Raw genomic sequence first — 43047 nt, forward strand, 5'->3', positions numbered from 1 at the left:
ATTAACACTAAAGCTACCAGCAAAATCCCCGTTGCTATCAGGAAGGCTTTCAGGCTTTTGGGTAAAGCCGGTAATCCTTTTTCTGTGTCCATTACAGACGCTCCAGCAGAGTGTTCAGATACCTTTGCCCCAGGCCGGTGGCCTGAAGCCGATCCTTAACCAGTAATTTATCTTCACGAAGCTTCTGAAGTTGTACCGCAACATCTGTGAGGGGTAAACCCGTACGTTCGTAAAAAAGGCTTTCATTCACCCCTTCACGTAGGCGCAGGGCGTTCATCAGGAACTCCAGGGGGAGCTCGTCCACTTCAATTGTGTTGCTTCCAGCAGTACGGCTACCTATCCGGTTGAGGTAGGCATCTGGCTGCCGTGTTTTCCAGTAACGCTTGATGGTCCCATCGGGAAGGCTGATTTTACCGTGACCACCCGCACCTAGGGCCAGGTAGTCCCCGAACGTCCAGTAATTAAGGTTATGCCGAGAGGCTTTGCCTTCTTGGCTCCAGGCCGATATCTCGTAGTCGCTGAAACCCTGCTGGCGCAGGTATTTCCCGCCGCTCTGAGCGATCTCCCAGAGCTGGTCGTCGTCTGGTAGATCCGGTGGTCGGCTGTAGAACTCTGTGTTGGGCTCCAGTGTTAGCTGGTACCACGAAAGGTGCGGCGGTTCATGGCTCATGGCCGTTTTGAGGTCTTCAAGCGCCTCGCTTGGCGTCTGGCCCGGCAGGCCGTGCATCAGGTCCAGGTTGAAGTTATCGAAGCCTGCTTTTTTCGCAGCGTCAATCGCCCTGTGCGCAGCCGTGCTGTCGTGAATGCGGCCAAGGGCTTTCAGATGAGCCGAGTTGAAGCTTTGCACACCAATAGACAGGCGGTTGATACCGGCTTCACGGAAGGCTTCAAAGCGACCTTCTTCCAGCGTGCCTGGGTTGGCCTCCAGGGTGATTTCTGCATCCTCTGCAAAGGTCAGGCGCTCCCGTAGCCCTTTGAAAAGCTTCCGGTAAAAATCACCGCTCATGAGTGATGGCGTGCCACCGCCGATAAATACAGTTTCGACAGTGCGGCCAGGTGCCAAAGCAAGATCTTGGTCCAGATCTTCAAGCAGAGCGTTCAGGTAGGCGGATTCAGGAAGATCGTTCTGGAAAACATGGGAGTTAAAATCACAGTACGGGCACTTGCGCACGCACCAGGGCACGTGAATATACAGGCTCAGGGGTGGGGTGACTGGCACTGGTGCGAGTGTGGCCACGGGGCTCAGGCCTCCGCCTTAAGTTGTTCCATCAGCAATACCAAAGCCCGGCCCCGGTGGCTGATCCGGTTTTTCTCGTCCCGGGTGAGCTCAGATGCGCTGCAGTTTTTTTCCGGGCAAAGAAAGATCGGGTCGTAGCCGAACCCGCCATCGCCCTGTGGTGCCCTGAGAATTGTTCCCGGCCAACGGCCGTGACAAATAATTGGTGTGGGGTCATCAGCGTGGCGCAGGTAAACCAGTACACAGTGAAACTGTGCGCCACGTTGGCCGTCGGGCACATTCGCCATGGTCTTCAGAAGGGCGTTGAGATTATCTTGATCGGAAGCGCCAGCCCCTGCGTACCGTGCCGAGCGAACACCGGGAGCGCCGCCCAGTGCGTCCACGGCCAGGCCGCTGTCATCAGCCAGTGCGGGCAAGCCAGTTTCCCGGGCTGCGTGGCGCGCTTTGAGGATGGCATTTTCCACAAAGGTAACCGCCGGCTCTTCGGCTTCGCCAACGCCCAGTTCGCCCTGGGGCACTGGCGCAAGGTTTAGTGGCGCAAGTAGCTGGGTAAATTCGCTGATCTTGCCTTTGTTGTTACTGGCAATAACAAGTTGCTTGGGCATAGCTCGCTCAGTCGCTGAAAAGAGTGTGGGCGAATCGTACCGGCAGTTCCCGGCTATGGCCGGTAGGGCGAGCGGTCACGTTAAATGTCAACAGTTCGCCGGATGAGTACTGGTACTGGGCAATAAAGTAGACGGAGTCTCCGTCTTGTATTCTGCGGAAGGCGAGGAACTTTACCTGCTGGATGTCGTTTGAAACCTTGCCTTCCACCTGGCCTGATACAGGTTTAAGAACGCCGCTTTCGTTTTCCTGCATGATGGAAATGTTAACTATGCCAATGCCCCTGCTGCGCTGCAGATTGTTGGCTTTTGCGGTTTCGGCAGTCAAAAAGGTGCTGGGAAGTACGCTCCAATGCACCTGGTAGTCTCCGAAGCTTTCAGAACCGGCATGGGCAGGAAGGCTGAGCAGGGTGGCGAACAAGGCTACGGCTGCCATGGTAAGAGTGTTGTGCAGGGTTTTATTCATCATTGCTGTTCTCTCGGGTAATGCGGTAGATGGCGATTTCTCCCAACAGGTTTGGCCAAAAGCGTGCCAGCCAACTGTTCTGATGCTGGCCGTCCACCACACGACGGCTTTTGATTCGAATACCTTTCTGGCGGCATAGGGCTTCAAAATCCTTGAACGTGCACAGCCGTATGTTGGGCGTGTTATACCACTTATACGGCAGAGCGTCGGATTCGGGCATACGGCCAATGAGAGCCAGACCCCAGCGCAGGCGCCAGTGGGCAAAGTTTGGGAAGGTGACTATGCCTTCACCGCCAAGGCGCAGCATTTCATCGAGTACTTTATCTGGCCGACGAACGGCCTGCAGTGCCTGGGTCATCAGTACAATGTCAAAACTGTTGTCTTCAAAGTTATCCAGGCCCTGGGTATCCAGGTTCTGCTCAATCACCGAGACGCCACGGTTCATACACGTCGTTATGTGATCCGGGTTAATCTCCAGACCAAAACCACTGGCGTTACGTTCCCGTTTCAGGAAATCGAGAAGGGTGCCGTCGCCGCAGCCAAGATCCAGCACGTGATGGCCCGGCTTTACCCACTGCTGAATAATTTCAAGATCGGCCCTCATGCGCCCACCTCCCGTGCAACCCGGTCCATATACGCGGTGAAGATGGCCGTATAGCGGGGGGTTGGAATCAAAAATGCGTCGTGGCCCCAGGGCGCATCAATCTCTGCGTAGCTCACCTTGCGGCGTGCGGCGATCATCGCATTCACCATTTCTTCAGAGCGGGCAGGTGTAAAACGCCAGTCGGTGCTGAACGACAGCACCAAAAACTCACAGCGTGCTTTGGCTAGCGCTTTGGACAAGTCGCCGCCAAATTCATAAGACGGGTCAAAGTAGTCCAGCGCCCGGGTCATCAATAAGTAGGTATTTGCATCAAAACTCTCCGAGAAGCGCTCACCTTGATACCGGAGGTAGCTCTCCACCTGAAACTCAGCGTCGTAACCAAATTTGTAGGCCTGGTCTCTCAGCTCACGGCCAAACTTCTCGCCCATGGAAGCATCGGACAGATAGGTGATGTGCCCTACCATCCGCGCTAGCATCAGGCCCCTGCGGGGCAGAGTATTGAAATCGTGGTATCGGCCTTGGTGGAATTCCTGGTCTGAGGTGATCGCCTGTCGCGCTACCTCATTAAATGCAATGTTCTGGGCTGTTAGGCGGGGGCTGGAGGCAACGGCTACAGAGTGATTCAAGCGGTCTGGGTAGTCCAAACTCCATTGCAATGCTTGCATGCCGCCAAGAGAACCACCTACCACAGCGGCCCAGCATTCGATGCCCAGGCGGTCGGCCAACAGTGCTTGGCTTTTTACCCAATCACTTACTGTGATAACCGGAAAGTCGGGGCCGTAGGGCTTGCCTGTCGCAGGGTTGTTTGAGCTGGGGCCCGTGCTGCCATGACAGCCACCCAGGTTGTTAAGGCTGACCACGAAAAAACGGTTGGTATCCACGGGCTTTCCAGGCCCTATGCAAGTGTCCCACCAGCCAGGTTTGCGATCTTCCATGGAGTGATAGCCGGCGGCATGATGATGGCCGCTCAGGGCATGGCATATGAGTACGGCGTTGCTGCGGTCAGCATTTAGCTTGCCATAGGTTTCCACCACCAGATCATAGCGTTCGAGTGCGTGGCCGCATGCGAGTTCGATAGGCGTTTCAAAATGGTACGTCTGCGGGGTCACTACCCCGACAGAATCCACGGGCAGGGAATCGGGCATCGGCGCGACAGGTTCCTGGTTCGGTCTGTTAGTAACTGCTTTGCTGGATAGGACAAAAACCTACACCAGCTCAGCAGTCTAAAGGCGGGCCGTCATGGCTGCAACCGACAGGCAACGTTATGGCCAGGCTAGGAGCTAAATTGCGCCGGAGATATTGACCACTTTTTGTTGGATCATGGTTGGCGCGGGCTTGCGGATTTGCCGCTGCATGGTGTCTGCCAACTCCAGCTGGCGACGCAAATCGCTGATTGTGTTGCTCAACCGTTCGCGTTCGGAGCGGCTGTCACGATCGCTTCTCACCATATCCCGAAGGCGTCGTATCTGGTGCTCCAGCAGCTGTTTTTGTTCCATGGAGTACTGCATGATTGGCAACAGTGCTTCTGAGGGCCAACGCTCCACATCCATACGTACGCGGGTGTGCAAGGTTCTGGCCTCACCCACCACCACATTGGAAAAGCGCTGCACCAGAATAGACTGTTCGGTCAACAGGTTCTTAGGGCTTGTGCGGAAACGCCGGGCTTTTTTGCGCAGCTCCCTCACCGCAATCACATGTCGGCCTGCACGCAATGGAATAGGCTCCAGATGCCGGGCGCGGGTATCTTCGTTATAGCGGCGATAAATAGCGCCAACCATTTTCTCCGCAAGGCGGCCTTCGCTGAGCAAATTGCTGAAATCACTTTCAAGAAGCTCAAAAAACTGGTCCATGGAGCTGTTCATACCTGCGGTGGTCCAGCTTTTCGACATGCTTTTTTTGATCTTGGCCGCATGGGCCTCAAAGCGGTCCTCGTTTACCAGGTTTTTTAGCATGTCACCCTGAGAGCCCATAAGCCGGCGGCTTGAGCGCAGTGTGATCAGTTTTTTGTAGTAAAAGTCATAGTCTTTTTGGGCGCGGTCGGCCAGCCGGCTCAGAGCTGCTTTGTCCATGGTAACGCCAGAGCATGCCTGAAACTCTTCTTCAAGAGAGCTGAGGCGGGTCTGCATAGCCGCTTGGCTGTTTTGTAGCATACCTAGCAGGTCGTTGATCAGGCTCTGGGTAATCAACTGTTCTTTGTGCATCAGAATGCGCTGGATAATCAGCTGTTCCAGGTTGCCAATGTTGGAACGGTCGAACAGGTCCTTGTTTTTTCGAACCCGTGCGATCAATCCCTGTTTGGCAGACAGCGGAATGACATCCTGTTGGCGGATGCCAGATGGTCGGCTGTGTATCCGCGCACCCGTTCAATGGCTTCGTTTGTATGCTTGTCGCCCTGTAGGTCATCCCACAGCACGTCAACTTTGTTCAGTACCGCAAATCGCCCGGCACGGTGGTCGGCGTGCTCGGTATCGATGTGCTCTTTCCAGATAGTCATATCGCTGGCGGTAACGCCCGTATCGGCGCTTAGCACAAAGATAATCGCGTGGGCTCGCGGCAGCATGCTGATGGTGAGCTCTGGCTCGGAGCCAAGGGCGTTTAGCCCGGTGTGTCGAGAATGCGCAGGCCACGTTCAAATAGCGGGTGGCGGATACTGATTTGGGCATTGCGCCAGGCAGGGACTAAAACCTTGCCGGGATTGTTGCGGTCATGCTCAAGCATGCCTTCGTCAAAACCCAAGGCGCGCGCCTCTGCGGTGGAAACGGCTTTTACCCGTGCGACTTCACCCAAAACTTCGCGCATTATTTCAGGGTCGCGCTCGTCCAGATCGTGTTTTACCCAACGTTCCGGCTGTTTGCGCAACTGTTGTAGTGACAGGTCACCAATGCGGGTCTCAATGGGGAGTAGCAGCAGGTAATTTTCGTTGGCGTTGCGGTCAAAAAACAGCTCGGTTGGACACATGGTTGTGCGGCCCGCTTGTGAGGGCAGCATGCGTTGACCAAACTCAGAGAAGAACAGAGCGTTAATCAGCTCTGTTTTGCCACGGGAATACTCGCCAACAAATGCAATGGTGAGCTCGTCTTCAACAAGGAGCTCCAACCCGTGGCGGATACGCGCGCTAATGTCGTCCGAGAATAGGTTGTTGTCCTGAAGCCACAGCCGGTAGCGGCCGATCTGGCGGATCAGCTCTTTTTTCCAGTTGTGGTAGGCCTCTACCTGCTGGGTCAGATTTCCCTGAAGACTCATCGGATTTTCCTTCTACACAGCTTTCGGCATTCCCCGAGCAAAATCTCTGGAACCTGCATGGTGGGGAGGACAAATTAATTGTCGGTAATACTAGCTTGTTACAATAAGATTTGCGGCCGGGTGTTTCTGGGTGTGTGGCAATTGTCGACAGACTTTACATAAAAAAAGCCGCAAAATCATATAGATGAGTTTGCGGCTTTCAAGTCAGGCGATTTGTGGAAATCTGTAACAAATTGTTTATTTGAGACGTGGTTTACAATCCTAGGCCGATTGCTCCAAGGCCCGCTGCCACCTTCATGTGCTCTATAACAACCGAAAGGACGTTCAGAATGATGAAAACAATAATTGGTGACAGATCCAGTCCGCCCATGGACGGCATCATGTTGCGCACCGGGCGCATGACGGGCTCTGTGATCTGCGCGACCAGTTGAATAGCAGGATGCCCGCTGCCGGGAGCAATCCAGCTAACCACAACCACGGCGATAACAGACCAGAAGTAGATTTTAACGATCAGGTCCAGAACGTTCAGCACTGCCCACACCAACAGTGTGAGTGGGTTGAATGCAGGAATGCCGCCATTCAAGGCTACAAGAATCAGAAAGAAAGTGATGGCCTGAATGAGAACGGCAAGCACCAGAGCTGCGCCATCAATGCTGCCCCAGCCCGGAATAACACGGCGCAAGGGCTTTAGCAGGGGGTTCGTGGCCTTAACCGCAAACTGGGAGATCGGGTTATAAAAGTCGGCCCGGGCCAACTGCAGCAAAAAGCGCAGTAATATTATCGTCATGTAAAAAGTGGATGCGATCAGCAGGATTGTAATCAGGATGTCTGCCAGCATGTAGCTGTTTCTCCGTTGTCAGTGACTGTTTTACTCTTTGCCTGCCAGTTCTTTGGCCATTTCTTCTGAGCGGTTGTAAGCAGCGTTATACGCCTTCTTCACTAGGTCACGCATGCCACCTTCTTCAAACGTATTCACCGCTTGCTCTGTTGTGCCACCCGGTGACATTACGTTCTTCTTCAGTTGTGCCGGGTCATGCTCACTTTTTGCCGCCATTTCTGCCGCCCCTGCCATGGTCTGAACGGCAAGTTGCCGGGCCGTTTTCGGATTTACGCCGGCTTCGGTTGCCGCGGCCTCAAGCGATTCTAACATCAGGAAGAAATACGCAGGGCCGCTGCCCGAAAGCGCCGTTACGCCGTGCAGCAAAGCTTCATCTTCAACCCACACTGCGAGGCCGATGCCTTCAAAAATCGATTGCACCATCTCCTTCTGGGGGCCAGAAACACCTTCGCTGGCAAAAAGCCCCGCTGCACCCTTGCCCACCAGAGAAGGGGTGTTCGGCATTACTCGCACAATAGGTAAGCCACCGCCAAGCCATTCATCAAGTGTATCCGTGCCAAGGCCAGCCGCGATAGACACCATCAGCGGGCGGGTGTTCTGGGCGATGGGGGCAATGTCGCGGCACACATCCGCCATGGCCTGTGGCTTCACCGCGAGAACAACCATGTCAGCTTGCTGGGCGCAGTAACGGTTGTCTGTTGTTACGCTAATCCCAAAGCGTTTGCGAATAGATTGCAGGTGGTCGTCGTTCGGGGCGCTGGCCCAGATACTGCTGGCTTTAAAGCCGCTGTCCAGCATGCCGCCAATAATGGCGCTGGCCATGTTGCCGGCCCCGATAAACGAAACGGTAGGTGATTTGCTCAAGGTTTGCTCCAGCGGTTATTCGGTTAGACATTGGCCCCGATAATAGCAGGAACCAGCCAGTTCAGCTCTTCGGTGCTCTACCTCCAAAGATTGCCGTACCAATGCGAACCCAAGTGGCACCTGCCGCAATCGCCAGCTCAAGGTCGCCAGACATGCCCATAGACAAAGTGTCTAGTGGTCCGGCTTTCGGGTGTTCCTGCCTTAGCTCTTTCAGGGTGTTGGCAAGCTTGCGAAAGCTTGCGCTCAAGGCAGGTTCTGTTTGATCCGGATCCGGGATTGCCATCAGCCCCCTGAGTGAAAGCCCGGGTAGCAGGCTTATCTGTGAAACCAGTTCTGGTAATTCCTCTGGCTGGCACCCGGATTTGCTCGGTTCATTGTTAATATTAACTTGCAGGCAAATATTCAAGGGGGCTAGGCCTGTCTCCCGTTGTTCGTTGAGGCGGCGGGCCACTTTCAAACGGTCCACGCTGTGCACCCAAGAAAAAGCCGAGGCGATTTGCCGGGTTTTATTGGACTGTATGGGGCCAATAAAGTGCCAGTCGATATCCTTCAAATCGTGTAGCTCGGCCATCTTGTCCAAGGCCTCTTGAAGGTAATTCTCCCCAAATGCCCGCTGGCCTGCAGCCACAGCCTCCCGAAGTTCTTGTGCCGTGCGGGTTTTGCTAACCGCCAACAGGCTCACAGAACCGGGTTCACGGCCCGCCTGCAATGTTGCTTTTTGTATGAGTCGGGTTACGCTCCCGAGGTTGTCTGCTATGCTGCCCATAGTATGAAATAGTCGCGTTTGGTCTGCCAGTTCTATGGCGACACGTTACTCGCAGGTCACTGAAATGCCAAGTGATCAGAGTAGGCTTATGCCGCACAGACGCAGCCTGGTTAAAAGAAAAAGTCTTCCGAGGACTTCTATGGATATTACTGAACTGCTTGCCTTCTCGGCGAAACAGGGTGCGTCTGATTTGCACCTTTCTGCCGGCCTGCCCCCGATGATCCGTGTTGATGGCGATGTTCGCCGTATCAACTTCCGCCTCTGGAGCATAAAGAAGTTCACGGGCTGATCTACGACATCATGAACGACAAGCAGCGCAAGGACTACGAGGAATTTCTTGAAACCGATTTTTCCTTTGAAGTGCCTGGTGTCGCCCGCTTCCGTGTGAACGCTTTTAATCAGAACCGGGGTGCTGGTGCTGTTTTTCGGACCATTCCCTCGAAAGTACTTACGATGGAAGACCTTGGCATGGGCCAAGTGTTCAAGGATGTGTCTTCTGTGCCCCGTGGGCTTGTGCTGGTAACCGGGCCAACGGGTTCCGGTAAATCCACCACCTTGGCAGCGATGGTTGATTACATCAACGACACTCGCTACGAGCACATTCTTACCGTAGAAGACCCGATCGAATTTGTGCACGACTCTAAAAAATGCCTGGTTAACCAACGTGAAGTGCACCGGGATACTCTAGGTTTTAATGAGGCCCTGCGCTCCGCTCTGCGGGAAGATCCTGACATTATTTTGGTAGGTGAGCTGCGAGATCTTGAAACCATTCGCCTGGCCCTTACGGCGGCAGAAACAGGCCACCTGGTGTTTGGCACCCTACACACCACCTCTGCTGCAAAAACCATTGACCGGGTTGTAGACGTGTTCCCGGCGGAAGAAAAATCCATGGTGCGCTCGATGCTTTCCGAGTCGCTGCAGGCTGTTGTATCCCAGACCCTCATGAAAAAAATGGGCGGCGGTCGAATAGCGGCCCATGAGATTATGATTGGCACGGCTGCCATCCGTAACCTCATTCGTGAGGATAAAATCGCCCAGATGTACTCATCCATTCAAACGGGTGGTTCGTTGGGAATGCAGACCCTAGACCAGTGCCTTGAGCGCTTGTTGCAAAAAGGCCTTATTTCTCGGGACGCTGCGCGGCTTAAGGCGAAAATGCCAGATAATTTCTGATTTAACCCCCAGCTTTCACCGGGCAGTCTTATATAAAAAGTACAGGTAACTAAAAATGGAATTCGAAAAGCTGCTTCGTTTGATGGTAGAAAAAGGAGGTTCAGATCTCTTTATTACGGCCGGTGTGCCGCCTAGCATGAAAGTGAATGGGAAGGTTCTGCCGGTCACTAAAAATGCGTTAACACCGGAGCAGACGAGGGAGTTTGTGTATGGCTCGATGAACGATAAGCAAAGAGCCGAGTTTGACGAGTCCCATGAGTGCAACTTCGCTATAAGCGCCCGAGGTATTGGCCGTTTCAGGGTGAGTGCGTTCTTCCAGCGCAACCTGTGCGGCATGGTGTTGCGGCGGATTGAAGTGAAGATTCCCCAGATTGATGATCTTGCGCTGCCAGAAATTGTGAAAGAGCTGGCCATGACCAAGCGTGGTCTGATTATGTTTGTGGGGGCGACCGGCACCGGTAAATCGACGTCTCTGGCCGCCATGCTTGGGCATCGGAACCGCAACAGCAGGGGCCACATTATTTCCATCGAAGACCCCATTGAGTTTGTGCACCAGCACCAAGGCTGCATTGTGACGCAACGAGAAGTGGGAATTGACACCTCAAGCTTTGAGGTGGCGCTGAAAAATACGCTGCGCCAAGCGCCGGACGTTATTCTTATTGGCGAGGTGCGTACTCGCCAAACCATGGAGTATTCGGTTCAGTTTGCCGAAACAGGCCACCTTTGCCTAGCAACACTGCACGCTAACAACGCTAACCAGGCGCTGGATCGAATTATCCAGTTTTTCCCGCCGGAGCAGCACAACCAAATCTGGATGGACTTGTCCCTTAACCTTAGGGCAATTGTGGCTCAACAATTGATCCCGACTCCCGATGGAAAAGGCCGCAAGGCTGTTATTGAGGTTTTGATCAACACGCCACTGGTGGCGGATTTGATTCGCAAGGGAGAGGTTCATAAGCTCAAGGAGCTGATGTCCAAATCCAATGAGTCTGGTATGCGCACGTTCGATCAGGCTTTGTATGAACTGTACGCCGAAGGCTCTATTACCTACGAGGATGCGCTGGCCCATGCGGATTCTGCTAACGACCTGAGATTAATGATAAAACTAGGTACGGATGCCCAAGGGGCGGATAAGCTTTCGTCCTCTGTCGACAAGCTGACGATTCAGGACGACTAACGAGGCGAGGGCCGACTAAAGCTATAAACCGTTAGTCTTTTGAATTAGTAGTTTTAGCATTTGAGGCCGATAGTCACTGATGCGTATACTCCGCCACAAAATACAAATTGGAGATGCCGCTGTTATGAAATCCACACTGCTTACCCGTGCTGTTCGGCTGGCCACGTTGGCTGCAGTCGCTGCCCCTGCCAGCGTTTTTGCTGGTGGTTTTTCCCTGAATGAGCAAAGTGCGAGTGCCATGGGCGTTGCTAACGCCGGTGCTGCTGCGAATCCGGAGAATGCGACCACGGTATTGTTTAACCCGGCAGGCATGAGCCAATTAAAGGGTACAAATATCTCTTTTGGCGCGGCCGTTCTTGATATTGATGCTAAGGCTAAGCGTGCCAGTGCAACAGATACATTGGGCAGCCCTGTTATGGGTAGTACTGGTGGAGATATCGCGGATCCTGCAATTTTGCCAAATATTTATGTGACTCATGAGGTCAATGATTCAATTGATGTAGGCTTCGGTATTCATGCGCCTTATGGCTTGGCAGCTGACTATGATAATGACTTCAAAGGTCGCTTCTTCGCGGATAAAACAGAGCTAACAGTTATTTCGTTCACACCCTCTGTTGCCGTCAACAATGGCAAAGGGCTGTCTATGGGCGTAGGCGTGAACATAATGCGCGCGGAAGGGCGTTTGTCGAAGTATCAGGATATTCGTGGAGCACTGGCTCAGCAGGTTGGTCCTGCTCAGGCTGGCCCCTTGGCTGACGCCTACGAGGCGCAGTTCGGGGCGCCTTACGCTGATATAGAGGGTGACGATATTGCGGTAACTTTCCGTGTCGGTTTCTTGTATGAGATGTCTGACCGAACCCAGTTTGGTCTAACTGCGCAAACGGGTACCGAATTTGACCTGAAAGGGGATATCGAAATCAGCAGCTTTCCCGTGCCCAGCGCGCAGTCGCCAATTGGCTTGGCGCCGGAAACACTGACCGAGGATGTTCGTGTACCTTTGGCCATACCTGAGAGCATTACTGCAGGTGCGCGGCATCGGTTGACCGATTCGGTTACGCTGCTGGCAGGGGCCACTTATTCTCGCTGGAGTCGTTTTGAAGAGTTAGATATATATAGCCGTGAAAATGGTGGTGAAGTCTCTAGTATGGTAGGTGACCCTATCACCCATGTTACCGAGAAGTGGAAAAACACCTGGCAGTTCAATGTTGGTTCTATCTGGCAGGTAACCCCAGAATGGGCGCTGAAAGCAGGTTATGCTTGGGATGAGTCTCCAGTTGATAACTACCTGACGGCTCGAATTCCATCGAGCGACCGGCATTGGTTGACGTTAGGAGGGCAGTGGAAGAGTGCGAACAACGGATGGGCTGTTGACGCTGCCGTGGGCACGTTGATATTTACTGACGATCCGAAGGTAAATGAATTCTCCTATCAGCACGATGCGCCGACACAGCAAGATCCCTCAGCTGGCGCGTCTAATTACAAAGGCGAATACGAACTAAGCGCCTGGAGCGCTTCCGTCCAAGTCAGCAAAGCCTTCTAAACAACGGTTCAGCTAGCTTGCAGCAAAAACGCCCGGTTGAGTTCGCTCACCGGGCGTTTTTGTTTAGTGTGCCTGGTCCCAGTTGTCACCCACGCCAGCTTCCACCAACAGCGGCACTGCCAATTTCGCCGCACCAGACATACGCTTGATCAGCCCTTCACGAATCTCGTCAACGGCGTCTTCCTTCACTTCAAGAATCAGTTCGTCGTGCACCTGCATGGTCATACGAGCGGTGTCAGGGTGCTCTGTGAGCAGCCAGTCTTCCACATCAATCATCGCCAGCTTGATGATGTCTGCGGCTGTACCCTGCATGGGTGCGTTGATGGCGGTGCGTTCGGCGGCCTGCTGCAGTTGTTTGTTGCGAGCGTTGATTTCCGGCAGGTACAGGCGGCGGCCAAATAAGGTTTCAACAAACCCGTCTTCGTGGGCTTGTTTGCGGATGTTGTCCATGTACTGCAAAACGCCTGGATAACGCTCGAAATAACGGTCTATGTATTGTTGGGCCACTTTGCGCGCCACATCCAGTTGGCGGGCCAGCCCAAACGCAGACATGCCATAAATCAGACCGAAATTGATGGCCTTGGCACTGCGACGTTGATCACTGTTCACATCGCCCAATGCCACGCCGAAGACCTCTGCCGCTGTCGCTTTGTGGATGTCTTCGCTGTTCTCGAAGGCTGTCAGCAGCCCTTTGTCACCAGATAGATGGGCCATGATTCGCAGTTCAATCTGCGAGTAGTCTGCCGCCAGAAGCTTGTAGCCTTTCTCTGCAATAAAAGCCTGGCGGATGCGGCGGCCCTGTTCGGTGCGAATAGGGATATTCTGCAGGTTGGGCTCCGACGAAGACAGCCGCCCAGTAGCCGTTACCGCCTGATGGTACGAGGTGTGAACTCGCCCTGTGCGGTGGTGAATCAGCTCTGGCAGCGTGTCGGTGTATGTGGACTTGAGTTTGCTCAGGCTTCGGTGTTCCAGAATCAGTCTGGGCAACTCGTACTCGTGGGCCAGCTCCTGCAACACAGGTTCCGCGGTAGACGGTGCACCTTTTGGGGTTTTTTTGATCACTGGGAGGCCCATTTTCTCGTAGAAAATAGCCTGCAATTGTTTGGGCGAGGCCAGGTTGAAGTTTTCGCCGGCCACCTCGTGGGCGTCCTTTTCCAACTCGGCCATTCGCTCTGCCAACTCTTGGCTGTGCTGTCGCAGCGTGCTTGCGTTGATCAGGGTGCCACGCTGTTCCATACGAGACAGTACCGGCACCAGCGGCAAGTCTATGTCCTCATAAACCGCTTGCAGCTTGCCAGTATTTGCCAGTTGCGGGCGTATGGCCTGGTGCAGGCGCAAGGTTATATCCGCGTCCTCCGCTGCATAAGGGCCAGCCTTTTCCAGGTCGAGTTGGTTAAACGTAAGCTGTTTAGCGCCTTTACCGGCAATGGACTCGAAGGTGATGGTTTCTTCTCCCAGATAATTCCGGGCCAGGGTGTCCATGTCGTGGCGAGACGACACTGAATTCAGCACGTAAGACTCCACCATGGTGTCTTCGGCGATGCCTTCCAGGCAGATGTCGTGATTGGCCAGCACGTTTTTGTCGTACTTCAGGTTCTGGCCAACTTTCTTAAGTTTCGGGTCTTCCAGCAAAGGTTTGAGCTGGGCTAGCACCTGTTCGCGGTCAAGCTGCTCCGGCGCGCCCATGTAGTCATGACCAAAAGGCACATAAGCGGCTTCGCCCACCTCAATGGCAAAAGACACGCCTACAACTTCCGCGCTCATATAGCGTAGGCTTGTGGTTTCGGTATCGAAGGCGAACAGTTCGGATTTCTTAAGCCTTTCTACCCATGCATCCAGATCCTTTTGCTGGGTGACTACGCTGTAGCGCTTTTCTGTTGGGGCTGGCGCCTTATTGCTGCCAGTTGCAGTGGCTGGGTTTTCGCTGGCCGCGGGTGCGTTCGATGCTTTTGCTTCCAGTTCCGCTGTCCAACCCCGTAATTCATACTCCCGGAACAGCTCCAGCAGTTCCTCATCTTTCTGCTCACGCTCCTGCAAGTCTTCCAGGCCAAACGCCAATGCCACATCCATTTTGATGGTGGCCAGCTCTCGGCTCAGGGGTAGGGTATCAGTGGCTTCGCGCAGGTATTCGCCAATTTTACCTTTAATTTCATCTGCATGCTGAAGCAGATTGTCGATGCTGTCATAGGCTTGCAGCCACTTTACCGCGGTTTTAGGGCCGCATTTGTTGACGCCAGGAATGTTATCCACTTTGTCGCCAACCAAGGCTAGGTAGTCAATGATCTGCTCAGGGCTTACGCCAAACTTCTCTTTCACCCCATCCCGGTCCATTGCGGTATCTGTCATGGTGTTGATCAGGGTTACATGGTCGCTGACCAGCTGGGCCATGTCTTTGTCGCCGGTTGAAACCACTACATCAATGCCTTTGCTGGTCGCCTCATTTGCCAGCGTGCCAATTACATCGTCTGCTTCCACTCCGCTTACGATCAGTAGCGGCAGCCCCATGGCTTTCACTATCTGGTGAATGGGCTCAATCTGCACGGCCAGATCTTCCGGCATAGGCGGGCGGTTGGCCTTATACTCTTCATAAAGGTCGTGACGGAAGGTTTTGCCCTTGGCATCAAAAACCACAACCACCTTTGAGCCCGGAAAATCCTGGTCCAGGCGACGGATCATCGCGATCACGCCTTTGATGGCCCCGGTGGGCTGGTTCTTGCTGGTGATCAGTGGTGGAAGTGCATGATATGCACGGAATAAATAGGACGAACCGTCCACAAGTACCACAGGTGGGGTCTTTTGTTCAGTCATGTCAAAACGGATCCGAATTCTGATTGAAGCGTGGGTTGGCTTATGCAACTCTGTACTTAATTTGATAAGCAAAAGGGTATCACGAAAATGAAACGAATCGCCTGTTCCGCAATTCTACTTGCCTGGGGTATTGGCGCTGTTTCGGCACAAGAGAGCGGTGCTCTGGATAACGCCGTTGTAGAAACACCTCGCGCGCCAGTGGTGGTTTCAGATTACCAGCATCCAGTGGTGGCCCACAAATTGTTATCCGGCCCGGGGATGGGGAGGTTTTCTACGAGTATCGGGTAAACGGACAGCTCATGGAGATAAAAGTGGTGCCCGACGTTGGCAGTGAGTACTACCTGGTGCCCGCCGATGGGGGTGGCTGGATACGGGAAGCGGACTCCGGCATGTTGGTGCCTAGCTGGGTTTTGTTCCGCTGGTAGCTCGCCCTGCTTAAATCAGGTTGACCATAACGGAGGCTGAACGCTTGCTTTCCAGTCCGTCTGCATCAATTGTTGTAATTGCAAATTCGTAAGCGCCTGGCGGCAAGTCGTTAAGTGGCTGGCTTGTGCGGCTTGGGCTATCGACAGGAATCACGTTGAAGTGATTTTCATGTCGTAAGCGGTAGTAAATGCGGAACCCGGCAATGTGTCCAGGTTTTAGTGCAGAGCCATCCTCCCGTGTTTGTGGCGCGCTCCAGCTCAATTCTTTTGGGGGCGCAGACGTTCGCTCTTCTGCCACAGAATTGCTGGCGGTTTTTTGCTGGCCAAGTGTTTCGAGTAACCCGCCTGCGGCTTTGTCGAGCCGATTGTTTGCCAGCTCCGAAGCCCGGAAAGTCGACGAGTGGTTGGCTCTGTCATCTTCCTGGCAGCCGGTTAGCAGCGCTAACGTTGATATCAAAACAATAATTGGCAGGCCGGCAAACAGGTTAAGCCTTTCTGCAGGGGTGAGCATCGGTAGTGGGGGGGGCTCTTCATAAAAATCTCTTTGGAGCTCTCGCGTTAGGACTGATTTTGCGCAGTCTCTTTTTTACCCGGATTCGCACAACCGGAATAAAACGGGGAGACGGGCTACCGACACAGGCAGCATTATGCGGGTTGAGGAGTCTGTGACAAGTAACTGGTTCGTAAAATAACGTATATGTTTACGATCAAAGCTTCTGTTTTTAGTATGAACATTCTAATTTTTAACCGTAACCTTAGTTACACAATCAACGAAAGGCGTTCACCTTCGCACTGATCACAAGCCCAAGGCTTAGATTAGAAGCAGTAAGGGCGAAGGCCGAGATAGCTTCAGTAAACTAAGGAGAAGTGATATGGGTAAACTTAAGACTTATCAGGAACAGCTTCAGGAAATCGTAGAAAAAGGCATCAATGCGGCTGAAGAGCAGCAAAAGAAACTGGCTGCCAAGCCGTTCGAGTACGCTGAAAAGCTGGAATCTGGCGCGCGGGAATACAGCGTTGAAAACCTGCGCAACCGTTACTACGGCTACAGCGACGGTCTTTTTAGCCAGCTGCGTAACCTGAACAGCCGTTTTGGCAACTTTGCCGCCGATCTCGTAGCAAAGCTTGAGAAAGAAGCAGTCGAAGGCGCAGACGCCGTTTCTGAAGCCGCAGACGATCTGTCTGATGCCGCTCAGGACGTCAAGAAGTCTGCAGAAGCCAAGAAGCCAGCTGCTCGCAAGACAACTGCGAAGAAAAAGACAACTGCTTCAGCCTGATTTATAGGTAAGCCGTTGAGTTAGCAGGCAGTTTGTGCTGACAAATAAAAGGGGCGCCAGCTTAAACAGTGGCGCCCCTTTTGGGTTCGGTCAGCAGCAACATTTTAAGGTTGTGACGCTGCAGGAAATCAATCTGTGGTTTTAGTTGCGTCTAGCGACAGAGTGCGAGTTTCTCCGGTGACTTTTTCGAGGCGCTTTATGTCCTTCTCAAAAGCCTGCTTCAAAGAGTCTATTTCTTGAGCTTGCCAAGCAATTTCTCTCTCAATATCACGGATCTGGGATTCAAGACGGTATATTTTACTGAGGGTTGCGTCGGGTATTTTTTGGCCATTGCGCTCCATATCGGCTGCGCGGCTTTGTTCGCTGTCTAGCTGGCTTGAGATAACAGAGATATTGCCCCGCTTGAGCTGAATTAGCCCTTGCAGCTCACCCAGTTTACGGTGCATGGCTTTTATAGCTTGATCGGGGTGGCTGAAGCGTTTCAGTAGTCGGGCGTCTTTCTCGCGCTGAAGAGTGAGCTCATGCTGGCGCTGCTTTTCTGCTTCGCGAGCGGCAATCTCAGCCTCCGTTGGCGCGGGAGGAATTGTTTCGGTCACGCGACCGTTTGAATTGAGGATGTCGTAGCCGCGCTTGGTGGCTTGTTGAGGAATGGTGTTGCTGATTACGAGCTGGCCTTGTTCGTCCGTGTAGCGGTACATGCCAGCTTCGGCCTGGGTTGTTATGCCCAGTGTCAGCAAGAGGGCAGAGGCAGTGGCTGAAAATACGGTCAGGCGCTTGTGCATCAGTCAGACTCCGTAGCGTTCCCGGTAGCTGGCTACCTTCGCGGCGTGGCCAGAAAACTCGGGGTTGGTCTTAAGATAGTCTAAAACCTGTTCCAGGCGGATGATACTCACCACCGGAATACCAAATTCGCTTTCTACTTCCTGTATTGCGGAGAGCTCGCCGTTGCCTCGCTCCTGTCTATCCAAGGCAATTAGGACGCCAGCGGGTTCTGCTCCTGCGGCACGGATAAGGTCGATGGATTCGCGTATGGCCGTGCCAGCAGTAATAACATCATCAACGATGAGTACGTTACCCTGCAATGGGGCGCCCACAATATTACCGCCTTCGCCGTGCTCTTTCTTTTCTTTGCGGTTAAAGGCAAACGGTTTGCTTTTACCTTCTTGGGCCAAGGCCATGGCAGTCACGGTTGCCAACGGAATGCCCTTATAGGCAGGTCCGAATATGATGTCATAATCGAGGCCACTACGGTCGATGGCTGCAGCGTAGGCTTTGCTGAGCTGCAGCAGGTCGTCCCCGGTGTTAAACAGCCCAGCGTTAAAGAAATATGGGCTGGTGCGACCGGATTTTAGGGTAAAGTCACCAAAACGAAGTACGTTACGGCGGATGGCAAATTCAATGAACTTTTGCTGATAGTCGTGCATGGCAAGGCTTCTGGCGGGTGTGGATCTTTTAATAACGCGTAAAAACGGTATCATACACTCAAACCGAATCAGGGAACACGTATGCGGGTAGTATCAATCAGCGTCAACGGTCTTGCTCAGGCTGTTGATAAAGGTTTCTTCGACTGGCTGGCCGAGCAGGACGCAGACGTTGTTTGTGTTCAGGATCACCGTATGCGCGCCTATGAGATTGAAGACCAAAATCTCATTCCTGAAGGGTACGAGGCGTATTTCATAGATGGCGAAAACAATGAGGATGGCGGCGTGGGCATTTACACGCGGCATTTCCCCAAGGCCATCATGTACGGTTTCGCCAATGAGCAGGCAGATCGTGAGGGGCGCTTTATTCAGGCGGATTTCGATAAGGTTTCTGTGGCCTCTGTGCTGGCACCTGCGCGCTTGGGCGTGAGGAGGGGCTGATCAGTGAAAACGACCTGACGGTGCTCGACCATAAAGATGACTTTATGGATGGGTTTGGCTTGCACATGCAAAAAACCTGCGTAAGCGTCGGCAGTTTATTTTTGGTGCGAATTTACAGAGTGCGCACCATGTAACGGATGCCAGTCCTTTGTATCACAAGGTGGATTTTTCGGGGTTTTTGCCCCACGAGCGGGCCTGGCTTGACCGGTTGTTTGATGAGATGGGCTGTGTGGATGCGTTCCGTGATATCAATAAGCAGAGCAATCAGTTTACCTGGTGGCCTGAGCAGACAGAGGGTTCCCGGAAGAATGCGGGTATTCGGGTAGATTATCAGCTGATGACGCCGGGCATTCGCAAAACCATTCAGGATGGTTGGATTGATAGCACCACCCGTTTTTCAGATCATGCTCCGGTAATTATGGATTACGATATAGAAATCGGTTTCTAATTATCTGGGGAAACGCCGGTGTGATGGCGATTCCCCGGACTTCGGAATTGGCTACTCTTAGCTTTCTAGCGCTTCTTTCTGCAGTACGAACAACTTTTCTATGCCTTGCTTGGCCAGTTTCAGCATGCTGTCTAGCTCTTCCTGAGCAAACGGCGCACCCTCTGCCGTTCCCTGAATTTCGATAAAACCGCCTTGGTCGGTCATGATCACGTTCATGTCCGTTTCGGCTTCGGAATCTTCCGGGTAGTCCAAGTCGGCCACGGGTGTGCCTTTGTAAACGCCCACAGACATTGCTGCGACCATTTGCTTCAGCGGTGATTTCTTCAGGCGCTTTTCTGCGACCAAATAGTTCAGTGCGTCTACCAATGCAACGCAACCGCCGGTGATGGCAGCAGTGCGGGTGCCGCCGTCTGCCTGGATAACGTCGCAGTCGATGGTGATGCTGTGTTCGCCCAGGGCGTCCAGGTCTACAGCGGCACGCAGGGAGCGACCGATTAGGCGCTGGATTTCGACGGTGCGACCGCCCTGTTTGCCACGGGCTGCTTCGCGGCCCATGCGGCTGCCGGTTGAGCGGGGCAGCATGCCGTATTCTGCGGTGATCCAGCCCTTGCCCTGGCCGCGCAGGAACGGCGGTACTTTGTTTTCTACGGAGGCGGTACAGATCACTTTGGTGTTACCGAATTCCACCAGTACAGAGCCTTCAGCGTGGCAGGTGTAATTACGGGTAATGCGAATATCTCTGGGTTGTTCGGGCGTTCTGCCACTTGGACGCATAATGTTTCCTGGTCGTTTAAGTAAGTGTCCGGGCTAGGCCCCGGTCGGATTGGAGTTGGGAAGCCGCGAAGTGTAACACGTTGGGTGCGGGTACCAAGATGCTAGTGGCTGTGGGTTTGTTGTCTGCAGCGCGTTCGCCGCAAATGATCGCGGCCTGTTAGACTCAGGCTATGCAATTCACAATAGCGACCGCTAACTAAGCCGGAGCCCTATGATTAAAAGCATGACTGCCTTTGCTCGGAAGGATGTCCAGGATAATCAGGTAACGCTTACCTGTGAGATACGTACCGTCAATCACCGTTATCTGGAGCCGACTTTTCGGCTGCCAGATGCGCTGCGTGAGCTTGAGAACCCTTTTCGGGAAGAGCTGCGAAAGCAGTTAAAGCGCGGCAAAGTGGATGTGTCGATTCGCCTTCAGTCCACTGAAGTGGGTGTTCCAGGGTTTGAGATTAATGAAGATATAGCGCAAGCGGTTAATGAAGCGGCAAACCACGTTAACCGCATGCTGGATAACCCGGCGCACATCAATGCTTTGGATATTCTGCGCTGGCCTGGGGTGCTGTCGGTGCCGGAGCAGGATTTCAGCTCCGCGCGGGAGGCAGGTCTGAGCCTGTTTAGGCAAACGGTTGAAGAGCTGGCAGTGGTTCGCGAGCGCGAAGGCGACCGGTTACGGCCGTTGTTTGAGGAACGGCTGGCGCAAATGAACACTCTGGTAGCATCCGTTCGTACGGATATGCCCCGGCTGCTTAAAGCCCAGGAAGAGCACATCCGTGAGCGATTCAAGAAGGCCAAGGTAGAGTTGGATCCTGAGCGTATTGCCCAGGAAATGGTCATGCTGGCGCAGAAAAGCGATGTAGCGGAAGAGCTGGATCGGCTGGACGCGCATATCAGTGAAGTTGCCGACACCCTCAAGCGCGACGAAGCCATTGGCCGCCGGTTGGATTTTCTGATGCAGGAGCTGAACCGGGAAGCCAACACCCTGAGCAGCAAAAGCATTGATGCTGGTGTAACCCGGGCAGCCGTTGATTTGAAAGTATTGATAGAGCAAGTGCGTGAGCAGGTGCAGAACATTGAATAGCATCCATTGATGTTCATAGGTGTCTTTATATTTATGTTTTTATTATAAAAAAATACTTAGTTGTCCCTGACAATCTATTGAAATCTAGTTTTATCCATTGCTTATTGGGGAGTATAATGGGGAGTAGTTCGACGCTCTCCCCATTATAGGTGTGATTTTCTTATGGATACTCCCCATTTTTCATGTTATCCCCCGAATTGCCCCGTCGTGGTCAGCAGCGTCCTCTGCCCATCAACCCTGTGTAGTCAGTGTCTTGGGCATGGGTGTGAGGACGAGTGCCCAGCTCCAGCAACAGTCAATTCAAGCAATGTTTTTTTGATCACTCACGCAGGGTGGAAGTGATGGGGAGCTTTACAGCTAAGAAAGTTCAGTCTCTGATCAAAGAAGGTGTACCGGGACGCTATAGCGATGGTGAAGGTCTATATCTGATGGTGCCCAAAGTAGGCGCACCCTACTGGATGCTTCGCTACACACATGCAGGAAAGCGGCGCGAATTGACGCTGGGCAAGTGCGTACAGATTTCCCTGGCTGAAGCGAGAGAGAAAGCTGTCGATGCCAAAAAGGTCGTTCGCAGCGGTATAGACCCAATTGAAGAGCGTAAACGTGAGGAGCAAGCTACTCTCCGAACCGTCAGTGATCTCTTCGGCGACTGGAGCCAGGATCTGGAGAAACGCCTCAAGCACCATCACATTCCAAAGCGAATCTTTACCAAAGAGGTCGCACCTTCTATCGGGGAGTTCGCTTTGGACAGCGTCACCCCAATGGATGTGCGCGCCATCGTCAGGAAGGTGGCCAGCAGCGGTCGACCGACCACCGCAAACGATACGCTGATGTACCTGAAGCAGCTGTTTAATCATGCCATCAAGTTGGGGCTACTTACCTATAATCCAGCAGCAGCTTTTAACGTCACTGATGCAGGGGGTATTGAGAAGAGCCGCGATAGGGCGTTGAGCCTTGAAGAGATTCCGCAGATTTTTAAAATCTTCCGAGAAAACAGTGACAGCTTCACGCGAGACAATTATCTCGCCTGTGCACTACTGCTCGTTTTGGGTGTGCGAAAGACAGAGCTTACGGAAGCTCGGTGGTCAGAGTTCGACATGGAGAACCACCGGTGGCAACTGTCTGAGGAGCGCAGTAAGTCAGGTGCCGAGATCGTCATTCCGCTTCCCTTGCAAACCGTCGATTGGCTGAATGAGCTCGAGATCCGTGCCTGGGGCTCAGACTACGTCTTTCCTAATCGGCGCAGCAGCAAGCACCCCCACATAGGCAAGGACACGTTGAACCGCGCCATTGCCAAGTTATTCGGCAGGGAGCCGGGGAGGAAGCTACAGCCAGAGAGGAAGATGGGGAATATCGCCGAGTTCACCGTGCATGACCTTCGGCGTACCTGCCGCAGTTTGTTGTCTGCTGCCGGCGTGCCAGGGCATGTTGCGGAGCGCTGTCTGAACCACAAACTGAAGGGGGTCGAAGGAATCTATGACCGTTATGATTACTTCGAGGAGCGAAAAGAGGCCTTGACCAAGGTAGCAGAGTTGGTCGCGCAGTTCATTAATGGCGACTCTGGTTAACCATTCCTTGTTGCGCTCTGAATTTATTTCCACTGGAATCGGTAAAAGGGCATTACTAAGCCTTTGTACTGGTAAACCTACAACCAGATTTGCAGAGGAATTGGCAGGCTGTTTTGCGGGCCTTTCTTCTTGCAGGGGGTGATCATTTATTTGTCAGGTGTTCTCGCCTAGTCCACTGAGTGATTCTTTCAGCTTCCTTGCTCTTTCCTGGAGTGGATATAAGTCGTGTTTTATAGCATCTATACTTTTTTGGCAATCATTGAAGGGAGTTGCTTTTTTATCGCACTCTTTCTCCAAATGCCCATTCACAGCAATTAAACATACAAGTCCTACGACTAAAAAGGCCATGATTTTTTCACTGTCTCCACCGGATGAGCTAGAAAAAATAATAGCTACTGGGAATAAAATTATAGCGAGAACATATACGATGCCAAAACGATTTTCGGGATAGGGCCCAAGAGATTTATACTGTATTTCCTGATGTCGAAGAGACGCATCTAGCTTCGTGACTTCATGATTGACCAGCGCGAGCTCTGATCTAAGTTGGGTGATCTTTTTATGTCGCTTTTCCCGGATTTCGCGGCTTTTCAAAGCCGACTCGTAGACTAGCGTTTCAATCCCGTAATTCTCTCGAAACTTGTGGATTCTGTAATCATCTAAGGTCGTCAGGACAGTTTCTATTGCCTTTTTAACGGGGATTTTGAAAAACTCCCGATTTTGTTCGGGTCGAAATTTCGATAGTGCTTTGTGTACTTTTCTTTCGCTTTCGACCGAGCTTTCCACTTCTAGACCGAGTTCAAGCTCAAAGCGAGTTGGTACGCCAGTCGACTGAAGCTCCGATAACCTTTGGTCGAACGAGGTGTTTGTTCTCCCTACTTTCACATATCCCGGCATTGATGGGTTGCTTAAAACATAGATAAATTCACCGCTCCCAATTTCTGATGCGCCCGGCTGTATATTCTTCGGGGCAAGCACTTCGCTGGAGGAAAGAAATGAATCTTTGGTGGGCCTTTTTGCTGAGGGTGTCTTGTCACGTACGTTGTGATTGAGTGTGTTGTTTTTCCATGATGTTGAGTTGAGAGGCATTCCTGGCAGTCTTCTCTGCTCAAGGTCTTCAACGAGTTTCGCAATAATGGTGTCTGAGGGATAAGAGTGAACGCGCAAGTCATCGATTACTGAAAATAAGATCTCAATTGCTTCTTCGAGGAAAATTCTAAAAAGCCCCGGCCCAATCTTGAAGCCAGATCTAGAAAGCTTTACATGGATCTTACCCACACTCATGCCAGCGTCATCTACTATGGCGCTAAACTCTCGATAAAATGTTTTTTGAGCACCAGAAGCGTCGAGTGCATTTAGCGTCTCACTTGGTGGTTGATTGGTCTTGCCAATCTTGACCACGCCAGGCATCGAGGAGCTGCTTGCGATGTAAATGAAGTGATCCATCCCTGATCCTTTGACCTCTTATTTCTGTTCGTCGTTGTGGCGAAGTCACGGGGCTGCCCAGTGGCGACCCTCTGAGTTCTATAGTCCTCCTTTTTAGCAGAAAGGGTAAGCCCCCGTTATTTTTCGGAGGGGTTGCCGGTTTATTTGAAACTCTTCCGCTTCTTGTGCATTGGGATTCAAGATAATTTCAAACATATATCACCTCTATGAACCAAGGCGCTAACAGTGCCCTCCCTCCAAATTCACAGAGGTATCTTCAATGTCCGATCAATGTCCCAACTGCCAATCTGTCCGGGTTGGTAAGAAAAACTACGGCAAGAAAACGGCTGGTGTAGTTGGCGCGTCTGCCGGCGCTTATGGCGGCTATGTCGCTGCTGCAACAGGTGGCCGAGTGGGCTGCGACGGAACCATGGCAACGACCGCCCAATTCACGAGCATCCGTGTGGTGTGCAACAACACACTTGCTGTTGCTCTGAAGGGTTCCACTGCCAACGCAGTCAAGGTGAAACACAACACTGCTTTCGATGCGGACTTGGTGAAGAAGCAACTCGGCATATCCGTTTCTGCCTGGGACGAATTTATGTACCGCCTGAAAGTCTTGAGTGACCGGAGGGTGAAGAGCACAGAGGCCAGGAACTACTTCCTCAAGGTGTTCACCGATGATTCCCGCGAGGGTGTCGGTAAAACCAACGAGCGCTCAATGGCCAAAGCTCTGGGGCTTTATGAAGGCGAGGGCATCGGTGCCACGCTGGCATCATCAGAAGGAACTGCCTACGGGCTGCTTAATGCCGTCACCGAATTCATCGATCACCAACGCCGAGCCAAAACCGTTGACCACCGGCTGGATTCAGCCTGGTTCGGAACCGGTGCCGCCATCAAGAACCGTGCGTTAGAGCAGGCCATGTCACTTGTGGCCTGATTCCTTCTCTTAAATCTTAAAACCGCCATAAAGCCCACCGGAGCCTGTTGCTCTGGTGGGCTTTTTTATGTCTGGAGGAAAACACCATGGGCATGAGTGCAAAAGCAATTCAAAAACAGCGGCCAGCATTGCGGCTGGTCTCCACCAAAGACCTTAGCCGGGATGAATGGCTGAAGGTACGCAAGCAAGGCATTGGCAGTAGCGATGCAGCCGCTGCGGTTGGCATCAACCCCTATCAATCCCAACTGGAACTCTGGATGGTCAAAACCGGCAGAGATGCAGGTTTACCAAAACCGGATTCGGACGATCCCACTTCACCGGTCTACTGGGGCCATATCCTGGAGCCGATTGTCGCGGAGCAGTACAGCCAACAAACGGGACGGAAGGTGCGCCGGGTCAATGCCGTCCTGCAACACTCAGATCCAGACAAGCACTGGATGTTGGCCAACCTGGATTATTCCGTGGTGGCCGATGAAGAGGTGCAGATCCTGGAATGTAAAACCTCAGGGGAGTTCGGATCACGACTTTGGAAAGAGGGGGTGCCGGACTACATCCAATGCCAGGTTCAGCATCAACTGGCCGTCACTGGAAAACAGGCGGCAGACGTTTGTGTGCTGCTGTGTGGCCAGGAGTTGAAGATCTACCGCCTCGAACGGAATGAGGAACTCATCGAAGCGCTGTACGTGTTGGAGCGCCAGTTCTGGGATTACGTGGAGACCGATACCCCACCACCGGTCGATGGAACCGATTCTGCTGAACGTGTCTTGCGCCACCTTTATCCGGTGGATAGAGGGGAGACCCTGGACTTCAGTCAAAGCAAGGAACTGTCCGATGCGTTTGACGAGCTGCTGGCCATTCGCTCGGAAATGGAAGCCCTGAAATTCACTGAATCCCACCTGAAACAGCGAATCGAAGGCCAGATGGGCGAAGCTTCGAAGGCAACCTTCCCCAGTGGCAGCGTGAGCTGGAAACGGAGCAAGGATTCCGTTGGGCTCAATGTGAAGCAGATGCTGACCGATAAGCCAGAGCTTTTGGATCAATACCCACTCACCAAGCCGGGAAGCCGGCGATTCCTCATCCATGCATGAATACCCCATTGGCCGCGCGGGTGTAACGAGTGCCCCGCGGTCCTTTTTCTCAGGAGCGTCATCATGATTAAAGGTTTAGCCATCACGCTTCCCGTATTGGGGCGTATCAGTATTGGCCGTGTCGTTGAAAAGAACGGCATCCGGCTACCGCAGAAAGATAATCAATTCACTATCACCTCCCAGATCCAGGAAAAAGACTCCGGATGGGTTTTGCATCCGATGGACGAAGAGCTCAGAAAGGATGCTCCAAACGGTAAGTTGCGGACCATCCCGGTACGCATGCTGTTCAACGATCCGGATCTCAATCTGAGGGCTGAATACACCATGTTCGACCGCAAAAGTGGGCGGCCCATGTGTGTCGGTAACGGCGACGCCTGTAAGCGCTTGACGCAATCAGGAGTGCAGTCTTTGCCATACCCGGGCCCCGACGTTGTGCGAGTTTGGTGAAGGTGGTCTGTGCAAGCCCTATGGCCGATTGAACGTGAAAATCGGTGACGATGATGATCTGGGTACCTTCATCTTTCGCACCACTGGCTACAACAGCATAAGGACACTTGCGGCCAGGCTGAGCTACTACCAGGCAGTCTCTGGTGGTTTGCTGGCGTACATGCCGTTGGAACTGAAGCTGCGGGGTAAAAGTACGACGCAGAGCCATCGAACGCCGATCTATTACGTGGATCTGGTGATTAGGGAGGGAGGATGCTGTGGTTGAGGCAAGGGAAAAAGCCACGCAGCTCATGGAAGAGTTTTATCCAAGCGAGCAGAGCGATGTCGTGGATGGTGTGTCCACAGTCAACTCAAAGCTCCAGGGACGGCTCGAACAGGTAACATCTGTATCGGGGTGATCTGGAATCAGTAATGTAAGCAGCCGGGGTCCCGGCTGCTTACATTATGCTTCTAACTATTTTTTTCGGATTTGATTCGAGGAAACAGAAGAAAATGCGAGCCTTCGTCCACGACGCTGGCCCGACGGTGGTCGTTCAGATTGGTTGGTCGATTCTCCAGAGACTTCATGAGTCCTTCTGAGCGAGAGCAATGAGGTCCTGGTTAATCTTCTCTGCCCCCAAGTCTGGCCTGATCAGCAACCGGGCGTCTCCCTGGCGGTCGAATATATAAATCGCGCTGCTGTGAGAAACGTCGTAGTCGCCGTTCTCGTTCGATTCGCCGTAACCGAAGGTCGTCCGGTATCGTTTGGCCAGCCCGCGAAGTTGAGATTCCTTTCCTGTCAGGCCGACAATATTCTCACCGAAAAAACTGACGTATTTGTCCAGACGCTCAGGCGTATCTCGTTTGGGGTCAACGCTCACGAATAACGTCAATACCTCGTCCTGAAGTTCGGGTGGCAGACCACTTGCCGCTCGGTTCAGTGTCTGCATAACGGTCGGGCAAATGTCCGGGCAAGAGGTAAAACCGAAAAACATCATTTTCACTTTGCCGCTGTAATCCCCAGCGGTTACCTGATCTCCTTCGCTGTTGATCAGATTAAACTCAAGCTCGGGCATCAGGCCGCTGATGTCCTTGCCGTTGTAGTTTATCTCGTTGTCGGAACATCCAGCTAAAAACGTAGTCAGCAATACTGTGAACATTGCTAACGCTCTGAAGGCTTGCTTTTCAATAAAACCACGACTCATTGGACTGGTTCCTTTGACTGTTTGGAAGATTTAGAATATTTCCCGTCTTCGTGCATGGCACGCCGGAGTATAAGAAGAATGCCGAGGACACTCATCATAGCAGGTGGGATGTAGGTCAGCATGCCACCCAGAAGTTGATCGACTTCCGGGTCCAGAGGCCAGGCACGACCGCAGACTTCGTAAACGTCGTATACCATTTCTCTCGAAAATACGATCCACGCGCCCAGAAGCATCTGAAGTACACCTGCCGCAGCGAGAATCAGCATGCGTTTGCCATACCCTAGCGATGAGGTGATGGCTGGCGGTCGCGGGTCAAAGATCAGCCACCAGAACAGCAGGCCGTCCAACAACATGCTCCAGTTCATGATCCAGTACAGGTCCCGGCTGAGCATGGCGTCAAAATGGATTGACGGCCAGAGCCAAAAATAGATAAGTCCCACAAACAGGATCAAGGCGATCAAGGGGTATTGAAGCGCTTGATAGATCCATCCCACCGGCCTGAGAGTGTTCCTCAGGCCGGGGCTTATTTTGGCGTACCAGAACCGCATGATTGGCGAGGGATTCGACAGGGCGATGAGAATCGGGCCAATATGGTGAAGGATCAGGTGTTGACCACGATGTACGAAAAACATGTATTGAGCGTAGTAGTCGAAGCGGGTTTGCATGACGCCATAACAGGCCATAACGCCGAGAACGAAAGCGAAAATTCTTAGAGCGCCCGGCCGATCTTCATCGGGCATTCGCAGAAGACCGACGCCGTAGAATCCAAGCACGAGCATATAGCTCAGTATGGTCAGTGGCGAGAAGTCATAGGGTAAAAGATAGCCTAGTAGTGACATAGCATTGCCGGGTAGGTGGTGTTGTTTAGTTCAGCGCATCAACTTCTGATGTCACCATGTCATACAGTTCCTTTGGTCCCAGCTTGCTCAGCTCCTGGCCATTAACATAGAACGTTGTTGTACACTGTATTTTAGCGCTCTGAATATCGCTCATATCCTGCTTGATGATCTCATCAATGTCAGATGAGTTGAGTTGATCACGAGCGGCTTCTAAATCTAGCCCAGCCGCCCCCGCTGCTTCCCAAGCCGCTCTTACTTTAGGATCATCATGCCATTGATGCGGTGATTTCATGACGGCATCAAGCACGGGTTTGTAAACATTCTGCATGCGCGCTGTCTTGCATACAAAATCTCCAAAGGTTGTGTATGTCTGTGTTTTACGCATTAAGTGGTTCAACGAATTGGCAGTAATTTATTGGGCACCCATCTGAGATAGAACATCATTCCAAGTAGCTCTACCAGGGACTGCACTACAATGACGATGACAGTCGTGCCCCAGACTTCGGGCAGTGCCAGTGCCAGTGGCAGAGCCACGAAGGAATTTCGCGTGCCGAGGCTGAAAATAATGGTACGAGCGCTTTTCACTGGCAATCGGAAAAGTCGACTCAAACCTTTTCCTATCAGGCCGCCGCTAACAGATAGGCCGGGAACAAAATCAGCAATATCCAGACAATCTGACCTGTGGCGGGAATCTGACTGACCTGTGTTATCGAGATCAGGAACAGTATGGCCGTTAGCAAGGGAACTGGCATCAGGCCCATCAGGTTAATGAACTGATTGGCGCTCGGGGAGCGTTCGGCCCATTTCTGGGTCAGTAATGACAGGATGAGTGGGACGATGATCAGACCGATGAAGGCCGGTAGAATATGCCGCCCCAGATCAAGCTCACATCGAATTGTTCGCCCAGGAAAAACCAGAGGTAGAGTGGCAATAAAGCCAGCTGGGCAATCAACAAAACTGGCGTTGCAGCGATAGCACGGGTGCCGTCCCCCTTGCCCAGGTGGGTGAAGGTGACAAACCAGTCTGTGCAGGGCATCAGCAGCACAAGCAGCACGCCCAGCCGCAATGCGTCGTTGTCCGGCAGAGCAAGTAACATCAGGGCGGTGATTGCGGGCATCACCAGAAAGTTCCCTGTGAGCAGGGCAGCCATGAAACGGCGATCCCGGAACACTTCAGACAGATGGGTCAAAGGTGTCTGGGTGAAAGTCGCATAGAGCAGAACGCCCAGCAAAGCCCAGATCAGGTATTCCGGTATCGTTACTTCGGAGAAGCTCCAGCCAATGAATAGGCCGAGGACCACAGCCGTGAGGTAGGCCAAGACCTGGTAGCGTTCAATGATGTCTCGCATGGGTTTTATGTGCCTGGTTGATTCGACGGTCGCTTTTATTGAGGCTGACCCGCTATGTGGGTGCGTCCAAGCTAAAAAGGTCAGTGTCTGACTGGTAGGCCGGTATGTCTTTGAGATCGCTATGCGTGATGCGTAAAGTTCCGCAGCAAGACACGCCAACGTAGCTGGCGATATCGATAAAATATATGAGCATAGAGCCACATTAGTACGGTAAAAACACCTGCTCTGATTTCAACGTCATCGACGTAGGTGCAAGTCTGCTTTTCGCAGGGGCTAACCTGTATGAAGTGATTCCAGGCCGAAATCAATCCGCCGCCCTCCTCGGTGCGGAGCACTCGATTTCTGTCGCTTACTTCCTGAAAATACAGGGTATGCTGCCACGCGGGGATGAAACCGAAAAACAGCAGGCGTGTATTTTCTTTGTTTCCCTCGCACCATTGCTGCGGAAAAAGCTTTGCACCCGCAAAGCCCAAAAGGCCCCCACATACAAAGAGCAGCGTGCTGTTTCTTTTGACCAGTGCCCAGACGTGATCAGCGGGCGCTGAGAAAGTCGTTGATATTCTTACACGCACATTCACGCTCCTTGTTATTGCTACTCCACCACGCAGTGAGTTTTGTTCGGGCATTGGTCATCACCGCGCTCCCACTGGATAGTCGTATGCTGGATGCTGAATTCGTCCGCCAGCATCGCAGCTGCATCACTGATGACCTGATCGTCACTCTCTGGATCTGGCTTAACCAGGTAGACTGTCAGCGCATTTTCGGTAGTACTCAATGCCCAAATATGGAGGTGGTGAGCAAGATTGTACGCCAGGTAGATTCTTGAGACACTCATGGACCGTGCCAGGATCGATGCCCTTTGGAACGGCATCCACTGCCAGTTTTACGGAGTCCTTCAACAGCTGCCAGGTACCCAGGAAAATCACGACGGCAATGATGAGACTGACAATTGGGTCAGTCCAGGTCAGGTTGGAAAACATCAATACCGTGCCGGAGATCACGACCCCCACCGAAACCGCCGTATCTGCGGCCATGTGCAAAAAGGCGCCCCGAATATTGATGTCGCCTTTCTGTCCTTTGAGAAACAGCATCATGGTTGCACCGTTGATCAACACGCCAATGCTAGCGACCACGACTACGGTCAGGCCAGCGACGTCGGCCGGATCTGTCAGACGCTGAATGGCTTCCCAGGTGATTCCACCGACAGCGGCGATCAGGGGCAGAGCATTAAAAAGCGCTGCCAGAATAGTGGTCTTCTTCAGGCCATAGGTTTTGCCATAAGTTGCCGCTTTGCTTGCGAGCCAACTGGCGACCCAGGCTAGGATTAACCCCATGACACCGCTCAGGTTGTGACCAGCATCGGCGAGCAGTGCGAGCGATCCGGACAAAACGCCGTACACGGCTTCAATAAGTACAAACAGCGTATTGAGAATCACCGCAATGGCAAACGAGCGGTTATGGGTGTCGAAATGATGGCTGTGATCATGACTATGGTCGTGTATTTGTGCCTCTTTCAACAAGGATTCATTCATAGCTATAAATCTTGGAGTTACTATAGGGTCAAATGTTTGCAGTCGGTTTTACCTCACCTCGGGGCTGGTTCGCTGGCCTCTTTTAAAATATGTGCGAGATCTTCGGGTATTGGCATCGGTGCAAACGCGCTGGCGTTCGAGCGCCCCGTATTTCCTGGTGGAACCCATATGTGGGAAAAGAGCAGAGCTGCAATGGCTCGAATAAACGGCTCCAGAACCTCTTGAAAATCACCCGTCCGCCAAGCAAGTTTGAGCATAAGTATGTGGATTGTCGTATGCGCCATAGCGAACTTCTGACTGAGGATATGGGCGCGTTCAAGGTGGGTGACAGCTTTCCGGAATTCACCCTCCGCTTGTGCGTTGTGAGCTGCTGCAAGCTCAGCGCGAAATAACTGCTTCAATTCTTTGTGCATGGAGTGCTCCTAACCATTCCCTGTATCAGCCGTTGGCGAAGTTGGGCCTGTCGAATCCGCGTCAGAATTTACTTTTCCCCCGCACGTTTGTGGCGACAACCATGAATACTCCGAGGACAATAAAAATATTGGCAAGGTTGAACGCTGGCCAATGCCAGGATTGCCAATGAAAATCCAAATAATCGACAACATAACCACGAAATATTCGGTCAATTACGTTTCCAATCGCACCGCCAGCCAGCCCTACAAGCTGACAAGATTCAGCAATCCCCAGCCGTTTTTCGATGCCATGTAGGCAGCACCAACTGCTGCTAACGGAAACACCAGCCGCACAGCCAGGGTATCCAGCACAACAATCAATAGGTTGTTGGGCCACCGGGTCAGGCGGCTGATTCGCTGAGGGTGGCGTGCCGCAATCGCTTCCCATGCGGCCATTACGGTTAGCACTGAGAGGAAAAAGCCGAGCCGGATGAGTGATTCGTTAGCAAGCAGTGTATCGGTCACGACAGTGCCTCAGGTTAATAAAGGGGTAAACCCTGGCCATTTTCTATTTGGGAAAACTTTCTACAAAACGCCTGGCCTGTTAGCTCAGTATACTTAGGGAACCTCTGATAAAGCCTATTGGCCACAGAGTAAGTCGGTCATCCTAGGCGAGCGAGTGCCGGAAACAGGTCAATCATCCAGAGGGTTAATCGGGTCATCTGGCCGGTTAACACCATCACGCCCATGAAAATTAGCACCAAGCCTGCCAGCGCTCTGAACAGCCGGCTCCAACGACTGAGCCAGCGCACTCGCTCCCGAAAGTGCTCAATGAACAGCGCTGTTCCGAGGAACGGCAGTGCCAGGCCCAACGAATACACCGCAAGATATAACATGCCCGTTTCGGCGTTGGCGTGGGTGGAGCTTAGGGCTAGTATGGCTCCGAGTATGGGGCCGATGCAGGGCGTCCAGCCGACGGCGAACGCCACGCCCAGCAAAAAGGCTGCCGTGGGGCGACCACCTTGCAGCGTTTGCCCCAGGCGCCAATCCCGTTGCAGCGAAGGCATGCTCCACCAGCCAAGCATGAACAGGCCCATCAGCACAATCAGTGTCCCTGCAACTATGTTGGCTTCCCGTCGGTAGGCCATCAGCCACTGCCCCAGGAGACTGGCGCTTGCGCCCAGCGCGACGAAAATCACGCTGAACCCGAGCACAAAACAAAAGCTCAGCCACAATGCTTTCAGACGATTGGAGGTTTCATTCACTGCTCCGCCGGTAACGACGGACAAGTAGCCGGGTACGAGGGGCAGTGTGCAAGGTGAAAAGAAGGACACCAGGCCGCCCAAAAATGCGGCCAGGATGCCCCAGGTTGCAAGATCTGGCATTTAAGAACTCCAAAATCGGTGGTTTTCCGGGTAGGGCTACTGGCTTTCTGTCTTTTGGTAATCCCGTTGTTCCTCGGTCCAGAGCGTTTTCAGGTAATCAATGACTGACTGGATCTCCTGAGCGGTCATCTGCTTCCCGAAGGCCGGCATCGTCAACCGATCGGATTTATTAAACGGGTGTCGCCACCCGTCCGCAATCATCTTAAATAGCATGGCATCGCTGTGGCGCCAGGTGTGGCTGGTTTCATCATGAGGCGGCGGGGGAATTTCCCCCTTCTCATCCGGTTTTTTCCAGTTGGCAGCGCCTTCACCCTGCCGTCCATGGCAAGCAGCGCAGTATTGCTCATAAATCTGTCTGCCTTGGGCGACTCCCGACGGTGCATTTTCCGAACTCCCAGGCCCGCCCGAGGCGTCGGCAAAGACCGGCGCGGCGACCAGGACTAGCAAGTAGACCCACTTATTCATGGACAGGCGCCCACTCGTTAGCGCCACCACGGGCAAGCAGGTTCCCGTTTGCCGTGCCCACCACAAGTCCTTGTGACGGCGAGAAGGCAAGGGCTGTTACGGATTGGGGGGTCTTCAGGCTTATCCAGGTTTCACCGCCATCCGCGCTGTGATGAAGCTGGCCCTCGATCACCGCGTAAACGTTTTCCGGGGCAGCCGGGTCATAGCCGATTGCGGAAACGGTGCCACGCAGGTCTCCCGCATCGCCCCAGAAGCAAAAACAGTCCATGGATCTTGAGACACCACGGGTAGTAGCTGCAAATAGCCAGCCACTTTCCATGCTGCCGGGCATGTCCGAGTGCAGGAATGCCAGCACCGGTTCCGGGGGACCGCTGTCCACTCTAACCCACTTGGCGCCACCGTCCCTGGACCGGAACATGCCATCCTTCCCAAGGTATGCGTAGAGCGTTCCGGGTTGTGTGGCGTGAGCGGCCATGGCAGTGACCCCGAGATCGGGCAAGGTATCGTTGAGGGGCTGCCAGTTCTCACCGGCACTGTCGTACCGCCACACGCCCAGACCCGGGCCGGCCACGTAGATGCTTCCATCCGCACCTCTGGCCAGGGAGGTGTGTTGAGCCCCTTGGTTGGTTGCCGGTAGCGTGATCTCGGTCAAAGTTCCGCCTTCAATGGCAAAGAGGTCACTGCCCTGCAGCACCAGGAGGGCGCCTGATGAGCTGATCGTCAGAGAAGTCACTGGTTGGGCGTCGTCTGCAGATTGGGCTTGAGCCAGCGCTGGCAGCAAAATTGCCAGCGTGAGCAAGCACAACCTCCAGGCCGCCCTGGTCGTAGAATGAACAATCGTTCTCATGGGTCCAGCCTCAATAATCGTTGTGTTCGCGGAACACGCTTTGCTGGCCGTTGGCACGGAAGGCGATGACCTGGTAATCCTCCTTCTTGCCGGTTTCCATGCCGGGGCTGCCCTGTACCATGCCGGGCACTGAAAGCCCTAATGTATTGAACTGGGGGTTTTCCAAGTAAGCGACAATATCATCTGCTGGCACATGCCCCTCAATCACCACGTCACCGATCAACGCGGTGTGGCAGGAAGCCATTTCACGCGGCACGTCATATTGCTGCTTGATCTCGTTAAGATTGTCGGTTTCTATAATGGTGGTCTCAAAGCCATTGGCATCAAGATGTTCAGCCCAGGACTGGCAGCAGCTGCAACTGGGACTCTTATAGATTGTGATAGCCGGACCAGATGTGTCAGCGGCGGCCATAGAGTTCGATGATTCGGTGGGTTCATCAGCCTGCATCGCCAGAGTGGCGCCGCCGGCGGCGAGAACGATGGCGGCCACACCCGTATACAGGGCAAGCTTTTTGGTCTTCATAGTAAACCCTCGATTGGTTTGGTCATGGGCCAGCACAAGGCCCGGGATCGCTTTGGCTTCCCCGGGCAATGAGTGTCGGTTCGGGGCGTTGCCCGAACGCTTAGCTGGCTTCGGCGTCTTTGGCCTTCTTGCCGCTGTCCATATGGTCGCTGCCTTGGCTCTGCATCATTTTCATACAGGCATCGGTCATGGCTTTGCGATCTTCCGGCGACATATCAGACATCATTCCCATCATGCCGCCCATTCCCTGCATGCCGTCCGAGGACATCATGCCCTCGCCCTCGTGGGCAAATACGGAGAAGGTGCTAATGGTGCCAGCCAGAAAAATCGTTGTGATAGCGAGCTTGATCTTTGAATTGCGCATTTGATTCACTCCAGTTAAAGGCCCGTGACGAATGAAAGCACGGATCTTTTTACAAAATCGTTGTAAGAAATAACGTCAATGACTTTGCCGCAATGGGCAAAAATACAAGTTACAACTCAGGAGTGGTGTTCTGGAGGGGGTGTAGTAGAGGCTAGGAAAGGATCCTGATAAAGGGCCGCGCGGGCGGTCAATACCGGTTGGGAGCCGGTATCGGTTAAACCTATGGATTTCTCAGGTAAGAGAGCGAAGCTGACGTTGACGCCACATTTGCTCAACCCGCTGGCGCTCGGGCAGACCATATCTGGGACTGAGGCACAATTAGCTTCAGTGTCTGATGAGGAGTTGGCGTTTTTAGCCTGGGTCATCATCACGGAACCACAATCTGTCATCTCAGCACCCGCCTGGCTATCTGCTATGTTGGCCATAGCCAACGCCGGCCCGCTTATCACCATAAGCAGTGATAGCAGCGCAGAAATGAATTGGCGGGTCGTTGCAGTCATCCTGATCTCAAGCACCAAGCAGTGAAGGTTCGAGGCTGTGACACACAGCTCGTCTTTGAGTTCACCAAATCCTAGCAGTTTTTTATTTTAATAACACGACTACTTCGGTGTCTGAATTAGTGAGGCAAATTCATTCTGGCGTTTCTGATAAAACGTTTGACCTTAAACTTTGCTTTAACGTTAAGTTTTCCGAAATGCTCAACTGCAAGGCTGTGTAGCGCGTCAGCGGTGGATGTGAGCGATCAACAACAATCACGGTAAAAATGAGGGGCGATAATGAGTTGCTGTAACAAAACGAGCAGCGGAGATAAGGGCAAGATGAATTCGGATGCTGGCCGGGGACGACTGGTGAGTTTGCTGGCCGGGCCACGGCGTTGGTGGTTGTTTGGCGCTATCGGAGTCATCGCTGGGCTCACATTTGGTTGGGAACAATTGGTGTTGTTTGGACTTGCTCCCATACTGATCAGCCTTCTGCCGTGTCTGATCATGTGTGGTCTTGGGTTGTGCATGATGAAATGTAAGGACAAATCTAGCTCGGTGACTGCGATTGAGCAGACGAGCGAGGCCGGTGACGCTCAGTCAATAACGCCTCAGCCGGAGATTTCGGATGCTGCCCACTCAACGAGAACATTCTGAAGCTGAATGCGCGCGATGATTGTCGAGGGAATCATGACGCTTAGCTTTGCACCTGAAAATAACGCATCATCCATTGTCTTCATGCTCCATGTTGTGACAGTGGTAGATGTAGAGGCCATCGAAACGCTCGAAGGTCATCGCCAGCTGAACGGCTTCACCCGGCATTACAAGGACCGTATCGTGCCAACCGCTGTCCACCAGACCCTGGGTTAGGCCGTTCCAGCCACGGCTGTTGCCTCTTGTCTCACGCCTGATAACGTTGAACTGCAAGCCGTGAACGTGCATGGGGTGGGGCATTGGTGTGTTGTTCCGGAATTCCCAGATTTCCGTGTCCCCCAGGCGGACTTTTTCGCCATCTGCAACCGTGGTTCCGGCAAAGCGCCGACCATTGATGGCAAAACCCCGCATCATCGCGTGGCTTAACTCAAACTGCCTGACCGGTGTGGCATCGGTAACGGGTATTTTCTTGCGTGCCCGGGCAAGCTCCGTCGGAAGCGGCTCAGTGATGTTAGTCGAGTCGGTCACCTTCAGTGTCATCAGGGTGAAATGGCCACCGGCGGGCAGGGTGGCGTTACCCATCATCCCCATGCCGCCCATCATCCCGCCACTCATCATTCCGGCTTCATAGCTGTCACTGATAAGCTCCAATGTACTGCCAGGTCGGGAGTCTGAAAGATCTAACCAGATATCAAGTCGCTGAGCCGGAGCCAGAACCGCATAGGGTTTGTCTTCCGGTTTTTGAAGAAGACCGCCGTCGGCTCCGATAACCGTGACGGGGCGCCCGTCACTCCAAGCCAGTTTGTAGATGCGGGCATTGGAGCCGTTGAGAACTCGAATTCTGTATGGGCGGGTGACGACTTTGCGTGTGGTCGGGGGAGCTCCGTTGACCAATATTCGATCCCCCAGAAAACCGCGCATGCGATCCATCATGGCACCCATGCCTCCGTCGAGGTATACCAATTCGTTGGCACCTGCGAAGGTCCGATCCTGGAGCACCAACAACAGTTCATTCTTACCGGCCGGCAGTCCGAGCCCTAACTCTTCGTCGTCTTCAACGATCAAGAGTCCAACAAGCCCCGCGTAACTCTGGAACCCCACGCGCCCGCCCTTATCGCCGTGAGCATGGGAGTGGTACCAGAACAGGCCCGCGCGGTCCAACACCTCGAAGCCAACGGTCATCTTTTCGCCTGGGCGGATCGGCAGCCTTGGTTGCCCGTCTACGTCGGACGGCACATGAAGCCCGTGCCAATGCACAGTGGTGTCTTCCGGGAGCTCATTGTGAATATGGATTTTCACTGTTTGCCCTCGGCGCAGCCGAATCGTTGGACCCAGATAGCTGTCTGGGTTTTCGGAGACGGTGCTTTCCGGGCCTTTGAGCAATTCCGCCCTGTAGCGCCACACCTCGCTGGGCGTGCCTGGAAGTATGGACACCGAGCCGGGTGTGGCATAGAGGTTTAGTTCAACATCGTATTCTTCGGAATCAAGGCCGAGCGTTCCCGATTCAGTCGCTCTTACTCCACCATCACAGCCCGTAAGCAGGAACCCCGGCGACAGCGTGAGAAGAAATCCAGTACCCGCCATGGCCTGAAGGACTGTGCGCCGGTGGACTCTTTTCACACTCATCACTTGTTTCTCAGGTATTTGATCAGCGACAGAATCGCAAGAATCAGAAGCACGACCAGAAGAATCATGATAATCATCATGAATATCCCCATACCGCCCATGCTCTGCATCATGTTGCCACTCATCATGCCCTCTCCCATGCGCCCGGGCCCCTCAGCAAGAGCGAAGATTGGCAGGACAAGCCCCATCATTAAAATAAACAGCTTCTCAAAAATCTTCATCGCAGTGTCTCCGGGTTCTTAGCCGTTCATGAAATAAAAAGCGTGTCGAATGAGTCTTGAGCACCTGTTCGGATTTTGCAATGACGAGTCGCTCAAAAATCCCTTGACCTTAAAGTTCACTTTAAGGTTATGGTTATAAACAGTTATTGATGACTCAGCTAAAGGTGAATGAATGAAAACGTTCAATATCGGCGAACTCTCTGCCCAAAGCGGCGTGGCCAGTCATGCGATTCGCTTTTACGAGCGGGAAAGTCTCATGCCAGAGCCTGCGAGAACCCAGTCCAATTATCGCCGTTACCCCGAGGATGCGATCGCCAGGCTGCAGTTCATCATCCATGCCAAACAATGGGGCTTCACTCTTGACGAGATTCGTGAACTCCTGATGCTTCAGGATGCCAATGGCGAGCGTGCAGAGGCTAAGCGCATTGCGAGTGAGCAACTGGAAAAGATCCGGCACCAGATCCAGAGCCTTTCCCGTATCGAGGCGGTTTTGTCGAAAACGCTGGAGGAATGTTCAGGAGAGGGGCCGATGGATGGTTGCCCGATCGTCGAGGCCATAGCCCAGGAAAGGTAGGGCGCCCGTTTATCGTTGGAACAACCGATTCACGAGATGTTTGATTGGTTGCGCGGAGGAGCAAAGTCAGGATGCAAAAAATAGAGATTGGTATTGAAGGAATGTCCTGCGCTTCGTGCGTAGGTCGCATTGAGCGGGGCCTCACGACTCAGCTCGGTGTCTCGGCAGCCCAGGTCAACCTGGCCACTGAAAAAGCCACTGTGACATTCGATCAGCCCGCCACTCCAGGTACTCTGGTCAAATCAATTCAGGATGCGGGTTACCAGCCGCGAATAAAGTCTGCGGAAATTCCCGTTACCGGCATGACCTGTGGCTCCTGTGTGTCTCGGATTGAACAAGCATTGAACAAGCAGCCCGGTATGATCAAGGCCAGTGTCAATCTAACCACCGAGAAAGCCTTTGTGGAGTTCCTGTCGGACACCCTGTCGCTGCCGCGAATCCATCAGGCCATCCGGGACGCCGGATATGAACCTCGGGAGCCGGATGCCAGCGCTCAAGCCAAGGAGGGCAATGACCTTCGCCGGAAAGTGATCTTTGCTGCGACATTGACCATCCCGGTGGTTCTTATTGCGATGGGTAAGATGATTCCTGCTCTTGAGGCTTTATACGCGAGCGTCTTGTCTCATCGGGGCTGGATGGCTATTGAATGGTTGCTTACCACGCCGGTGCTGTTTTACGCCGGGTCGCGGTTCTTCCGGTCCGGCTACGCTGAGCTGCGCCATGCCAACCCCGGCATGAACAGCCTGGTAATGATCGGCTCCAGTGCCGCCTATTTCTATTCCGTTGCAGCATTATTGGTTCCCGGATTTTTCCCCGCCGGCACGGCCGAGAGTTATTTCGAGGCGGCGGCGGTTATTGTGACGCTCATTCTACTGGGGCGCTACTTCGAGCACATTGCCAAAGGCCGGACGTCGGAGGCGATCAAAAAGCTTCTGCAACTGCAGGCCAAGACCGCCCGTGTCATTCGGGACGGGGAAGCCGTTGAGGTTCCGATTGAAGCGGTAGTGCCTGGCGACCGTATCCAGGTCCGCCCGGGCGAACGCGTTCCTGTTGATGGCGTGGTGGAAGAGGGACAGTCCTACGTGGACGAGTCCATGATCAGCGGCGAGCCGGTGCCGGTCGCCAAGCAGCAAGACGCCGAACTGGTGGGTGGAACCATCAACGAGAATGGTTCACTGACGTTTCGGGCGACCCGGGTGGGCGCGGACACCGTTCTTGCGCAGATCATTAGCATGGTGGAATCGGCTCAGGCCGATAAACCTCCGATTCAGGAATTGGCCGACAGGATCGCCGGGGTTTTCGTACCTGTTGTGATCCTGCTTGCGATCCTGACGTTTATCACCTGGTTCAGCTTCGGGCCTGCTCCGGCACTGTCCTTTGCCTTCGTCACAACGGTCAGCGTGCTGCTGATCGCCTGTCCCTGCGCGATGGGGCTGGCCACGCCGACGGCCATTATGGTCGGAACCGGCAAGGGCGCCGAAATGGGCGTGCTGTTCCGCAAAGGGGCAGCCCTGGAGACACTGGCTCGAATGGACACCATCGTCCTCGACAAGACCGGCACCCTGACCCGGGGCCGGCCCGAGCTGACGGATTTCATTCTGGTGGAAGGCCGTGAGGATGAGGTGTTGGCTTGAGTCGCGGCTGTGGAAACCGAGAGCGAACATCCCATTGGGGAAGCCATCGTCAAGGGCGCCAGGGATCGAGGACTCAAGTTGCCAGCGGTCAGTGATTTTCAGGCAGAACCAGGCTACGGGATCCAGGCACAGGTCGCCGGGCACCGGATCAATGTGGGCGCGGACCGTTATATGCGCCGCCTTGGTATCGATTTGGCCAACGTGGCCGACAGCGCGGTGTCACTCGCTGAAAAGGCGAAAAGCCCGCTTTATGTTGCCGTCGACGGCCACCTTCGGGGAATCGTGGATGCCGCTGCGCTTTCCCGGCGCACCCGCAAAACGATTCTCGGCAATTTTGCCTGGGCCTACGGGTACAACCTGGCACTTATCCCGGTGGCTGCGGGCGTTCTTTTCCCGTTTACCGGTTACCTGCTCAACCCCATGCTGGCCGCTGGTGCCATGAGCCTTTCCAGCGAATTCGTGTTGACCAATTCCCTCCGGCTGGGCAGGTTTAAACCCGATAACCGGCACGCCGCGGCCAGCAACTTGAACGAAAGTGGAGCCGCACAGGCAGGCGTCTCATGAGAGACCCTGTACACATAATGAGGAGATTGACATGATGACAAGTGAGGGATGCATGCTTGGAATGGCGGGAATGGGATTGATATCCCTTTTGCTCATCATCGCCCTGGTACTTGGCGTCGTCGCCCTCGCCAAGTACCTGTTCTCCCGAAATAAAGATGATGAGAGAAACGCCCGGAAGAACATCAGAGAGGATTATGAATACCACTCTGAAAAGTAAAAGCCATCGGGAGCTAGCGGCAAGTATGGGAATCAGGCTGAACGCAAAAGCAAAGGTGGTCGGGGTCCTGCTTCTGCTGGTCGCCCTTGCCCGACCCCTGGGTTACGACGTTATACATCGCTGGAGGCGGGTACGTCCGGTATTGGAGTGTCTGGGCAAGAACCGCTTTCAGGGTGCCTTAGTGCTTCTCTCACTGATTCCAGCAAGAATCCCGCAAGCCTCAACTTCCCGGCCATCGTTGCAACTCCCTCTCAATGAAACCAGTTGTTTCTCAAGCGATTGGAGGGCTGTTATCTGTGACCGCACATGATAGATGTGGTCATCGAGCAAGGCGTTAACGGCGGAACAAGGCTGGTGAGGGTCGTCCTGATAGCTCTGCAGTTTATGAATCTCTGCTAGTGACAGGTTCAGAATTCGGCAGCGACGGATGAAGGCCAGCCGCTCAGCATGCTTGTCGGTATAGACACGGTAACCATTCTCCTGCCGATCCGGTGGCGGTAACAAGCCCTGCTGCTCGTAGAAGCGGATTGTCTGTGTATCCACGTCCACTAACCGTGCCAATTGGCCAATGCGCATCAAGCTCCTCCTTAGCGAATTCTCTACCCGGTTGACCTTATAGTAACTATATGGTTTTTAATGGTAGCACAAGGTTGTTCAAGTGGAGTCGTTTCGTGAGTAAAACCTGTGGTGCCAAAGTGGCTGTGAGGCAACGCCTGCAGCGGATATCGACATGCCGGTCTCTCCCAAAGCATCAGGGGAATGGGTGAGCGAATATGCCGTACCGAAGATGGACTGTCCGTCAGAAGAGCGGTTGATCCGCTTGGCTCTGAACGGTTTTGACGAGATTCGAACGCTATCCTTTGACCTGTCAAATCGTCAGTTGAAGGTGGTACATAACGGCGAGGTCGAGCCCATCACCGCGAAGCTGCAGAGCTTGGGGCTAGGGGCCTCTCTTCAGGAGACCGTCGCTGCCGATCCAGAGGCAATCAAGGCCGTCGAGAGTTCGGTGGCCTCCGCTAGACAAGAGTCCCGCACCCTGCGTTGGTTGCTCGGCATTAACGCCCTCTTGTTTGTGGTGGAAATGACTGCTGGTCTGATCGCACAGTCCGCCGGCCTGATTGGAGAATCTCTGGACAATTTTGCCGACGCTGCCGTATATGGCCTTGCCCTTTATGCCGTTGGACATACTGTAAAGATGCAGGTGCGTGCCGCGCATCTTGCCGGGGTGCTCCAGCTGATTTTGGCTCTCGGAGTACTCGTAGAGGTAATGAGGCGCTTTGTCTTCGGTAGTGAGCCTGAATCGTTGATGATGATGGTTATCGCATTCGTCGCATTGATCGCCAATACCAGTTGTCTGCTGCTGATATCTAAACACAGAGAGGGTGGGGCGCATATGAAGGCAAGCTGGATATTCTCCGCCAATGACGTGGTGATCAACATAGGCGTCATTGCCGCTGGTGCGTTGGTTGCGTGGACAGGATCTAATTATCCAGATCTGATCATCGGCGGCATCTCGGGAATCATTGTGCTTAACGGTGCCAGGCGTATTCTG

45 protein-coding genes and 7 pseudogenes are annotated in these 43047 nt (G+C 53.4%); 18 read left to right on the forward strand and 34 right to left on the reverse strand.

Annotated elements, in window-relative coordinates; genetic code table 11:
• Positions 1-91: 91 nt before the first annotated feature.
• The 9 genes and pseudogenes from hemW to BCA33_RS06775 all read right to left on the reverse strand — a co-directional run bounded on the left by hemW (position 92) and on the right by BCA33_RS06775 (position 8620).
• Positions 92-1237: a radical SAM family heme chaperone HemW gene (gene hemW / locus BCA33_RS06735; protein WP_071264445.1), complete on the reverse strand. Its 1146-nt coding sequence runs from the start codon at positions 1235-1237 to the stop codon at positions 92-94.
• A gap of 5 nt (positions 1238-1242) precedes the next feature.
• Positions 1243-1842, reverse strand: a complete 600-nt coding sequence (rdgB, locus tag BCA33_RS06740) for an RdgB/HAM1 family non-canonical purine NTP pyrophosphatase (RefSeq protein WP_071264447.1) — start codon at positions 1840-1842, stop codon at positions 1243-1245.
• 7 nt (positions 1843-1849) lie between these two features.
• A complete protein-coding gene (locus BCA33_RS06745) occupies positions 1850-2305 on the reverse strand; it encodes a DUF4426 domain-containing protein (protein WP_254774239.1) in 456 nt (151 codons plus the stop codon).
• A complete protein-coding gene (metW, locus tag BCA33_RS06750; protein WP_071264451.1) occupies positions 2298-2909 on the reverse strand; it encodes a methionine biosynthesis protein MetW in 612 nt (203 codons plus the stop codon). Before metW ends, BCA33_RS06745 begins: the two co-directional genes overlap by 8 nt.
• The gene (locus BCA33_RS06755) at positions 2906-4054 is read right to left on the reverse strand and encodes a homoserine O-acetyltransferase (protein WP_071264453.1); all 1149 of its coding nucleotides are present in this window, start codon (positions 4052-4054) and stop codon (positions 2906-2908) included. The genes metW and BCA33_RS06755 overlap by 4 nt, the downstream gene beginning before the upstream one ends.
• Before the next feature lie 135 nt (positions 4055-4189).
• A pseudogene (locus BCA33_RS06760) lies at positions 4190-6152 on the reverse strand (dynamin family protein).
• 253 nt (positions 6153-6405) lie between these two features.
• The gene (locus BCA33_RS06765) at positions 6406-6990 is read right to left on the reverse strand and encodes a YggT family protein (RefSeq protein WP_071264455.1); all 585 of its coding nucleotides are present in this window, start codon (positions 6988-6990) and stop codon (positions 6406-6408) included.
• 30 nt (positions 6991-7020) lie between these two features.
• On the reverse strand, positions 7021-7854 hold the full coding sequence (proC, locus tag BCA33_RS06770) for a pyrroline-5-carboxylate reductase (protein WP_071264457.1): 834 nt from the start codon (positions 7852-7854) through the stop codon (positions 7021-7023).
• Between the two features lie 61 nt (positions 7855-7915).
• Positions 7916-8620, reverse strand: a complete 705-nt coding sequence (locus BCA33_RS06775; RefSeq protein ID WP_071264459.1) for a YggS family pyridoxal phosphate-dependent enzyme — start codon at positions 8618-8620, stop codon at positions 7916-7918.
• Between the two features lie 139 nt (positions 8621-8759).
• On the opposite strand from BCA33_RS06775, the pseudogene BCA33_RS06780 reads away from it, so the two are divergent.
• The 3 genes and pseudogenes from BCA33_RS06780 to BCA33_RS06790 all read left to right on the forward strand — a co-directional run bounded on the left by BCA33_RS06780 (position 8760) and on the right by BCA33_RS06790 (position 12510).
• Positions 8760-9793 (forward strand): annotated as a pseudogene (locus tag BCA33_RS06780) (type IV pilus twitching motility protein PilT).
• Between the two features lie 55 nt (positions 9794-9848).
• Positions 9849-10970 (forward strand): PilT/PilU family type 4a pilus ATPase, encoded by a 1122-nt coding sequence (locus BCA33_RS06785; RefSeq protein WP_071264461.1) that lies wholly within the window; start codon positions 9849-9851, stop codon positions 10968-10970.
• A 124-nt stretch (positions 10971-11094) separates the two neighbouring features.
• On the forward strand, positions 11095-12510 hold the full coding sequence (locus tag BCA33_RS06790; RefSeq protein ID WP_083394663.1) for an OmpP1/FadL family transporter: 1416 nt from the start codon (positions 11095-11097) through the stop codon (positions 12508-12510).
• A 63-nt stretch (positions 12511-12573) separates the two neighbouring features.
• Here BCA33_RS06790 and polA read toward each other — a convergent pair whose 3' ends face one another.
• Positions 12574-15318, reverse strand: coding sequence for a DNA polymerase I (polA, locus tag BCA33_RS06795; RefSeq protein WP_071264463.1), 2745 nt, complete (start codon positions 15316-15318; stop codon positions 12574-12576).
• A gap of 87 nt (positions 15319-15405) precedes the next feature.
• Here polA and BCA33_RS06800 point away from each other — a divergent pair.
• Positions 15406-15743 (forward strand): annotated as a pseudogene (locus BCA33_RS06800) (DUF2782 domain-containing protein).
• 10 nt (positions 15744-15753) lie between these two features.
• Here the strand turns inward: BCA33_RS06800 and BCA33_RS06805 are convergent.
• A complete protein-coding gene (locus tag BCA33_RS06805; protein ID WP_071264465.1) occupies positions 15754-16254 on the reverse strand; it encodes a fibronectin type III domain-containing protein in 501 nt (166 codons plus the stop codon).
• A 361-nt stretch (positions 16255-16615) separates the two neighbouring features.
• Here BCA33_RS06805 and BCA33_RS06810 point away from each other — a divergent pair, with 361 nt between their 5' ends.
• On the forward strand, positions 16616-17020 hold the full coding sequence (locus BCA33_RS06810) for a hypothetical protein (protein WP_071264467.1): 405 nt from the start codon (positions 16616-16618) through the stop codon (positions 17018-17020).
• 128 nt (positions 17021-17148) lie between these two features.
• Here the strand turns inward: BCA33_RS06810 and BCA33_RS06815 are convergent, their stop codons facing one another.
• Entirely contained in the window at positions 17149-17802 is a 654-nt protein-coding gene (locus tag BCA33_RS06815; RefSeq protein WP_071264469.1) for a DUF4124 domain-containing protein, read from the reverse strand.
• Between the two features lie 3 nt (positions 17803-17805).
• Positions 17806-18444, reverse strand: a complete 639-nt coding sequence (gene pyrE / locus BCA33_RS06820; protein ID WP_071264471.1) for an orotate phosphoribosyltransferase — start codon at positions 18442-18444, stop codon at positions 17806-17808.
• A gap of 81 nt (positions 18445-18525) precedes the next feature.
• Here pyrE and BCA33_RS21490 point away from each other — a divergent pair, with 81 nt between their 5' ends.
• On the forward strand, positions 18526-18882 hold the full coding sequence (locus BCA33_RS21490; protein WP_254774234.1) for an endonuclease/exonuclease/phosphatase family protein: 357 nt from the start codon (positions 18526-18528) through the stop codon (positions 18880-18882).
• A gap of 148 nt (positions 18883-19030) precedes the next feature.
• Complete coding sequence (locus tag BCA33_RS21495; protein WP_254774235.1) at positions 19031-19330, forward strand: hypothetical protein; 300 nt, start codon at positions 19031-19033, stop codon at positions 19328-19330.
• 57 nt (positions 19331-19387) lie between these two features.
• On the opposite strand, the gene rph is transcribed toward BCA33_RS21495, so the two are convergent.
• A complete protein-coding gene (gene rph, locus BCA33_RS06830) occupies positions 19388-20104 on the reverse strand; it encodes a ribonuclease PH (protein WP_071264473.1) in 717 nt (238 codons plus the stop codon).
• A gap of 211 nt (positions 20105-20315) precedes the next feature.
• On the opposite strand from rph, the gene BCA33_RS06835 reads away from it, so the two are divergent.
• Both BCA33_RS06835 and BCA33_RS06840 read left to right on the forward strand, forming a co-directional pair.
• On the forward strand, positions 20316-21182 hold the full coding sequence (locus tag BCA33_RS06835) for a YicC/YloC family endoribonuclease (RefSeq protein WP_071264475.1): 867 nt from the start codon (positions 20316-20318) through the stop codon (positions 21180-21182).
• 341 nt (positions 21183-21523) lie between these two features.
• Positions 21524-22750: a site-specific integrase gene (locus BCA33_RS06840; RefSeq protein ID WP_071264477.1), complete on the forward strand. Its 1227-nt coding sequence runs from the start codon at positions 21524-21526 to the stop codon at positions 22748-22750.
• Between the two features lie 153 nt (positions 22751-22903).
• Here the strand turns inward: BCA33_RS06840 and BCA33_RS06845 are convergent, their stop codons facing one another.
• Complete coding sequence (locus BCA33_RS06845) at positions 22904-24193, reverse strand: GIY-YIG nuclease family protein (RefSeq protein ID WP_071264479.1); 1290 nt, start codon at positions 24191-24193, stop codon at positions 22904-22906.
• 259 nt (positions 24194-24452) lie between these two features.
• Here BCA33_RS06845 and BCA33_RS06850 point away from each other — a divergent pair, with 259 nt between their 5' ends.
• The 3 genes and pseudogenes from BCA33_RS06850 to BCA33_RS06860 form a co-directional block, all read left to right on the forward strand.
• Complete coding sequence (locus BCA33_RS06850; protein ID WP_254774236.1) at positions 24453-25112, forward strand: DUF932 domain-containing protein; 660 nt, start codon at positions 24453-24455, stop codon at positions 25110-25112.
• Between the two features lie 86 nt (positions 25113-25198).
• Positions 25199-26200, forward strand: a complete 1002-nt coding sequence (locus BCA33_RS06855; RefSeq protein ID WP_071264481.1) for a YqaJ viral recombinase family protein — start codon at positions 25199-25201, stop codon at positions 26198-26200.
• Positions 26201-26263: 63 nt separating this feature from the next.
• A pseudogene (locus BCA33_RS06860) lies at positions 26264-26897 on the forward strand (hydrolase or metal-binding protein); the annotation flags it as partial.
• 313 nt (positions 26898-27210) lie between these two features.
• Here the strand turns inward: BCA33_RS06860 and BCA33_RS06865 are convergent.
• The 16 genes and pseudogenes from BCA33_RS06865 to BCA33_RS06925 form a co-directional block, all read right to left on the reverse strand.
• On the reverse strand, positions 27211-27831 hold the full coding sequence (locus BCA33_RS06865) for an SCO family protein (RefSeq protein WP_083394660.1): 621 nt from the start codon (positions 27829-27831) through the stop codon (positions 27211-27213).
• Positions 27828-28670, reverse strand: coding sequence for a cytochrome c oxidase assembly protein (locus tag BCA33_RS06870; protein WP_071264483.1), 843 nt, complete (start codon positions 28668-28670; stop codon positions 27828-27830). Before BCA33_RS06870 ends, BCA33_RS06865 begins: the two co-directional genes overlap by 4 nt.
• Before the next feature lie 25 nt (positions 28671-28695).
• A complete protein-coding gene (locus tag BCA33_RS06875; protein ID WP_139172923.1) occupies positions 28696-29055 on the reverse strand; it encodes a DsbA family protein in 360 nt (119 codons plus the stop codon).
• A gap of 8 nt (positions 29056-29063) precedes the next feature.
• On the reverse strand, positions 29064-29279 hold the full coding sequence (locus tag BCA33_RS20735) for a hypothetical protein (protein ID WP_217632628.1): 216 nt from the start codon (positions 29277-29279) through the stop codon (positions 29064-29066).
• 11 nt (positions 29280-29290) lie between these two features.
• The gene (locus BCA33_RS22545) at positions 29291-29422 is read right to left on the reverse strand and encodes a hypothetical protein (RefSeq protein ID WP_302848218.1); all 132 of its coding nucleotides are present in this window, start codon (positions 29420-29422) and stop codon (positions 29291-29293) included.
• A gap of 89 nt (positions 29423-29511) precedes the next feature.
• Positions 29512-30018 carry an arsenic resistance protein gene (locus BCA33_RS20740; protein WP_217632629.1) on the reverse strand — a complete coding sequence of 169 codons (507 nt, stop codon included), beginning with the start codon at positions 30016-30018 and terminating at the stop codon, positions 29512-29514.
• A gap of 119 nt (positions 30019-30137) precedes the next feature.
• Entirely contained in the window at positions 30138-30644 is a 507-nt protein-coding gene (locus tag BCA33_RS06885; protein WP_139172925.1) for a hypothetical protein, read from the reverse strand.
• Positions 30611-31520, reverse strand: a pseudogene (locus tag BCA33_RS06890) (cation diffusion facilitator family transporter). The gene BCA33_RS06885 and the pseudogene BCA33_RS06890 overlap by 34 nt, the downstream one beginning before the upstream one ends.
• A gap of 83 nt (positions 31521-31603) precedes the next feature.
• Positions 31604-31963, reverse strand: a complete 360-nt coding sequence (locus BCA33_RS06895; RefSeq protein WP_071264489.1) for a DUF3703 domain-containing protein — start codon at positions 31961-31963, stop codon at positions 31604-31606.
• A 61-nt stretch (positions 31964-32024) separates the two neighbouring features.
• Positions 32025-32204 (reverse strand): annotated as a pseudogene (locus tag BCA33_RS20200) (signal peptidase II); the annotation flags it as partial.
• A gap of 2 nt (positions 32205-32206) precedes the next feature.
• Positions 32207-32467: a hypothetical protein gene (locus tag BCA33_RS20465; protein WP_071264491.1), complete on the reverse strand. Its 261-nt coding sequence runs from the start codon at positions 32465-32467 to the stop codon at positions 32207-32209.
• Between the two features lie 137 nt (positions 32468-32604).
• Positions 32605-33327: a cytochrome c biogenesis CcdA family protein gene (locus BCA33_RS06905; protein WP_071264493.1), complete on the reverse strand. Its 723-nt coding sequence runs from the start codon at positions 33325-33327 to the stop codon at positions 32605-32607.
• Positions 33328-33363: 36 nt separating this feature from the next.
• Positions 33364-33792 carry a cytochrome c gene (locus BCA33_RS06910; RefSeq protein ID WP_071264495.1) on the reverse strand — a complete coding sequence of 143 codons (429 nt, stop codon included), beginning with the start codon at positions 33790-33792 and terminating at the stop codon, positions 33364-33366.
• Positions 33785-34591: a hypothetical protein gene (locus tag BCA33_RS06915; protein ID WP_254774237.1), complete on the reverse strand. Its 807-nt coding sequence runs from the start codon at positions 34589-34591 to the stop codon at positions 33785-33787. Before BCA33_RS06915 ends, BCA33_RS06910 begins: the two co-directional genes overlap by 8 nt.
• A 58-nt stretch (positions 34592-34649) precedes the next feature.
• The gene (locus BCA33_RS06920; RefSeq protein ID WP_071264518.1) at positions 34650-35162 is read right to left on the reverse strand and encodes a DUF411 domain-containing protein; all 513 of its coding nucleotides are present in this window, start codon (positions 35160-35162) and stop codon (positions 34650-34652) included.
• 100 nt (positions 35163-35262) lie between these two features.
• The gene (locus tag BCA33_RS06925; protein ID WP_071264499.1) at positions 35263-35526 is read right to left on the reverse strand and encodes a hypothetical protein; all 264 of its coding nucleotides are present in this window, start codon (positions 35524-35526) and stop codon (positions 35263-35265) included.
• 222 nt (positions 35527-35748) lie between these two features.
• Between BCA33_RS06925 and BCA33_RS20470 the strand changes: the two genes are divergently transcribed.
• Positions 35749-36051 (forward strand): hypothetical protein, encoded by a 303-nt coding sequence (locus BCA33_RS20470; protein WP_071264501.1) that lies wholly within the window; start codon positions 35749-35751, stop codon positions 36049-36051.
• A gap of 293 nt (positions 36052-36344) precedes the next feature.
• On the forward strand, positions 36345-36662 hold the full coding sequence (locus tag BCA33_RS20745) for a hypothetical protein (RefSeq protein WP_217632630.1): 318 nt from the start codon (positions 36345-36347) through the stop codon (positions 36660-36662).
• 66 nt (positions 36663-36728) lie between these two features.
• On the opposite strand, the gene BCA33_RS06940 is transcribed toward BCA33_RS20745, so the two are convergent.
• Both BCA33_RS06940 and BCA33_RS06945 read right to left on the reverse strand, forming a co-directional pair.
• Entirely contained in the window at positions 36729-38279 is a 1551-nt protein-coding gene (locus BCA33_RS06940) for a multicopper oxidase family protein (protein ID WP_254774238.1), read from the reverse strand.
• Between the two features lie 5 nt (positions 38280-38284).
• A complete protein-coding gene (locus BCA33_RS06945; RefSeq protein WP_071264505.1) occupies positions 38285-38506 on the reverse strand; it encodes a hypothetical protein in 222 nt (73 codons plus the stop codon).
• Positions 38507-38678: 172 nt separating this feature from the next.
• Here BCA33_RS06945 and BCA33_RS06950 point away from each other — a divergent pair, with 172 nt between their 5' ends.
• From BCA33_RS06950 to BCA33_RS06960, 3 genes and pseudogenes are all read left to right on the forward strand, one after another.
• Entirely contained in the window at positions 38679-39080 is a 402-nt protein-coding gene (locus tag BCA33_RS06950; protein ID WP_071264507.1) for a MerR family transcriptional regulator, read from the forward strand.
• 71 nt (positions 39081-39151) lie between these two features.
• A pseudogene (locus tag BCA33_RS06955) lies at positions 39152-41278 on the forward strand (heavy metal translocating P-type ATPase).
• A gap of 31 nt (positions 41279-41309) precedes the next feature.
• Positions 41310-41495 carry a hypothetical protein gene (locus BCA33_RS06960; RefSeq protein ID WP_071264509.1) on the forward strand — a complete coding sequence of 62 codons (186 nt, stop codon included), beginning with the start codon at positions 41310-41312 and terminating at the stop codon, positions 41493-41495.
• Positions 41496-41663: 168 nt separating this feature from the next.
• Here BCA33_RS06960 and cadR read toward each other — a convergent pair whose 3' ends face one another.
• A complete protein-coding gene (cadR, locus tag BCA33_RS06965; protein WP_071264510.1) occupies positions 41664-42071 on the reverse strand; it encodes a Cd(II)/Pb(II)-responsive transcriptional regulator in 408 nt (135 codons plus the stop codon).
• 154 nt (positions 42072-42225) lie between these two features.
• On the opposite strand from cadR, the gene BCA33_RS06970 reads away from it, so the two are divergent.
• A partial coding sequence (locus tag BCA33_RS06970) for a cation transporter (protein ID WP_071264512.1) occupies positions 42226-43047 on the forward strand: 822 nt, incomplete at its 3' end.

The organism is Marinobacter sp. AC-23 (assembly GCF_001858325.1).
In the GTDB taxonomy this organism is placed as follows: domain Bacteria; phylum Pseudomonadota; class Gammaproteobacteria; order Pseudomonadales; family Oleiphilaceae; genus Marinobacter.

What these genes read in the sequence shown, in the direction of transcription:
- BCA33_RS20740 (WP_217632629.1), bottom strand. Translation starts at nt 30,018, where the DNA reads ATGCGAGACATCATTGAACGCTACCAGGTCTTGGCCTACCTCACGGCT.
- BCA33_RS06765 (WP_071264455.1), bottom strand. Translation starts at nt 6,990, where the DNA reads ATGCTGGCAGACATCCTGATTACAATCCTGCTGATCGCATCCACTTTT.
- BCA33_RS20745 (WP_217632630.1), top strand. Translation starts at nt 36,345, where the DNA reads ATGAATTCGGATGCTGGCCGGGGACGACTGGTGAGTTTGCTGGCCGGG.
- BCA33_RS06790 (WP_083394663.1), top strand. Translation starts at nt 11,095, where the DNA reads ATGAAATCCACACTGCTTACCCGTGCTGTTCGGCTGGCCACGTTGGCT.
- BCA33_RS06920 (WP_071264518.1), bottom strand. Translation starts at nt 35,162, where the DNA reads ATGAAGACCAAAAAGCTTGCCCTGTATACGGGTGTGGCCGCCATCGTT.
- BCA33_RS06840 (WP_071264477.1), top strand. Translation starts at nt 21,524, where the DNA reads ATGGGGAGCTTTACAGCTAAGAAAGTTCAGTCTCTGATCAAAGAAGGT.
- BCA33_RS06905 (WP_071264493.1), bottom strand. Translation starts at nt 33,327, where the DNA reads ATGCCAGATCTTGCAACCTGGGGCATCCTGGCCGCATTTTTGGGCGGC.
- BCA33_RS06810 (WP_071264467.1), top strand. Translation starts at nt 16,616, where the DNA reads ATGGGTAAACTTAAGACTTATCAGGAACAGCTTCAGGAAATCGTAGAA.
- BCA33_RS21490 (WP_254774234.1), top strand. Translation starts at nt 18,526, where the DNA reads ATGCGGGTAGTATCAATCAGCGTCAACGGTCTTGCTCAGGCTGTTGAT.
- BCA33_RS06785 (WP_071264461.1), top strand. Translation starts at nt 9,849, where the DNA reads ATGGAATTCGAAAAGCTGCTTCGTTTGATGGTAGAAAAAGGAGGTTCA.
- BCA33_RS06885 (WP_139172925.1), bottom strand. Translation starts at nt 30,644, where the DNA reads ATGCCCGAACAAAACTCACTGCGTGGTGGAGTAGCAATAACAAGGAGC.
- polA (WP_071264463.1), bottom strand. Translation starts at nt 15,318, where the DNA reads ATGACTGAACAAAAGACCCCACCTGTGGTACTTGTGGACGGTTCGTCC.
- BCA33_RS06950 (WP_071264507.1), top strand. Translation starts at nt 38,679, where the DNA reads ATGAAAACGTTCAATATCGGCGAACTCTCTGCCCAAAGCGGCGTGGCC.
- rph (WP_071264473.1), bottom strand. Translation starts at nt 20,104, where the DNA reads ATGCGTCCAAGTGGCAGAACGCCCGAACAACCCAGAGATATTCGCATT.
- BCA33_RS06775 (WP_071264459.1), bottom strand. Translation starts at nt 8,620, where the DNA reads ATGGGCAGCATAGCAGACAACCTCGGGAGCGTAACCCGACTCATACAA.
- BCA33_RS06755 (WP_071264453.1), bottom strand. Translation starts at nt 4,054, where the DNA reads ATGCCCGATTCCCTGCCCGTGGATTCTGTCGGGGTAGTGACCCCGCAG.
- BCA33_RS22545 (WP_302848218.1), bottom strand. Translation starts at nt 29,422, where the DNA reads ATGCCAGTTCCCTTGCTAACGGCCATACTGTTCCTGATCTCGATAACA.
- BCA33_RS06895 (WP_071264489.1), bottom strand. Translation starts at nt 31,963, where the DNA reads ATGCACAAAGAATTGAAGCAGTTATTTCGCGCTGAGCTTGCAGCAGCT.
- BCA33_RS06870 (WP_071264483.1), bottom strand. Translation starts at nt 28,670, where the DNA reads ATGTCACTACTAGGCTATCTTTTACCCTATGACTTCTCGCCACTGACC.
- rdgB (WP_071264447.1), bottom strand. Translation starts at nt 1,842, where the DNA reads ATGCCCAAGCAACTTGTTATTGCCAGTAACAACAAAGGCAAGATCAGC.
- BCA33_RS06865 (WP_083394660.1), bottom strand. Translation starts at nt 27,831, where the DNA reads ATGAGTCGTGGTTTTATTGAAAAGCAAGCCTTCAGAGCGTTAGCAATG.
- BCA33_RS06805 (WP_071264465.1), bottom strand. Translation starts at nt 16,254, where the DNA reads ATGCTCACCCCTGCAGAAAGGCTTAACCTGTTTGCCGGCCTGCCAATT.
- BCA33_RS20470 (WP_071264501.1), top strand. Translation starts at nt 35,749, where the DNA reads ATGGATTTCTCAGGTAAGAGAGCGAAGCTGACGTTGACGCCACATTTG.
- BCA33_RS06745 (WP_254774239.1), bottom strand. Translation starts at nt 2,305, where the DNA reads ATGAATAAAACCCTGCACAACACTCTTACCATGGCAGCCGTAGCCTTG.
- pyrE (WP_071264471.1), bottom strand. Translation starts at nt 18,444, where the DNA reads ATGCACGACTATCAGCAAAAGTTCATTGAATTTGCCATCCGCCGTAAC.
- BCA33_RS06850 (WP_254774236.1), top strand. Translation starts at nt 24,453, where the DNA reads ATGTCCGATCAATGTCCCAACTGCCAATCTGTCCGGGTTGGTAAGAAA.
- BCA33_RS06925 (WP_071264499.1), bottom strand. Translation starts at nt 35,526, where the DNA reads ATGCGCAATTCAAAGATCAAGCTCGCTATCACAACGATTTTTCTGGCT.
- BCA33_RS06945 (WP_071264505.1), bottom strand. Translation starts at nt 38,506, where the DNA reads ATGAAGATTTTTGAGAAGCTGTTTATTTTAATGATGGGGCTTGTCCTG.
- BCA33_RS06815 (WP_071264469.1), bottom strand. Translation starts at nt 17,802, where the DNA reads ATGCACAAGCGCCTGACCGTATTTTCAGCCACTGCCTCTGCCCTCTTG.
- metW (WP_071264451.1), bottom strand. Translation starts at nt 2,909, where the DNA reads ATGAGGGCCGATCTTGAAATTATTCAGCAGTGGGTAAAGCCGGGCCAT.
- cadR (WP_071264510.1), bottom strand. Translation starts at nt 42,071, where the DNA reads ATGCGCATTGGCCAATTGGCACGGTTAGTGGACGTGGATACACAGACA.
- BCA33_RS06960 (WP_071264509.1), top strand. Translation starts at nt 41,310, where the DNA reads ATGATGACAAGTGAGGGATGCATGCTTGGAATGGCGGGAATGGGATTG.
- BCA33_RS06835 (WP_071264475.1), top strand. Translation starts at nt 20,316, where the DNA reads ATGATTAAAAGCATGACTGCCTTTGCTCGGAAGGATGTCCAGGATAAT.
- BCA33_RS06875 (WP_139172923.1), bottom strand. Translation starts at nt 29,055, where the DNA reads ATGCGTAAAACACAGACATACACAACCTTTGGAGATTTTGTATGCAAG.
- BCA33_RS06910 (WP_071264495.1), bottom strand. Translation starts at nt 33,792, where the DNA reads ATGAATAAGTGGGTCTACTTGCTAGTCCTGGTCGCCGCGCCGGTCTTT.
- BCA33_RS06855 (WP_071264481.1), top strand. Translation starts at nt 25,199, where the DNA reads ATGGGCATGAGTGCAAAAGCAATTCAAAAACAGCGGCCAGCATTGCGG.
- BCA33_RS06845 (WP_071264479.1), bottom strand. Translation starts at nt 24,193, where the DNA reads ATGGATCACTTCATTTACATCGCAAGCAGCTCCTCGATGCCTGGCGTG.